This window comes from Serratia grimesii NBRC 13537, assembly GCF_001590905.1.
GTDB lineage: Bacteria > Pseudomonadota > Gammaproteobacteria > Enterobacterales > Enterobacteriaceae > Serratia > Serratia grimesii.
Window position 1 is genome coordinate 1 of sequence record NZ_BCTT01000014.1, and the last position, 57,671, is coordinate 57,671.

Here is a 57,671-nt window from a genome sequence, read left to right on the forward strand (position 1 = left end):
GGCAGCGTTTTCGTCACTTTTCATACTGAATTTGCCCAAACTCCTGAGCAAAGCGGTCCACCATTTGCCAATCGGTATACTCAACTTCTTTACTGGTATCTGTTTCGCCGCCTGTCATACGCATAATAAGTTGAATCATGACGCGATCGAACCAGCGATAACGCGGATAACGCAGTGCGCCGGCAAACACGACACACTGTTTTGGCTGCCAAGGGGAGGACAACAGAAACTTGCGGGTATAAGCATTGGTCTGGGGTGAACGCTTCTCTGCTTTGCGGGCAGTCAGGTTAACGCTGAAAAATGCACTTGGCATCTGGTTCAACTGCTCGGCATGCTGCTTAACAAACTTAGCCAACGCCGGATGGAAATGTCCATAACGTATCGAGGCACCAATCAGCACCTGCTGATACTGGTTAAGGTCAACATCATCCGCTTGCTGCAGATCAATCACGTCGCAGCGCAATGTATCCTGTAATTTGTTTGCTATATAAGAAGCGATAGAACGTGTTTGCCCATCACGGCTGGAATAAAGAATCAGTGCCTTCACGGCGTTACTCCTTCTATCAGGATCATTCACGCCAGAACGTCGGCGTAAACAGAACCAGTAGTGTAAAGACTTCAAGGCGCCCGAACAGCATCGTCAGAACCAGAATCCACTTCGCCGGTGCAGGCATAGTCGTAAAGTTATCCGCCACGACACCCAAACCCGGCCCCAGATTGTTCAACGTCGCAGTTACCGCAGCAAAAGCAGAGAAATCATCAACACCGGTAGCAATAATTGCCAGCATGCTGACGATAAAGACCAATGCATAAGCAGAGAAGAACCCCCATACCGCTTCAAGAATACGTTCCGGCAGCGCCCGGTTACCCAACTTGATCGTGTAAACAGCATTGGGATGCACCAGCCTTTTGAGCTCACGTGAACCCTGTAAATACAGCAACAGAATACGGATCACTTTCAGCCCGCCCCCTGTTGAACCAGCACAGCCGCCAATAAATGCAGAACACAACAACAACATCGGCAGGAATAACGGCCACTTGGCAATGCTGTCAGTGGTAAAGCCCGCAGTTGTCGCCATCGATACAACCTGGAAGAACGCTTGATTGACCGTTTCCATACCGGTTTTGTAAACCCCGTGCCCCCACAACACGGCAGTACACACCACCACCAACGTCAGTTGCACAGCGATAAACATGCGAAACTCAGGATCGCGCCAATAGACTTTCAGGCTGCGACCACTCAGTAAGGCGAAGTGCAAACCGTAGTTACAACCCGAGATCAGCAGGAAGATAGCAATAATGGTGTTAATGGTTGGACTGGCGTAATACCCGATACTGGCATCATGGGTAGAAAAGCCGCCAATGGCGATAGTCGAAAAACTGTGGCCGATAGCATCGAATACCGACATGCCCGCGCCCCATAACGCCAATGCGCAGGCGATAGTCAGCAACACATAAATCAGCCACAGGGTTTTCGCGGTTTCGGCAATGCGTGGACGCATCTTGTTGTCTTTCAGCGGGCCGGGCATTTCTGCACGGTATAACTGCATGCCGCCGACGCCGAGGATTGGCAGTATCGCGACCGCCAATACGATGATCCCCATCCCGCCCATCCACTGCAGCATCTGACGGTAGAACAAAATGGCTTTCGGCAACGAGTCCAATCCCACCAATGTGGTGGCACCTGTCGTCGTTAAGCCGGAGAAAGATTCAAAGAAAGCATCGGTTAGCGACAGGTTAGGCCGCTCCGAGAATAAAAACGGTAATGCCCCGACACTGCCCAGCACGGTCCAGAACAGCACCACAATCAGAAAACCTTCGCGTGGCTTCAGCTCATGCTTTTGCTTGCGATTGGGCCACCACAATATCAATCCAATGGTCACAGCCACAAAGAAGGTCTGGCTGAATGCCCTCCCCGCCCCATCGCGGTATATCAATGCCACCAGACCAGGAATAAACATCGTCCCGGAGAACAGGATGACCAGCAGACCAACGATACGGGTTATAGCGCGAAAATGCATTTCAGCACGATCCTTAGCAATTCAGTTGGGGGAATTATTGCGAAATGGGGGTCAATTGCAAATTACCGCGACTGAGATCACGTAATTTATTCCCGAACGCTTCAACCCCAGTTACCGGTAAAGTCAGATGCAGCAGGACTGAAGCGCCATACTCCCCCTGTACAATCCGCCCTTCTAATTGCTGCAACAGATTCTCTACCAATGCCAACTGCGCATAGTCACATTGCAAAGTATATTCGGCCTGCGGGATCTTGTAGCTTACAGCCAACTGCTTTAATGCTTGCTGCACACCACTGCCGTAGGCTCTCACCAAACCGCCAGTGCCGAGTTTAATACCGCCATAGTAACGTACTACTACAGCGGTGATTTCCCCTATACCACTCCCCATCAACTGCGCAAGAATAGGTTTACCCGCAGTGCCGGAAGGTTCCCCGTCGTCGGAAAACCCCAACTGTTGTGAATCAGTCGGGGGCCCAGCGACAAATGCCCAACAATGATGACGGGCGGTCGGGTGTTCATCACGAACCTGCTGGATAAACGCCTTGGCCGCATCAACCCCGCCAGTCGGCGCAAGCAGGGTGATAAAACGGCTCTTCTTTATTTCTTCGCTGACGCTAACAGGGCCTGCCGGGATCGGATAAGGCTGCATCAGGCCAGGTTCAGATCACGCGTCATGTTCTCAATACGCTTTTCGTGAATCACGATATTGTCTTCAATACGGATACCACCATAAGGTTTCAGCGCATCGATACGATCCCAGGCAAAGTGCTGGCTGAATTCGCCGCTACGCCATGGCGCTAACAGTGATTCAATAAAATACATGCCCGGTTCAATGGTCAATACCATGCCTGGTTGCAATACACGGGTGCAGCGCAGGTACGGGTATTTGGACGGAGCAGCCAGATGGGTACCTTGTTCATCCTGCATGAAGCCCGCAGAATCATGCACCTGCAGACCCAGAGGATGCCCCAAACCATGTGGTAAGAACGGCGTCGTCAGCCCCTGCTCTACCATCGCTTCTTCACTGATGCCGCTCACCAGCTTGTGGCTCTTGAGCAGTTTTGCGATACGTTGATGCATCTGAACATGGTAATCGGTATAGCGTACGCCAGCTTTGATGGTCTCCATCAGTGCCAGTTGTTCGTGATTGAGATCTTTGACCAGCTGTGCGAAGTCACTACCGCTCTGACCGGCATAAGTTCGCGTCAAGTCAGCGGCATAGCCATTGTATTCCGCACCGGCGTCAATCAGGAAACTCAGTACTTCGGCCGGCGGCTGGTGATCCAGCGTGGTGTAATGCAGAACCGACGCATGTTCATTCAACGCAACAATGTTGTCATAAGGTACATCGGTGTCACGATGTCCGGTTGCCGTGAGGTAAGCCAGGTTGATATCAAACTCGCTCATGCCCGACAGGAAGGCTTCATGGGCAGCACGGTGCCCCATCACTGCAGTTTTTTGCGCTTCACGCATACAGGCCAGTTCATAACCTGTTTTGATTGAGCGATGGAAATCGAGGTAGTTCAATACGGCTTTCGGATTGACGTTTTCCGCTGAGATGCCGAGGTCACGGGCACGCTGCTGTGCATAACCAATATAACCCACACGTTCACGCTGAGCAGGCAGTTGCTGCGCGATATCGTCAGCATTGGCCAACGGCATCAACTCAACAGATTTGGTCCAGAAACTCTCAGGCAACGGCTCAACACTGTGCCAGTAATCGACCGGCGAATAGAACCACAGCTTCGGTTTGTTAACGCCGTCCACCCACAGCCAGCAGTTTGGCACTGAGGTGACCGGCACCCAAGCCTTAAAGTGCGCGTTCACTTTGAACGGATAACTGCGGTCGTCCTGGAAGATCCGTTGCAGTTCCCCTGAGTGGATCAGCAACGCATCCAGTTTATTGCGCGTTAACACTTCACGCGCGCGTTTTTGTAGTTCTGCCAGGTGGTCGTTATACAAAGAAGCCAGTGTTTCCATCACAATACCCTTTTACATACCATTAGAACGGAATGCCTCATCTTAGCACACCGTTCCGGCGCACCAACCTCATCACCTCGGGCATGCGGGGCGGTTCGCAAATCGTTGTAAACGCCGTTACATCCGTAGCTTAACAATTAACCAGGCAATAAAACCCAACAAGGCAATAGCGGCCGCCCACAACCCGTGATGCTCGAGCAAAACCGCACCGGCAGCCGCGATACCCGCCAGACATTGTTGCAGAAATCCACATAACGCCATCGCATAGGCGCCATGCGCTTTGGCATCACTGACGGCCATCGCCATACTGTTAGGGAACAACACTGCCTGGCCAAAAATAGTCAGACAATACAGCACAACGAATAACGCCATGCCGGAAAGCCCCACCAGCAAGCCACTCCACCACAGCAACATGATCGCAGCAGTCGTCATAGCGACAATACGCGCTCCCACCAGCATTAACCGCTTACCGCCGAAACGCGCCACGGTTCGATTCACTACCATGGCTCCAGAAAAGTAAGCCACGCCGATGACCAGCCCCAGCGCCCCAAATGCCGTCACATTTAGGCCAAAACCCTGCTGTATGATAAACGGGCTCACTTCCTGCAACGTCACCGTTGTTGCGAACCCCAATCCACCAACACATGCCGGCCAGAAGAAGCCTGGGCGGCGCAGAATATGCCAATAGGTTGCCGCCATCCCCGGACGTTGCCCCTCTGTACGACCTGCCTCCAGCGGCAATGTCGCCATGAGCAACAAAATTGCCATCCCGGTCAGCCCCATCAGTACAAAACCCATTTGCCAGTGCGAATACTGGCTGAGTAACCCACCAATAAACTGCCCACCGCCCAACGCGGCGATAAAGGCGATCGACAACACAGAGAGCCGTCTCGCCAATTCATCGCCGTGCCAGTTATCGCGAACAATAATACGCGCGATAATCGCGGCACCGCCGGCTGCAACCCCTTGCAGTGCACGCAGCACCAATAACTGCGTGCCATTACTGCAAAACGTCAACAATAGGCTGCAACTGATGAACAGCACCAGAGATAACGTCAGTGGCAAGCGGCGACCAAAACGATCGGCTGCAGCCCCCCAAAACAACACCGGCAAGGCAGCGCCAATCACGAAGATTGATATCGAAAGCTCAGTTGCGCGGCGCGTCATCGCCAATTCCTGCATCACCGTAGGTAGAGAAGGCAAGTACACCGTTGTCGCCATTTGCGCCATAAAGACCAGCAGACAGGCCAGCGTCATCGTTCTGGCAGGAATACTCCAGAAACTACTGTGCTTTATGCATACTTCTTTACTCATTCCGTACCTCTGCGTGTGTCGCACTCGTCCACAGCAAGTCTATGGGGGCTTTCATGTGCCAGCAAATCACCATAACGCATAAAATATAACTTCGTTTTAAATCATAAACATACCTTATAGTCATGTGATCCGCCCTGCAAAAATGCAATCTCTCATTTGCATATTGTTAACATAAAAACCACACTCCTCATCATCTGGTCATACCAGATCAAACGCTGATTCAGGAGATACACATGCTCTACCAAGGCGAAACATTACAACTGCACTGGCTCGACAACGGCATCGCCGAGCTGGTGTTTAATGCCCCAGGTTCTGTAAACAAGCTGGATACCCGCACTGTTGCCAGCCTGGGTGAAGCACTCACGGTGTTGGAAAAGCAGACCGAGTTGAAAGGCCTGCTGCTGCGTTCCACCAAGGCCGCATTTATTGTCGGTGCTGATATCACCGAGTTCCTTTCGCTGTTTGCTGCACCGGCTGAAAAGCTGCAGGAATGGCTGGTCTTTGCCAATAGCATCTTTAACCGCTTGGAAGATTTGCCGGTACCGACCATTTCGGCCATTAACGGCTATGCGCTCGGTGGTGGCTGTGAATGCATTCTGGCGACCGATTTCCGCGTTGCCTCTCCAGATGCGCGCATCGGCCTGCCGGAAACCAAACTGGGCATTATGCCGGGCTTCGGCGGCTCTGTTCGTTTGCCACGCCTGCTGGGTAACGACAGTGCATTGGAGATCATCGCCGCCGGTAAAGACATCAGTGCTAAAGATGCACTGAAGGTCGGTTTGGTAGACGCCGTCGTTGCACCAGAAAAGTTGGTGGAAGCCGCGCTGAAAATGCTGCAACAGGCGATTGAAGGCAAACTGGACTGGCGCGCCTATCGCCAGCCAAAACTCGAGCCATTAAAACTCAGCCCAATTGAAGCGGCCATGAGCTTCACCACCGCCAAAGGCATGGTGATGCAAACCGCCGGAAAACATTATCCGGCGCCAATGACCGCAGTCAAAACCATTGAGGCCGCAGCCAAGCTGGGCCGTGATGAAGCATTGAAACTGGAAACCGCCAGCTTTGTGCCATTGGCCCGCTCCAAAGAGGCTCGCGCGCTGGTCGGCATCTTCCTTAATGACCAGTTTGTGAAAGGTCAGGCGAAGAAACTCGCGAAGAACGTTGAAGCACCAAAGCAAGCAGCGGTGTTGGGTGCCGGTATCATGGGTGGCGGTATCGCCTACCAGTCTGCGCTGAAAGGCGTACCGGTTGTCATGAAAGACATTAACGACAAATCCCTGACGCTCGGCATGAATGAAGCCGCCAAGCTGCTTAACAAGCAGTTGGAGCGTGGCAAGCTAGACGGCATGAAGATGGCGCAAGTATTGTCGACCATTCAACCGACTCTGGATTATGCCGGTATCGAACGTGCGCAAGTAATCGTTGAAGCCGTTGTCGAGAATCCAAAGGTTAAGGCAGCAGTACTGTCCGAAGTGGAAGGCTTGATCGGCGAAGATACTGTACTGGCGTCAAATACGTCGACCATTCCGATTAATCACTTGGCAAAATCATTGAAGCGCCCGCAAAACTTCTGCGGCATGCACTTCTTTAACCCAGTACATCGCATGCCGCTGGTGGAAATCATCCGTGGTGAACAAACCAGCGATAGCACCATTGCCGCTGTGGTGGCTTACGCCAGCCGCATGGGCAAAACGCCGATTGTGGTCAATGACTGCCCAGGGTTCTTCGTCAACCGTGTGTTGTTCCCATATTTTGCCGGTTTCAGCATGCTGCTGCGCGACGGGGTGGACTTCCGTCAGATCGACAAAGTGATGGAGAAACAGTTTGGCTGGCCAATGGGCCCCGCTTACCTGCTCGACGTCGTCGGTATCGATACTGCACACCACGCTCAAGCAGTGATGGCGGCAGGTTTCCCAGAGCGCATGGGCAAAGATTATCGCGACGCCATCGATGTAATGTTTGATAACCAGCGTTTCGGTCAGAAAAACCAACTGGGCTTCTATCGTTACAGCCAGGACAGCAAAGGCAAACCACGTAAAGACAACGATGAGCAGACCGACACGTTACTGGCTGAAGTCAGCCAACCGCGCCAAACCATCAGCGACGAAGAAATCATTGCCCGTATGATGATCCCAATGATCAACGAAGTCGTACGTTGTCTGGAAGAAAACATTATTGCCAGCCCAGCTGAGGCCGATATGGCGCTGGTCTACGGCATCGGTTTCCCTCCATTCCACGGCGGGGCATTCCGTTACCTGGATACGCTTGGCACCGCCAATTATGTCGAACTGGCCCAGCGTTATGCGCATCTTGGCGCCCTGTATCAGGTGCCTGCCGGCCTGCGGGCCAAAGCTGAACATAATGAAAGCTACTACCCAGTGGCAGCGCCGCTGTCCGATGTCTCCACTGGCCAACCGGCATGAGGTCATAAAGATGGAAAACGTAGTTATTGTTGATGCCGTACGCACGCCGATGGGCCGCTCTAAGGGCGGCGCCTTCCGCCAGGTACGCGCTGAAGATCTTTCCGCCCACCTGATGCGCGCGGTACTGAGCCGTAATTCGTCACTGGATGCCGCCGAAATTGACGACATTTATTGGGGTTGTGTGCAGCAAACGCTGGAACAGGGCTTTAACATTGCCCGTAACGCCTCACTGCTGGCCGAAATCCCACATAGCGTACCTGCGGTTACCGTAAACCGGCTGTGCGGCTCCTCCATGCAGGCGCTGCACGATGCCGCACGCGCCATTATGGTCGGCGATGCACATGTCAGCCTGATTGGTGGCGTAGAGCATATGGGCCACGTACCAATGAATCACGGTGTGGATTTCCACCCGGGCCTGAGCCGCAGCGTGGCAAAAGCCGCCGGTATGATGGGCCTGACCGCTGAGATGCTGGCCAAGATACACAATATCAGTCGACAGATGCAGGATGAGTTCGCCGCACGCTCGCACCAACGCGCTCATGCCGCCACACTGGCCGGCTATTTCAAGAATGAAATCATCCCAACCACCGGCCACGACGCCGACGGTGTACTGACTCGTTATGATTTCGACGAAGTGATTCGTCCAGAAACGACCGTCGCCAGCCTTGCAGCACTGCGCCCGGCTTTCGATCCGGTCAACGGCACTGTGACCGCAGGTACCTCTTCAGCATTGTCCGACGGTGCGTCGGCTATGTTGCTGATGAGCGAATCACGCGCCAAATCGCTCGGTCTGAAAGCCCGCGCACGCATTCGCTCGATGGCAGTCGTCGGTTGCGACCCATCCATCATGGGTTACGGCCCGGTACCTGCCAGCAAGTTGGCGCTCAAACGTGCCGGTCTGAGCGTGCAGGATATCGATTTGTTCGAACTGAACGAAGCCTTTGCCGCACAGTCTCTGCCTTGCATCAAGGATCTGGGGCTGTTGGACAGTATCGACGACAAGATTAACCTGAATGGCGGCGCCATTGCATTGGGCCACCCGCTGGGCTGCTCAGGCTCACGCATCTCGACAACGCTGTTGAACAACATGGAACGCCGTGACGTGCAATTTGGTTTGGCGACCATGTGTATTGGATTGGGACAGGGGATCGCGACCGTCTTTGAACGCGTTTAGCTGTGTCTATTAGGGATGACTGCGTCAACACTTAAAATCGCAGCATCCCACCAAGTTTAGTTGCCGTACTTCCCGCCTGTCAGGGGCGGGTTTTTTTATGCCTGTTATTCGCCGGCGCCCAAATAAAAACGGGGCGACCACCGGCCACCCCGTCTTATGCCTATCCCGTGTATTAGATAAACGAGAAGGCATCACCGAACATGTGTGCTTCCAGCGCACCACGTTCGGCACAGAAACGCTCCCGAGCAATTTTTGCCATTTCAAAACGCCCGGCAATATAGATATCGTGCTCCGCCAGCGTACCGAAGTCCTGCAATACCGCGCTGAGAACCGTGCCACTACGGCCACGCCACTCGTCTTCCGGTTGTTCAACTACCGGGATCACTTTCAGGTTCGGGTGTTGCACCGACAGTGCTTCCAGCTCACTCAAATCGTACAGGTGCTTCAGCTCACGCCCGCCCCAGTAGATAGAGATATCGCGGTTCGGCTGCTGCTCCAACGCAGCCAACAGAATCGAGCGCGCATAGGAGAACCCTGTACCACCGGCGATCAACACCAGCGGACGACTGCCTTCCTCACGCAACCAAGCGTCACCGTGCGGGATATCAACGGTAATCGCCTGCTCTTTCAGAATACGATCCATCACCGCCATAGCGTACAGATTCAGTTCCGAAGCACCAATGTGCAGCTCAATGTAATCCTGCTCTGTCGGGATCGAGGCCAATGAGAACGGACGCTTGTCACGCTCATCCATCACCACCATCAAATACTGCCCTGCCTTGAAAGAAAACGGTGCCTCAGGCACCAAACGTACCCGGTAAACCGTATCGGTAATGGCCTCTACGGAGGTCACTTTACAGCTCAATATTGTCATGCGTTCCCTCTGTCGGGTCATCAATGCAAAACTGAGAACAGAGCCTGACTTACCCTTCATACTTGAAGCTGAATCTTTATTGGCTTTACTCGCTGACCTCGGCCACTTCAATATCTAAGTGCCAAGGGATTCGCTGCGTTGCCACTTCAATGCAACCCCAATTACTTGGATAGATTATATTGTCGGTTCTCTGTCACTTAAAATTGCGAGCTCATCCCAGATTTCGTCGACGCGCGCACGCACCTTTTCATCCATCTGAATCGGACGGCCCCATTCGCGCGGGGTTTCACCCGGCCATTTATTGGTGGCATCCAGCCCCATCTTCGATCCCAAACCGGAAACCGGTGAGGCGAAGTCCAGATAATCGATCGGCGTATTCTCCACCATAACAGTATCCCTTGCCGGATCCATTCGGGTGGTGATCGCCCAGATCACATCATTCCAGTCACGAGCATTGATGTCATCGTCACAAACAATCACGAACTTGGTGTACATAAACTGACGCAGGAATGACCAGACGCCCATCATTACGCGTTTGGCATGACCCGCATACTGTTTCTTAATGGTCACTACCGCCAGGCGATAGGAACAACCTTCAGGCGGTAAATAGAAATCAACAATTTCCGGGAACTGCTTTTGCAAGATTGGCACAAATACTTCGTTCAACGCCACACCCAACACCGCCGGCTCATCCGGCGGACGGCCAGTGTAGGTCGAGTGATAAATGGCGTCGCGACGTTGAGTAATGTGGGTGATAGTGAAGACTGGGAAGTGGTCTATCTCGTTGTAGTAACCGGTGTGATCGCCATACGGGCCTTCCGGCGCCATTTCACCCGGTTCAATGTAACCCTCTAACACGATTTCTGCGCTGGCGGGCACTTCCAGATCGCAAGAGATACACTTGACCACTTCAGTCTTATTGCCACGCAATAGGCCAGCAAAAGCATATTCAGACAGGGTATCCGGCACTGGCGTCACTGCACCAAGAATAGTGGCAGGATCTGCACCTAGCGCGACGGCAACCGGGAAACGCTCACCGGGATGTGCCTGGCACCATTCAAGATAATCCAGCGCGCCGCCGCGGTGCGACAACCAACGCATGATGACTTTATTCTTGCTCAGCACCTGTTGACGATAGATACCCAGGTTCTGTCGCTCTTTTTGCGGCCCACGAGTGACTGTCAGGCCCCAGGTGATCAACGGTGCCGCGTCTTCCGGCCAGCAGTGCATCACCGGGATACGGCTGAGATCGACGTCATCGCCCTGCCATACCTGTTCCTGGCAAGGCGCTGAACCCAAGACCTTGGTCGGCATGTTCAACACTTGCTTGAACTTCGGTAGTTTATCAAACAGGTCGCGGAAGCCCTTTGGTGGCTCTGGCTCTTTCAGGAACGCCAGCAATTTGCCGACTTCACGCAACGAGCTGACATCCTCCTGCCCCATGCCCATCGCAACGCGATTGGCGGTTCCGAACAGATTGCACAGCACAGGCATGTCGTACCCTTTCGGGTTTTCGAACAGCAGCGCCGGGCCGCCCGCACGTAAAGTACGATCGGCAATTTCTGTCATTTCCAGATAGGGATCAATCGGCTGGCTAATGCGTTTTAGTTCCCCTCTCTTTTCCAGCAACGAGAGGAAATCGCGTAAGTCACGGTATTTCATGCTGATCATTATAACGGCCAGTGAGGAGGGCATTATAAGCCCTCTTCACGGTTGTTGCTGCACTTTTGTTAAACACCGGTAAATACATCGCCGGTTCTCAGTGGCACGTGAACGGCACCAACGTATGTAACGCCTGTGTATCACGGTACTCCTGGGTCTCCACACCGTGGCGGAACACCTTGAAACCTTGCTCTCTGGCGCTGAAGTAACGCAAATCATTACCCTCAACGTGCAGCAGGCTACCTTCACGCAACGCCACCACAGACTCGCTTGGATTAACCGCGCAAAACTCCGCCAGACGTTCATCACGCGTTTCGCCCATGTGGCCACTGATATGAGCATCAATGTAGTGCGGGTTAATTTGAACCGGGAACAGGTTCAATGCTGGCAGTACGACGCTATTGCGCACTGGCATGTCATTGGTGGTACGAATGCTTGGTGTGGCAACGTTGCAACCCGCGCTCCAGCCCACATAGGGTACGCTACGTTCACGCACCGCTCGCTGGATAGGGACGATCAAACCGTTCTCATGCAGCATCTGGTTTAGCATCCAGGTATTGCCACCGCTGACCAAAATGCATTCCGCCTGTGCTATCGCCGCAGCCGGGGACTCGGCATGGTGAATGCTGGTTACGTTAATACCTAACGTTTGCGACAAGTCCTGCGCGCGTTGATCGTAATCACTGCGGATCATGGCATAAGGGATAAAAACGGCGGACGTGATGCCGCGGCGTGCGATCATCGCCAACAGGTGTTTCTTGGCATAGCCCAGCAGCTCATCCTCCCCGGACAGCTTGCCGTTACTCAACAGAAATAGTTCCATTTCTCCCCCTCAATCAAAAACGATGAATAGCGTCACATCTGGCAATCTCAGGCCAAGGCATACTGCGACGGTAGCAAATTTTTAGCCCTCTGTTATACCCAAGCCGTGCGAATAAGTGTGTGACCCTTCGCTAATTGCCAACGATTCATGCAGATAGCGACGGTTACATGCTGAAACTTGCACCACTATGTATCCGTAATGGCTTTTGATATGCTTACCGGCTGACAGAAAGGCATGTGAAATTATGGAATCTTGGTACCTACTGTATTGTAAACGCGGCCAACTTTTACGGGCGCAGGAACATCTGGAGCGGCAGGAAGTGAACTGCCTGAGCCCAATCATTACGTTGGAAAAGATCGTACGCGGCAAACGCATTGCGGTCAGCGAACCCCTGTTCCCCAACTACCTGTTTGTGGAATTCAATCCGGAACGCATCCATACCACGACCATCAGTGCAACACGTGGTGTCAGCCACTTCGTACGCTTTGGTTCAACGCCGACCACTATCCCGCAGAAAGTGATCGAAGAGTTGCAGACGCATACCGGCGAAACCTACTTCGATCCTGAAACCCCGCAACCGGGAGATAGCGTGTTGATCGTCGACGGCGTGTTTGAAGGGTTAAAAGCCATCTACACCGAGCCTGACGGCGAGGCGCGCTCAATGCTGCTACTGAACCTGATAAACAAGCAGGTGACTCAGAGTGTCGATAACCGGCAGTTTCAAAAGTTGTAATGCAAAAAGGCGCCTATGGCGCCTTTATCGTTGGTAATCGCGTCTTAGCGCTGCATCGCGTCGTCATGCATCCACTGAGCAACTCGCTTGGCAAAGTAGGTCAGCACACCGTCAGCACCGGCGCGTTTGAAGCACATCAGTGATTCCATTACCGCGGGCTGCTCCTGCAACCAACCATTCTGAATCGCTGCCATATGCATCGCATACTCACCTGACACCTGATAGGCAAAAGTCGGCACACCGAAGGTGTCTTTCACCCGGCGTACCACGTCCAGATAAGGCATACCCGGCTTAACCATTACCATATCTGCGCCTTCCTGCAGATCTTGTGCAATTTCCTGCAACGCTTCGTCGCTGTTGGCCGGGTCCATCTGGTAGGTTTTTTTGTTGCCGCCTTTCAGATTGCCGCTTGAACCCAGCGCATCGCGGAATGGGCCGTAGTAACAAGACGCATATTTTGCGGAGTAAGCCATGATCTGAGTATTAATCAGACCTTGATGCTCCAACTGATCGCGAATCGCGCCAATACGACCATCCATCATGTCACTTGGTGCCACGATTTCTGCCCCGGCTTCTGCATGAGACAGCGCCTGACGCACCAGAATTTCTTTGGTGATATCGTTGATGACATAGCCTTGCTCATCAATGATGCCGTCCTGACCGTGAGTGGTGTAAGGATCAAGCGCCACGTCAGTCAAAATGCCCAGCTCTGGCACCGCGTCTTTCAACGCACGTACCGTACGTTGTACCAAACCGTCCGGGTTATAAGCTTCTTCTGCGTGCAGTGACTTCAGGCCTGGCTCAATAACCGGGAACAGGGAGATCACGGGCACACCCAGCTTAGCGATGGCTTCCGCTTCTTTAATCAGTAGATCGATGCTCATGCGTGATACGCCGGGCATGGATGATACGGCTTCCTGACGGTTACTGCCTTCCATGACAAATACCGGGTAGATCAGGTCGTTAACCGTCAGTTGGTTCTCCGCCACCAAGCGACGACTGAAATCATGACGGCGCACGCGGCGCATACGACGACCTGGGAAGGTACCCGGAAATGCATAGCTCATAGTTTTCTCCTAACTCATTCCAGCCGGAAAAGCCGGCGGGCGTTCTCATCGGTTTTCTGCCCCAGCCATTCGGGGTCTTCGTGTCGCCAGGCGGCCACCTGCCGGACGATATGAGGCAAAAAACAGGGTTCGTTGCGGCGAGATGCAGGTTTCGGATGTAAATCCCGGGGCAACAGATAGGGTGCGTCGGTTTCCAACAACAAACGATCGGCCGGAATCTGCGGCAACAGTGCACGCAACTCCAGGCCACGCCGTTCATCACAGACCCAACCGGTAATACCGATCGACAAGCCTAGCGACAGACAGCCTTCTAATTCTTCAGCCGTGCCCGTAAAACAGTGCACCACTGCCGCGGGCAGTTTATCCAACCATGGCGCGAGCAGCGCGGCAAAACGTGCGTGCGCATCGCGGCAATGAAGAAATACCGGCAGCGACAGCTCTGCAGCTAACGCAAGCTGTGCGCTGAATGCCACCTCTTGTTGCTCTGGTGTGGAAAAATTACGGTTAAAATCCAGCCCACATTCCCCCACCGCCGCGACGTGCGGTTGAGCGGCCAATTCGTGGATATGTTCAGCGACCTGCTCGTCCCAACTACTGGCATGATGCGGATGCACGCCCGCAGTGGACCAACAGTAGCCGGTGTGCAACTGCGCCAGCTCACTAGCAGCCCGGCTCTCCGTCAGATCCGTACCGGTAATCAGCATCCCTTTCACGCCTGCGGCGCGCGCGCGTTCCAGCACGGCGGGACGGTCCTTGGCAAACTGTGAACTGGTGAGATTTACACCGATATCAAACATGGTTTTCCCAAAGTAAAAGCCGCCCAGCGGGCGGCTTTAGACAAACAAAGATTAAGGTGCCGGGGGTTCATCACCCTCGTCTTCTTCTTCCGGCTGCGAACGACGCTTACCCGTGTAGAAACGGGCAAAGAACACGCCCACTTCAAACAACAGGTACATCGGGATCGCCAGCAGAGTCTGCGAGAATACATCCGGCGGGGTCAACAGCATACCGACTACGAAAGCGCCGACCAGAACGTAAGGTCGTTTCTTTTTCAGGTCTTCCGGTGAAGTGACGCCACTCCAACACAGCAAAATAATGGCAACCGGAACCTCAAAGGCCACGCCAAACGCCATAAACAGTGCCATGACGAAATCGAGGTAGTTATTGATGTCAGTTGCAATCATCACGCCGGCGGGCGCGGTCTTGGCAAAAAAACCAAACGCCAACGGGAACACGATAAAGTAGGCGAACGCCATACCGAGATAGAACAACAGGCTGCTGGACACCAGCAACGGCATCATCAGTCGACGTTCGTGCTTGTACAGCGCCGGTGCGATAAATGACCAGACCTGATACAAAATCACCGGCGCGGAGACAAACACCGAAACGATCATGGTCAACTTGATCGGCGTAAAGAACGGTGAAGCCACGTCGGTGGCGATCATGCTCGCCCCGGCTGGCAGTTGCTTGATCAGCGGCGCAGACACCAGTTGATAGATGTCATTGGCGAAAAACACCAGCACCAGAAAGATCACCAGTATGCTGATAATTGAGTTTAACAACCGCTTACGCAGTTCTATCAGATGACTGATAAGGGGTTGGGTATCTTCAACAGCCATGTTTTAACGATCGCCACTAGGTTGGTGAGACGCTGGGGTTTTATCCGCAACAGGTTCTGGGGTTGCCTGAACAGCTGACGTAGCCGGTTGTTTAACCGGCGTGACTGCCGGCGGTTCAACTTGCGGCGTTGCCGTAACTGCCGGCTCCGGCACTGCAGCCGGAGATGATGCAACAGCCGCAGCCTCTGCCGGCGTCACGCCGTCATGAATGGCTTCCGGGTCAGTGACCAGAGGGTTATGAATGGTGTGTGCTGGCTCGGTCTTGTTGTCGCCCTGATAAGAACGTTTCAGCGATTCCGCCGCGTCTTTCAGCTCATCCATTGACGCCTTTAACTCTGGCGACAAATTCTGCATGCCTGCTTTCTCTACCTTTTTCAGGCTGTCCTGCAATTCCTGCAGTTTCAGCTCCTGAGAAAGTTCGTTCTGCACCGAAGCCGCAAGCGATCGCAGCGCGCGGATCCAGCCCGAAACTGTTCTTACCGCTACCGGCAGCCGTTCCGGCCCAAGTACCACCAGGCCAATAACCAGAACCAGCAACAGTTCACTAAACCCAATGTCAAACACGGTTTATACCTGCTCTTTGTTCTTCGACTCTTCCGCTTTCACTTCCGGCTGCTTATCGGTAATAGGCTTGGCCGTGAAGTCAGCGTCATCCAGGCTGTTTTTCTCAGCCGTGTTGGTCGGCGGCGTGTTTTCATCGCCGATCGCCTTTTTGAAACCCTTGATTGATGCACCGAGATCAGACCCCAACGTGCGGAGCTTTTTGGTACCAAACAGCAGCACCACGATCACTGCGATGATCAACAATTGCGTAATACTAATACCGCCCATTGCAATTACCTCTATTTTTACAGGGTTTTTTCAAAATCCGTCGCATTATACGGCAGATTTTACCAGAGTTTCTAACCAATTCAGGCAGTTCGCTTCCAACCAATCAGCCAGGAAACGATGCCGGCTGCTATTAGCCATGCGGGGAATACAGCAACCTCGCCCAACAGCAAAATCGTACCGCTTACTATCAGTGTAGCGCCAACGCCGAACAAATAACGCGATTGCCCCTGACGGACGCGCTGGGCCTGCATCTGATTAGTCAGCTTATCAACACTTTGTTGCAACAACTTATGCTGCTGCAGGCTATCGTAAAATAATTCAGGCAGCTCAGGCAGTTTCTCTGCCCAAAACGGCGCTTTTTCTTTCAGTGCGCGGATCACTGCCGGTATACCGACCTGATCACGCATCCAGCTTTCCAGGAACGGTTTGGCCGTCGTCCACAAATCCAACTGCGGATAAAGCTGTCGACCCAGACCTTCAACATACAGCAAGGTCTTCTGCAATAACACCAGTTGGGGTTGCACTTCCATATTGAAACGACGCGCGGTATTGAACAGGTTCAACAGCACATTACCGAACGAAATTTCTTCCAATGGCTTCTCGAAGATCGGCTCGCACACGGTGCGGATAGCGAATTCGAAATCCTCAACGTTGGTATCGCGCGGCACCCAGCCAGAATCAACATGCAGCTCCGCAACTTTACGGTAATCACGGTTGAAGAAGGCAATAAAGTTTTCCGCCAGATAGCGTTTATCGTCCTTGTTCAACGAGCCGACAATACCGCAATCAATGCCGATATAGCAGGGGTCTTCAGGATGCTCATAGCTGACAAAAATATTCCCGGGATGCATGTCCGCATGGAAGAAGCTGTCGCGGAATACCTGGGTAAAGAATACCTGAACCCCACGTTCGGCCAACAGTTTCATGTTGGTGCCCTGCTTTTCCAGCGTCTCAATATCCGAGACAGGGATGCCGTAAATGCGTTCCATGACCAGCACGCTTTCGCGGCAGTAGTCCGAATACACTTCCGGCACGTACAGCATAGGGCTACCGTCAAAATTGCGGCGCAGCTGGATGGCGTTAGCCGCTTCACGCAGCAGATTCAGCTCGTCTAGCAAGGTCTTTTCATACTCGCGCACCACTTCACGCGGGCGCAGGCGGCGACCATCTGGCATCAGTTTGGGCACCCAGGCCGCTAAACGATACATCAGGCGCACATCGGCCTTGATGATTGGCCCGATATCCGGCCGAATCACCTTCAACACCACTTCCTGACCGGTCGTTTTCAGCCGCGCGGTATGTACCTGAGCTATCGATGCCGAGGCTAGCGCCTGTTGGTCAAAATCATCAAACCAGGTTTCCAGCGGGCCGCCCATCGCCAATTCAATATGCTTGCGCGCCAGCGCACCGTCGAAAGGAGCAACCCGATCCTGCAGCAACGTCAGTTGATCGGCGATCTGTGGTGGGAACAGGTCGCGACGGGTAGACATCATCTGGCCAAACTTAATCCATACCGGCCCCAGTTCCTGCAGAGCCAAACGCAGACGCTCGCCCAATGGTTTATCTGCGTGGCGGTTTGGCATCCAGAACAGCAGGCGGCGGCCAAATCGCAGTGGCCACGTCAAACGCATCTTGGGGATCAGTTCATCCAGGCCATAACTGAGAAAAACGCGGACGATCAAATACAGGCGGCGTAGTTCGCCAGGGGTCATCGCTTACCCTCCAACTTGTCCATACGAGCAATCAGCGCTTCGACGTTGCGAACGGTGGCATCAACCTCTTCATTGAACCACACAACTTCCAATGGGCCCGGTGCCATACGCCACTCTTCCGTCAGTGTCTCAGCCACATAATGCTGCTGACGCTGTAAACCGGCTTTCAGCAGATTCGCACCCTTTCCTAGAACCTGAGTGACACCCTGCGCAGCAATATCGCCGATGTAAGGTGCCAGCCATTCCGCCGGATCCCACTCAGCCAGATCAAGCAGCCCGACCAGTTGTTGCACGACCTGAATATCACCTTCGACAATCAGTTCGCCGCTGCGCATCAATGGCGAAAGCTGTTGGCGATCCCGCAATTTCAGCAGCACCGAGATACGACTACGCACCGTGCAGTCGGCAGTGTCATCAGACTGGCCAAGCACATCGACACGCTGTTCACTGAAGATCAGCACCAGCGGAGAGGCAAGTTCCTGCAACTCAATACGCAAAACCTTGCCAACCAGCCGCTGACGGGCCGCCTTCATGCTGCGATCGCGAAACAGCAGGCTGTTGAGCGATGTTTCCAGTACGCCGGTCAACAACGGGGTTAACAGCATCGGCATGTCCATATCAGAACTTGAAGCCACGATGCAGGGCCACAATACCGCCGGTCAGGTTAAAATAGGTCACGTTGTCAAAACCGGCAGCCCCCATCATGCCCTTGAGTGTTTCCTGATCAGGATGCATGCGGATCGACTCAGCCAGATAACGGTAGCTTTCCGGATCCTTCACCACCAGCTCACCGATTTTCGGCAGCACGTGGAACGAATAGGCGTCATAGGCTTTGCTCAGCGGCGCCAGCAAAGGTTTGGAGAATTCCAACACCAGCAGACGACCACCCGGCTTCAGCACTCGGAACATGGAGCGCAGCGCTTTGTCTTTATCGGTGACGTTGCGCAGGCCAAAAGAAATGGTGATGCAGTCAAAATAGTTATCTGGGAACGGCAACGCTTCGGCATTGGCCTGAACGTAGCTGACGTTGCCGATAATACCGCGATCGCGCAGTTTTTCGCGCCCCATCTTCAGCATAGAATCGTTAATGTCCGCCAGTACCACCTGTCCTTGCTCACCGACCATGCGGGAGAACTTGGCGGCCAGGTCACCGGTGCCACCGGCCAGATCCAACACCCGCTGCCCACGGCGCACGCCGCTGCAATCAATGGTAAAACGCTTCCAGATACGGTGGATGCCAAACGACATCAGGTCGTTCATCACGTCATACTTTGCGGCTACCGAATGAAAAACGTCTGCCACCATGGCCTGCTTTTCGTCTCGAGCTACGGTGCGAAAACCGAAATCGGTGGTTTCCTGCGGTTGATCTGCCATTGTCCTGCCTGCTATTCAGTCAATTTAGTGTGGTGGAGTGTACCAGAACCCCACGGAATACCCCACCTCGCAGCGGTTGTCATGCCTGCGATGCGGAGCGTGGTTCCTCTACGGCGTCGTCGCCTTCCGTCTCCGGCAGCGTATCAACGTCATCGTCGCCCGCCGCCTCAAATTCTTCATCATGCTGAGCACAGGCTTGCTGAGCCAGCAGCGGGTTGATCGGTCTTTTCACCTCAACCCCAAGCGCACGGAACCCCTCGGTCTGTCCGATAAGATTACCACGGCCTTCGCTCAGTTTGTTCATCGCCAGACGATAACTCCCCTGGGCCTTGTCCAGGCTCTGCCCCAGCGACGACATATCGTCGACAAACAGCCGCATTTTGTCATACAGCCGCGCAGCCCGGTCAGCAATGCGTTGCGCATTCTGGCTCTGGTGTTCATAGCGCCAAAGGTTGGTGATAGTCCGCAATGCCACCAACAGTGTGGTTGGGCTGACCAGCATGATGTTGTGTTTTAACGCATCGCTAATCAGCTCCGGCTCACGGTCGATAGCCAATAGGAAGGCCGGCTCCACCGGAATAAACATCAGCACGTAGTCCAGTGAACGCAGGCCAGGCAATTGCTGGTAATCCTTACGTCCCAGCAGACGGATATGACCGCGCAACGAGGCAATATGCTCACTCAGTGCCGCCTCACGTTCAACTTCATCTTCACTGTTGAAGTAACGTTCGTAGGCCACCAACGACATTTTCGCATCGATCACCACGTCCTTACCCTGCGGCAAACGCACGATCACATCAGGTTGCATACGGCTCTGGTGATCTACCCGCACGTTGACCTGGGTTTCATACTCATGTCCTTCACGCAAACCGGAGGCTTCGAGCACCCGGCTCAGCACCACTTCCCCCCAGTTACCCTGCGTTTTATTATCCCCTTTCAGGGCTTTGGTAAGGTTGATGGCTTCACGCGCCATCTGCGCATTGAGCTGCTGCAGGTTGCGTATTTCGTGGGTCAAAGTATGGCGTTCACGTGCTTCCTGGCCAAAACTGTCCTGCACCTGACGGCGGAAACCATCCAGCTGTTCACGCAACGGCAGCAACAGGCGATCCAAACTTTGCTTATTTTGCTCGTCTACCTTGCGCCCACTGTGTTCAAAAATGCGGTTGGCCAAATTCTCGAACTGGGTAGTGAGGCGTTGTTCGCTGTTAATCAACAGACGTTGTTTTTCTTCTGCCGCCATGCGGGTTTCTTCCAGGCGGATGGTCACCTCACGCAACTCGGCTTCCTGGGCGCTATTAACCTCACGTTGCGCCCGCAGTTCCTGATTTAACTGCTCACATTCATTGCGCCAGTGATTAAGCTGCTGAAGCTTTTCATGCCCGGCCGCCAACTGGCTGTGCAAATTACGTAATTCCAGCTCAGTCTGACGCATGTGTTGTTCATTACGCTGCAGTATTTCCTGTCGGGACGCGGTTTCCTGCTGCGCCTGTTGCAGCGATTGTTCCAGCAGCCGCAGCTCAGTTTCATGCTGTGCCTGTGTCTGTTGTACACGCAAGCTGGCGATAAGCCATCCCAACAGCAGGCCGATAGCTACCCCACCTATACCGTAAATTAAACTGGTATCCACCACCCTGCCTCCTGTTACACCTGACTTTTCCGGCGTTCTATCCGCCTCTTGTCCGTCACGTTAAAGGGAGCCTGTATGGATGTCCAGCGTGTTTTCATGGAAGGAACGCGGCAGTCAAGCGATACCGCACTGATCAGGCAGGCTAAAACAGTTTGAAGCGGTATTCGGCGATAAACTCCGCCGCCAGAGAATGAGACGTCTGATAGCGCCCATCCGATATTACCGGTGTTTTATTTGCGTTCTTATAGGACCACCCCGGACCAAACATGGCAAAAATCGTCAGGTTTTTTAATGTTGGGTGCGAAGGCATCCAGCGCCCAAACGCGTTGATTTCACCAGTACGTACGGCAATACCCTGATAGCTGAACTGACCATAGTTCGTGGCGAGCCCAGCGGTGAATTCAGGTGTAATACGGTATTCAGCCATTGCCGCCAACATTGTTTCGCCATCACGCATATAGTCTTCGCCAGCATAGGCCATTGACGTGAAAGTACCACGGGAGTTTTTCGCCATATGCCGTGGGTAAACCCCCAGCATCCCCTCTCCTTTAGGCGCCCGCGTGTGACCAATGCCAAGCTTCAGGCTCCAAAGCGGCGCCTGCCATTTGGCATCAAAAGCATAGTGGTTAGCATGGCGATCGAAATTGCGTTTGTTTAGTGCCATCACCTTGTAATTGTCCAGCGCCTGAGTGGTATAAATCTGGCTACCAAGGCTGAGTTTTTCATTGGGCTTGAACACCATCCGCAAGATCTGCCGACGTAGATAGTCCTGAGATTCGCCATACGCCAATTGGCCGTTGAACACTTTATTCTCATAACCTAATTCGCCCGTGGCGAGGTGATTGATGTAATGACCATCATTGGTTTGCAAGCGCAGACTGTCGGGGGAGTTACGATCCATCGCGTGTTCGACATACGCGCCACGTACAGCGAACACTGCCCCCGCGACGCCCCCCGACCAGCCTAAATACGTGGTTGGTGAAAGGCGCGTGGACGTGGAAATCACACCGTAGTTACGCAATATTTGCCACCCCCACTGGGCATTAAGCGCCGTGCCACTCACCTCTCCTTTCAATTTGACGTAACGCTGTCCAACTTTACTGAATCCAGCGGCATTACTCTTACTGTTCCCTGGGCCGTTGTTGTACAACACCCCACGGGTGTTGAAATAGTCGCTGGCACCCAGTTTCACCGCACTGTAGTAATCGAGATTCACCCCAAGGGTATCGGCGAGATAACCGGATTGATAACTCAACGCCAGCCCTTGCCCCCAGGCATTGTGAACTTCCTTTGGGTTAGCCGCGTCCTCTTTGAGATATTTCCAGGAGTTTTTCAGCGTGATCTCAGCCTGACTGTCGCGAATAAAATGCGCATTGGTGAGGCTGTCACCCGCGGCATGCAGAGCGGGTGACAGGAGCGAAATAGCGATAACGCACCATGAAGCGTAAACTCTCATTATTATCATCCCCAGAATTAGGCATAGAAATACCTGGCCGGGCGGTATCAATTCCCGCCCAGCACTAAAAACATAAGAAGGGTGTGTTTATTTTATAATTTTAACGTTACTGGCCTTTATTAATAATCACTTTCCCTTTTGCGACATAACTCAGGTCACCAATGTCAGTTACATTATATTCGCCATCTTTATAAGTAATTTTTACCACTGCCGCATTGGCCAATGGCTTATTCTTTTCTGGGTTGTCGGTCATGTCTGAAATCATCATTTGCATTGATACCCCTGAAGAGACTGCCAATATGTTTTTATCTCCCCCCTTTAAAGCATCCTGTACCATCGAATTCAGCGCGTGCTGCATGCGCGTTTTTACCTGCTGGGCATTTTCCGCTTCTTTCTTTTCATCGCTCTGACTGATGGTATCCACCAACGCGAACAGCCCTATACGGCCTTCATCCATTTGCTGGAACATGGCAGCGCCAGAGGAAATACCCAGTTTTTGAGCCGCCGCATTGCCCATGTCCGCATTAGCCAGACCTTCAAACCCGCCAAAGAACATTTCACGTAAATCTGTCAGCTCTGTCACGCTCGCTTTTGGTTTGCCCATTTCCTGTAGGATCACCCGCATCGTTTCACGTTGGCGCCCGGCATCACTGGTGTAAAAGCGCGTAAAAGGAACTTCTTTCAATCCGGCCCCCAGATAACGGGCCGTTTCAATCCCTGATGACGTCAAGGGTGAATCTGCCCAACCTTGCACCCGATCGTAAGTATTGAGTATCGTTTTACCGTGACGCGCAAAATAAATATTGATGCTATCTGTCTCTGCCGCAAAAACAGCAGACGTAGATAAAGAAGAGAGAGAAAGTACAAAAGCTAATACCCCTGTTTTTATTTTCATTGATAGCCCTTAGTGAAGAAAATGACACTACACGTTAGTTTTATAATCATCCATGGATCGTTGAGTATATTAATGGCAAAAAAAAACCCAAACCCATGACATTTCTGTCAACGAGTTTGGGTTTTGCCTGTTTAATCACAGTAACAATCCACTTACTAACGAAATTAACACCCATAAGAAAAGAAAGAAAATGAAAAGCCGCAAATAAGGATAAATTCGTGATCGAATTCTCACTCTTCCTTTTATAATTAACAGACGACATAGCCCCCTTCGCAAGAAAGAGGGGCTATCTTAACTAAACCACTGGCTTAGCCATTTAATACCAAAAGCGCCCGGCGCAAGAATGCCAAATGCCCAGATCATCGCCGAAGTGATATTCGCTACTTGGAAATAACGCTGGGGCATACCACAAATACCACCGACCAGCGGTACCACAGCACGCAATGGGCCGAAGAAGCGACCGATGAAAATACCCAAAACCCCCCAACGTTCAAAAAACGCATGACCTCGCGTCAACAGCTGTGGATTGCGCGATAGCGGCCACATATGCGCCACACGATCCTGGTAGTGGTAACCAATCCAGTAAGAAAGCCAATCACCGAAGAATGCACCGATAGCTGCAGCAGCCCAAATCGGCCAAAATGCGATGCCGCTTTCGCCAATCAGCGCACCCAAGGCGAGCAAAATCACCGTTGCCGGTAACAGCAGCGACAAGAACGCCAGCGATTCGCCAAATGCCAGGAAGAAGATAATCGGGATAGCCCAGTTTTCATGCTGACGCACGGTTTCGCTGACCCAGTGGATAATGTCATTGAGGCTCAATACAGGCTCCTGATACGGGATTTATCCCCCAAGGATACGCAATGCCAGCCGGGGCAGGTTAAACCCCGGTTAAACATCAGCACGGTTTACTCGAGGTAAAATGCCTGCAGCGCTTCACGCTGTTTCTGGCCCAGCCCATATTCCGCCTCCAGCCAACGATCGGTAGTGCCATGTTGCTCACGAATACAACCCAGAGCCGTCATCAGGAACTCTTCACGAGCGCTAAGCACGTAGGCAAACTGTTGCAACGCAGAGTCACTCAGGCGAATCGACAGTTGATCCAGCATCTGTTCGCGGAAAGTTGCCAGCGTGGTTTCGGTCAGCAGGTAATCTTCCACAACCGTCGCCTCATCAGCCCCCAGTGCGAATAACACCAGTGCCGATCCAATCCCAGTGCGGTCCTTGCCCACCGCACAGTGCTGGACGATCGCGCCGTGATCCGCCTTGCTCAGCAGTTGAGCCAACTGTTTGTACGCCGTATTGCCGAACGGCAATCGGCGGTACAGTTCCAGCATAAACATCTGTGCATCAAAACCCGCGAGCGTTTCACTGTTTAGCTTTTCCAGGTTAGCGTTAACCTCATTGCTCAGCGGGTTGGCGGGAAAATGATGGTAATCGGCACCACGCCACAGAATATCAGGCTTAGCCTGCACTTCATCAGCATCACGGTAATCGAGTACCGAACGTACCGGCACGCCGGCCAGAAAAGTGCAGTCATTTTCCGTCAGGCGTTCTAACGAACCGGAACGAAACAGCAAACCACGTTTGATACGGCGACCATCGGCGACGCTATTGCCGCCAAGATCGCGAAAATTAATGCCACCATCAAGCGGTGCTAGTGAAGGATGAAGCAGGATCTGGGCGGTCATAGACGTCCTCGCGATTATTGTCTGAAAAAACGCAACCTGAAAGCATCGGTAAAACCGGGCTCAACGGGTCATAGAGGTGGCCAGAAAGATGGCACATAGAGCGAAATAACCCTATGACTTTCAAATTGCAGATAGGCGGCCAGATCGGGAGTCCCCAGGCGCTTACTCAGATAAGTCACTGAGGTGAACGAGCGCAGCCAACAGCGCTGCAGTTTGAAAGACGACGGGGTATAACCGTAACAGATTACGACTGAATGGCAAAACGGGCCGCGTCAGCGACCCGTTGAACTGCGAGATAATTACAACAGGCGGCGCGCCGCATCAACCACGATCTGCACCGCTTTGCTTTCGGTGTTTTTCATGGTTTCTGCGTTAGGAATTTCCTGCTGGGTGCGGTTAACGATGACACCGGCAACCATACCAGCACGCAGGCCTTGGCTAGCACACATGGTCAGCAGCGTTGCAGATTCCATTTCATAGTTCATCACGCCCATTGACTGCCATTCTTCCATCGAGCCTTTGAAGCGGCTGACGACGCGGCCAGAGAAAGTATCGTAACGTTCCTGACCAGGGTAGAAGGTATCAGAAGACGCCGTCACGCCAATGTGGGTAGTCGCGCCAGCAGCTTTCGCCGCTTCGACCAGTGCCGTGGTACAGGTGAAATCGGCCACGGCCGGGAATTCCATCGGCGCGAAGTGCAAGCTCGCACCATCAAGGCGAACTGCCGCAGTGGTGACCAAGACGTCACCGACATTGATGTTTGACTGGATCGCACCGGTGGTGCCGATACGCAGGAAGGTACGGATGCCCAATTGCGCCAGTTCTTCAACGGCGATAGAGGTAGACGGGCCACCAATGCCGGTAGAGCAGACGATCACTGCCTTGCCGTCCAGCTCTGCGCGCCAGGAGGTAAATTCACGATGGGAAGCCAGATGCACCGGATTTTCCATCAGCTTGGCAATTTTCTCTACGCGCTGTGGATCGCCAGGAACGATGGCAAGCTGGGCCCCTTGTAAATCGTTTTTAGTGAGGCCGAGATGAAAAACGTCAGATTGAGACATGCGAGACTCCTCATAGATCATGTTTATTGGGAGGAACAAAAAAGTACTCTACTGAAAATCGTCACTCAATTTAGTGACGACCATCACTTTGAATAAAGAAACAGAATGCAATCTACATAATTTTCGTGACAATAGTCACAAAAACAAGCTAAAAGGCCGATCTGAGCGCCTCAGTTGCCACAAGTCTAGCTGACAAACTGTACGGCCGTTTCCCACGACGCGTCTCTGATCGCAAAGGTCTTTTCCCTAACCCACTATTTACGTGACCTCAGAAAATAACCGCCGTTTATCGCCAGCTTAGCCATACAAAAGGCAGCTAACGCACCTTATGGTACTCATAGGGGTCAACATGCGTAATAGCATGATAAAAAGACAACAAAAACGCAGTAAAGCCAGATAATTAACCGTTTTTTACAGACTTGGCCGAAAATGCGCAACTCGACGCCAATAACGCGTAATCTTTCCTATAGTTAATCTCAGCGCTTTTCTCTATTGCACGGAGACCGCAATGAAAACCGATCATGTGATGACATTAAAACAGGCTCAGGGGGGATTCACCCCAGCCGTAACACCGTTGGCTGCCTCAACTATTCTCACCGATGAACAAGGCATTCATGCGGGGGAAACCACTATTCCTTCGCAGGGCGACAATCTGCCGGCCTATATCGCCAAACCAGCAGATCACAGTGGCCCCTTCCCGGTTGTCCTGGTGGTACAGGAAATTTTTGGCGTTCATGAACATATTCAGGACGTGTGCCGTCGCTTGGCAAAGCAAGGCTATCTGGCGATCGCACCTGAGCTGTATTTCCGTCAGGGAGATGCCAAGGATTACACCGACATCAGTGAACTGTTTCAGAAGTTGGTGAGTAAAGTGCCAGATCGCCAGGTACTGGCGGATCTGGACCATGCCGCTCATTGGGCCACACGCCACGGCGGCGATGCCGGCAAGCTGGCCATTACCGGTTTTTGCTGGGGCGGTCGTATTACCTGGTTGTATGCGGCACATAACCCGCAGCTAAAGGCCGCTGTCGCTTGGTATGGCAAACTGGTGGGAGAGAAAACGCTTAACTCTCCAAAGCACCCGGTCGATGTCGCCACGCAACTCTCTGCGCCGGTACTGGGATTATATGGCGGTCAGGACAGCAGTATCCCACTGGATACGGTTGAAAGCATGCGTCAGGCGATCCGTGCGGCTAACGCCAGTGCCGAAATCGTGGTCTACCCCGAAGCTGGCCACGCCTTCAATGCCGACTACCGACCAAGCTACAATGCCGAAGCGGCGGAAGATGGCTGGCAGCGCATGCTGACATGGTTCGCTCAACATGGCGTACCTGGCATTAAATAACGCCCCCTCACCTCAGGGTTGCCAGAGCGGGCAGTTGCTGAGGGCATAAAAAAGGGCGCCGAGGCGCCCTGAATAATCACATCAAACCATCACGGTCGTTTTTCGGCAATCAAGCCTGCAGTTCGCGCAAGCGCTGTGCGGCCAGTACCATGTTAGTCAGCGACTGGCGGGTTTCCGGCCAACCACGGGTTTTCAGGCCGCAGTCTGGGTTAACCCACAGACGTTCTGCCGGGATGTTCTGCGCTGCTTTACGCAACAGCGCTTCGATCCATTCCACGCTTGGTACGTTTGGCGAGTGGATGTCATACACGCCCGGACCAATTTCGTTTGGATACTCGAACTCTTTGAAGGCTTCCAACAGATCCATATCGGAACGCGAGGTTTCGATGGTGATCACGTCAGCATCCAACGCGGCAATCGAATCCATGATGTCGTTAAACTCGCAGTAACACATGTGGGTGTGGATCTGCGTGTCATCTTGCGCCACAGCGGCATTCAGTTTAAACGCATCTACCGCCCAGTTCAGGTAAGCAGCCCAGTCAGATTGACGCAGCGGCAGACCTTCACGCAGTGCAGGCTCATCAATCTGGATGATACCGATACCGGCTTTTTCCAGATCTTCCACTTCATCACGCAGTGCCAGAGCAATCTGTTTGGCAATCACTTCGCGGCTGACGTCTTCACGCGGGAATGACCAGCAAAGAATGGTCACCGGACCGGTCAACATGCCTTTTACCGGCTTGTCAGTCAGCGACTGAGCATACTTCGCCCACTCAACGGTGATGGCTTCCGGTCGACTGACATCACCGATGATGACTGGCGGTTTAACGCAACGGGAACCGTAGCTTTGCACCCAACCATTTTGCGTGAAGACGAAGCCATCAAGGTTCTCACCGAAATATTCCACCATGTCATTACGTTCGGCTTCACCGTGTACCAACACATCCAGACCCAAACGTTCTTGTTCAACGATCGCCTGTTTGATGTGCTCACTGATGCTGGTGCGGTAGTTGTTACTGTCCAGGCGACCCTGTTTGAAGTCCAGGCGCAGACCACGGATTTCGGTCGTTTGCGGGAATGAGCCAATAGTGGTGGTCGGCCAAGCCGGCAGGTTGAAGCGTTCACGCTGTGCCTGAGCGCGTTCGGCATAAGGACGCTGGCGTTCACTGTCCTGTGCGGTAATCGCAGCCAGACGTTGACCTACCTGCGCATTATGCACACGGCTGGACTGACGACGGGCACGGATTGGTGCGCTGTAGGCATCAAGTTCTGCCTGTTTTTCTGCACCCGGTGCGTTCAACGCCGCACTCAGTAACGCCAGTTCGGCACATTTTTGCAGGGCGAAGGCAAACCAGCTTTTCACTTCTTCATCCAGGCGGGTTTCGACGCTCAGATCGATTGGGCTGTGCAGCAGTGAACAAGAGGTGCCAATCCACAATGGACGGCTACCAACCAAAGGTTGCAGACGTTCGAACCAACTGCTCAGATCGGCGCGCCAAACGTTGCGCCCATTGATGACCCCCAGAGACAACAGCCACTCTTTTGGCAATACCTGGTTTAAGGTGGCGATATCATCGTTGCCGGCAACCAGGTCAACATGCAGCCCCTGTACCGGTAGCTCACGAAGGGTAGCCAGGTTGTGGCCAATGCTGTCGAAGTAGGTCGTCAGCAACAGTTTTACCTGGCCCTGCAGCGCGTCATAAGCGGGCTTAAAGGCGTTCAGCCATTCTTGTGGTAATTCAAGCACCAGAGCAGGTTCGTCGATCTGTACCCACTCAACGCCGCGTTTCGCCAACTCAGCCAGCACTTGCTGGTAAACCGGCAGAATATCTTTCAGCAGTGACAGACGATCAAACTGCTCGCCCTTCACTTTACCCAGCCACAGATACGTTACCGGGCCCAGCAACACTGGCTTGATTTTGTGGCCCAAGGCCAATGCTTCGTCAACCTCGTCCAGTAATTGGGTCCAGCCCAGTTTGAACTGCTGGCCTTTCTGGAATTCAGGCACCATGTAGTGGTAATTGGTGTTAAACCATTTGGTCATTTCCGCCGCTGCCGCCGGTTCCCCGGTCGGTGCACGGCCACGGCCAAGACGGAACAGCGTGTCGAGATCGATTGAACCGTCTTTATTCTGATGACGCGCCGGTACGTTACCCAGCAGCAGACTGGTGGTTAATACATGATCGTACCAAGCGAAATCGCCGACCGGCACCAAATCCACCCCGGCTTGCTGTTGCTGTTGCCAATGACGAGCGCGCAGCTCACGGCCAACCGCCAGCAGTTCTTCCTGCGTTGAATTACCTGCCCAGTAGCTTTCCTGAGCTTTTTTTAGCTCACGTCGTAGCCCAACGCGCGGAAAACCCAGTGTGTGATTTAAAATTGCCATCGTCATATTCCCCATTTAGCCGTCCAGATGTTTACACATCCATAATCCGCAGGTACTGTATTAACCACAAGCGCAATTTATTCACTGTCACTGTGAAGGACTCTCATGATCGAACTGAAACACTTACGGACGCTACAGGCTCTGCGCAATACCGGCTCGCTAGCGGCCGCGGCGGCCCAACTCCATCAGACGCAGTCTGCATTGTCACATCAGTTCAGCGATCTGGAACAGCGTCTGGGCTTCAAGCTGTTCGTTCGCAAGAGCCAACCGCTGCGCTTTACTGCGCAGGGAGAGATCCTGCTACAGCTGGCAGAACAGGTGCTGCCGCAAATTCAGCAGGCGCTACAGGCATGTCACGAACCTCATCAGGCAACGCTGCGTATCGCTATTGAGTGCCACAGTTGTATTCAATGGCTGACGCCGGCGTTGGATAATTTCCGTCAGAGTTGGCCGCAGGTCGTGATGGACTTCAAGTCTGGCGTCACCTTTGACCCTCAACCCGCCTTGCAACAGGGCGAGCTGGATCTGGTGCTGACCTCCGATATTCTGCCGCGCAGCGGCCTGCACTATTCACCAATGTTTGATTTCGAAGTGCGGCTGGTGCTGGCACCGGATCATCCGTTGGCCAGTAAGTTGCACATTACGCCTGAGGATTTGAGCGACGAAACGCTGATGATTTATCCGGTACAGCGCCAACGGTTGGATATCTGGCGCCATTTCCTGCAACCAGCAGGCATCAACCCAGCATTGAAAAACGTGGATAACACTCTACTGCTCATCCAGATGGTGTCCGCACGGATGGGGATTGCGGCATTGCCGCATTGGGTCGTGGAAAGCTTTGAGCGCCAGGGATTGGTGGTGACCAAAACCTTGGGTGATGGTCTGTGGAGCCGCTTGTATGCCGCGGTACGCGATGGAGAGCAGCGCCAGGCAGTGACGGAAGCCTTTATTCGTTCGGCACGCCAACACGCCTGCAACCATCTGCCGTTCGTCCGTGACGCCGCCCGCCCAAGCGCCGGTGTCGCCAGCGTCAAACCACTGGCTTCACAGCCCTGACGCTCAGGGCTGTCTGCGCTTGGGCAGCCCGGTTTATTTACTGATTATTTTGGGCGCCACCCAACGGCGGTGCACCCATAATGAAGCAACAATGACCGCCCCACCGATAATAAAACTCGGCCAGTGTGGCTGTTGCTGCCAGATCGCCAGATTTACCAGCAGCCCAGCAGGCACATGCATGTTATTCATGATGCCCAGCGTACCGGCATCCACCTGCGTTGCACCGTAGTTCCACATGAAATAACCCAGTCCGGAAGCCACCACACCCAGCCACACCAGAATGCCCCATTGCAGGTTAGTCGTCGGTAACTGATTTGGATTGCCCCACAGACACCAGGCCACCACCGCCACCACTAACGCCCCCAGGTAGAACCAGGAAAACGCAGTATGCTGTGGCAGTGGATGCACTTCCATCAAGCGTTTGTAGCCAACCATGCCGATGGCAAAGCTGATATTCGCCGCCTGCACCAGCAGTAACCCCCACCAGAAATGCTCACTAAGCTGATGGTAACGGATGATCGCCGCCCCCAATACCGCCAACAATGCACTGAGCACGTAGCTCCAGCGCAGGCGTTGTCCACTGATCAGATCATAAATCAGCGTGACATAGAGCGGCGTCAGGACGGTAAACAGCAAGAATTCCGGCACCGTTAAGTACATGTACGCACGGAAGCTAAACAGGTACATGATGCCAAGCTGACAGGCTCCCACCAGCATGTACATCATGATCACTTTCGGTTTGATATTGCGCCAACGCAGGAAAGGCAGGAACACCAACGCTGCAAGACCAATACGCATCAACACTGAGAACCAGCTGTCGACATGGCCCGCCAGATATTCACCAATCAGGCTGAAAGAGAATGCCCACAGGATGGTAGTAATCACCAGAAGCAGCACGATGGGTTCACCCTAAAAAGTCAGAAAGGGCGATTGTAACGGAAGGAGAGATAGATCGTGACGAAAAGGCGGTTTACATCTGAGTGAAATACAAACTATCAGCAAATTCTCACCGATGAGTTAGTCTTAACATATACCCCATGGCTTTCACCGTGCAGCTTGAAAGACGGCGGGTATAAAAGCGAGGTAAAAACCATGAAAAGTTATCACATGCTGTACAGCCTATTATTGCTGTCCGGATTGGCCGCTGCGGCCAACGGTGTCACCGATCTCAGCTCGCAACAGCAGTTTCTCAATCACCGTAATCAACAAGTACAACAGCAGCGTATGCTGAATAACCAACAGTTGGATCAACGCCGTTTGCAACAACAGCGGCAATTTGACAACAACCAACAGCAGTTGCAGCGAAATTCACCGAACAACGGCCAACTGCTGCCAAATGGTAACCAACCGCGCAACCCGTTTGATCGCACTACCCCTTCGGTACCCCAGGCGCCGATGCCGACGCCTGTCAACGGAGGTTAGCCGTTTGGAAAATCGGGCCCGATTAAATCTATCCGGTCAGTGCAAATGCAATCAACACCCCAGTTCAACAGCAGGCGCGCGCGTGCCGGCTGGTTAACGGTATAAACCAGAATGCGCAAGCCTGCGGCTTTCAGCGCCGCGACTCGCTCGGCAGTCAGTTCTTTATGGTTGATGTGTAATGACACACAGCCCAACCGCTCTGTCAGCACTTGCCAGTTGTCATCCCACTCATCCAGTAGCAAACCACGCGGCAGTTCCGGTACGGTACGTTGTGCCGCCTCAAGCGCTTCTATCGAGAACGAAGAAAGCAATGGATCAGTCTGTCCCTGCCACAGCAAGCGCGCCGCCAGCGCGACCACCCGACCTGTTTCATCGTCACTGCCGGTAGTGGGTTTGATTTCAATGTTCGCCATCATGCCATGTTGTAAGCAGCGTTCAGCGACTTCAGACAGCAACGGCAAACGTTCCCCCTTGTAGGCAGAGTTATACCAGTTGCCGGCATCCAGCTGTACCAGCTTGTCCCAGGGCAACTCACCCGCCACGCCCCAACCGTTACTGGTACGATCCAGGGTATCGTCGTGCAGTAGAAAAATTTGCCCGTCCTGCGCCAGCTTGGCGTCGAACTCAATCATTTTGTGACCGTGACGTGCGCCAACGTCAATTGCCGCCAAGGTATTTTCCGGCGCCAGAGAACCGCCGCCGCGGTGGGCGACAATATGTGGATAAGGCCAGGCTGTGGTCATTGTTCCATCCGTAATCCGCTATCGGTATCAAAAAAGTGCAGCGCCTGTGCAGGCAGGTGCAAATATAGCGTGCTGCCCGCTGCCGGCATAGTTTCATGCGAAAGTCGGGCGATCACACCGTGTCCACCCCACTGCCCATGAGCCAGATTGTCCGCTCCCAACAGCTCTAGCGTTTGCATAATCAACGGCACACCACCCTGCTCATCGGTGGTCAGTTGAATATGCTCCGGGCGGATGCCGAGCGTCAACTGGCGTCCACCCCATTGTGCTTTCGCCTGCGGCAAAGTCAGCATCATGCCATCCGCCAACCGCAGTTGGCTGCCGTCAGCACTCAGCGTGCCGGGCAACAGATTCATCGCCGGTGACCCAATAAAACTGGCTACAAACAGCGATGCGGGGCGCTGATAAACCTCGCTCGGGGTACCAATCTGCTCCGCCACGCCCTTGTTCATCACGATCACCCGCTGCGCCAGCGTCATCGCCTCCACCTGATCGTGCGTCACGTATAAGCTGGTGGTTTTCAGTCGGCGGTGCAGCTGCTGCAATTCCAGACGCATCTGTACGCGCAGTTTGGCATCCAGGTTAGACAATGGCTCATCAAACAGAAACACCGCAGGTTCACGCACGATAGCGCGCCCCATCGCCACCCGCTGACGCTGGCCGCCAGAAAGCTCACGCGGCTTGCGCTGCAACAGCGGCTCCAGTTCTAAAATGCGTGCCGCGTCTTCGACACGCTGTTGGATATGCTGTTTGCCAAACCCGCGAATTTTCAAGCCATAGGCCATGTTGTCATACACGCTCATATGCGGATACAGCGCGTAGTTCTGAAACACCATCGCAATGCCGCGATCTTTCGGCTCCATATCGGTCACACGCTGGCTGTCGATATAGATATCGCCGCTGGTGGTACGTTCCAACCCAGCGACCATACGCAACAGCGTCGACTTACCGCAGCCGGACGGGCCGACCATCACGATAAACTCACCGTCCGCCACGTCGAGATCGATCTGCTTAATCACCGGCGTTTTACCGTCGTAGGATTTGGTGACTGCCTGTAGTTTTAAACCTGCCATGTGAAAATTTCTCTCGTTACTTTTCGCTATCAACCAGGCCGCGTACAAACCAGCGCTGCATCAGAAGAACCACCGCCAGCGGTGGGATTAAAGTCAGAATCATCGCCGCCATGACCTGATTCCACTGGGTCGGCGCACCGGAGGTAGAGATCATGCTTTTGATGCCCGCCACCGCGGTGCCCATTGAGGCGTCGCTGGTGATCAGGATCGGCCACAGGTACTGGTTCCAGCCGTAGATAAAGGTGATGACAAACAGCGCCGCCAGGTTGGTCTTCGACAGCGGCAGCACAATGTCCCAGAAGAAGCGCATCGGGCCGGCACCATCAATACGCGCAGCTTCCAGCAATTCGTCCGGCAAGGTCATAAAGAACTGGCGTAGCAGGAAGGTAGCGGTTGCCGAGGCCATCAGCGGCAGCGTCAGGCCGGTGTAGCTGTCCAGCAGGTTGAGGTTGGAGATCACCTCTACCGTTGGGAAAATACGCACTTCCACCGGTAGCATCAGTGTGAGGAATATCAGCCAGAAAAACAGACTGCGTAGCGGGAAACGGAAATACACGATGGCGTAGGCCGACAGCACCGACACTACAATTTTGCCGAAGGTGATGGCCAGCGCCATGATCACGCTATTCAGCAACAGCATCGAAAACGGCACTTTGAGGTTGCCCACACCGCCCTGCCAGATGTTGCTGATGTTTTCCCACAGATGTCCACCCGGGATCAGGGTCATCGGCACCTGGAACACCTCTTTATCGTCCAATGTAGCGGCCACAAAGGCCACGTACAGCGGGAACAACACCACCAGTACGCCGATAATCAGCATTACGTGGCTGAAGATATCCAGCCCGCGTCGGTTCTCAATCATTGGTAGCGCACCTTACGTTCGACAAAACGGAACTGGATCACCGTCAGACCAATTACCAACAGCATCAGGATCACCGACTGCGCCGCTGAGCTGGATAGATCCAGACCCGCAAAGCCTTCGCGGTAGATCTTGTAGATCAACGTGGTCGTGGATTGTACCGGCCCGCCGCCAGTCGCAGCATCGATCACTGGGAAGGTATCGAAGAAGGCATACACCAGATTTACCACCAGCAGGAAGAAGCTCACCGGCGTGATCAACGGCAACACCAGGTTGAAGAAGCGCCGCACCGGGCCAGCACCGTCGATGGCTGCCGCCTCAACCAGGGAACGAGGAATGGACTGTAACGCCGCCAAGAAAAACAAAAAGTTATAGCTGATTTGCTGCCATACCGAAGCCAACACCACCAGGAACATCGCCTGTCCGCTATTTTGCGCGTGGTTCCAGTTGTAACCCAATCCATTGAGGAAGTGAGTAATCAGCCCCAGACCCGGGTTAAACAGGAAAATCCACAATACAGCCGCCACCGCAGGGGCCACGGCATAAGGCAAAATCATCAGCGTCCGGTAAATTCGGCTGCCGCGCAGGACATAATCCACCAACGCGGCGAAGAACAACGACACGACCAGCCCGATACCTGCCACCAGGAAACTGAAAATCAGCGTGGTGTAAAACGAATCGAGGTAGTACGGGTCCTGGAACAACTGGGTGAAGTTATCCAGCCCGACAAACTGGCTGGACAGACCAAACGGATCGAGGCTTTGCACTGAATACCACAGCGCCTCACCGGCAGGCCACAGGAAGAAGATTGCGGTGATCAACAGTTGCGGCAGCACCAATACATAGGGCAGCCAGCTACAGCCGAAACCGGGACGGGAAGATGACATAGGGGTTAACCGTTAATGTGGGTGAAGGGCTGACTGAGCCCTTCACCCCGGCCCTCTCCCAAGGGAGAGGGGGTGGATCGGTGTCGTTCGCCGAAAAGGAATTCCGGTTGACGTTACTTGGTCTGGGACTCGAAACGGCGCAGCAAGACATCACCACGCTGCACGGCTGCATCCAACGCCTGCTGTGGCGTTTTCTTCCCGGTCCACACGCCTTCCAGCTCTTCATCTACGACGGTACGAATCTGCGGCATATTGCCCAGACGCAGACCCTTGGTGAACGGCAATGGTGGTTTGTTCAGCATCTGACGTGTTGCCACATCGGCACCCGGGTTCTTATCATAGAAACCCTGTTGCTTGGTCAGATCGTACGCAGCGGTCGTGATCGGCAGATAACCGGTTTTCTGATGCCATTCGGCAGCGATTTCCGGTTGGGCCAGATACTGCAGGAATTCAGCTACGCCCTTATAGGTGGCGGCATCTTTGCCGTTCATCACCCACAAGCTGGCGCCACCAATGATGGCGTTCTGCGGTGCATTTTTGGCATCCGCGTCATAAGGCATCATGCCAACACCATAGTTAAATTTGGCGTAGTGCTTAATATCTGCCAGCGAACCGGAGGATGCAGTGGTAATGGCGCAATCACCGCTGTAGAACTTCTCGGTGGATTCGTCTTTGCGGCCGAAGTAGGTGAAATCCCCCTTCTTGTTCATGTCTTCCAGCAGTTGGATGTGCTTGACCTGAAGCGGCTTGTTGAACTCCAGTTTGGCGCTGGTGCCACCGAACCCGTTATTTTCCGTGGCGAACGGTACACCGTGCCAGGCGCTGAAGTTCTCGAGTTGGATCCAGCCCTGCCAGCCACTCGCGTAACCACACTTCATACCAGCTTCACGCAGTTTGGCCGTATCCGCCGCCAGCTCTTGCCACGTTTTTGGTGGCTGATCTGGGTTCAGGCCAGCCTTCTTGAAGGCATCTTTGTTGTAATACAGAACTGGGGTAGAGCTGTTGAACGGCTGAGACAGCAGGTGCCCGCTCTTGTTGTCGGTGTAGTAACCTGCCACCGTCGGCACGAACACCGACTCGTCAAAGTTGATGCCAGCGTCTTTAAACACCTCATACACCGGCTTGATCGCCTTGCTGGCCATCATGGTTGCCGTGCCCACCTCATACACCTGCAAAATCGCCGGTGCTTTACCTGAGCGATAGGCCGCGATGCCCGCCGCCAGATTCTGTTCGTAGTTACCTTTATAAACCGGAACAATTTTGACGTCGGGGTGCGATTGGTTAAAGCGATCCGCCAGGGAATCCACTTCTTTACCCAGTTCGCCTTCCATCGAATGCCAGAACGGGATCTCGGTTGCCGCCAGTGCATGAGTGCTGACCGCCAGGGTCAACGCGACGCACAGCGTAGTTTTGCGAATAGCGTAGGTGAGCATGCCTAACTCCTGAAAAAAGCTGGTGTAATAAGCGCGTGAGCGAAAAGAATCAGTTTTTTGTTCGGAAGCTAACATGCCATGCTCGGATGACAGAAACATAACCACCAGATGACAGCTATATGACGGAAGAGTGAAGTGCAGGTTGCGGTTTGATGTCGGCGGCAGGAAAAACTCCCCCTGCCGCCGTGGGGATTACAGTGAACGACGCAGGCGGGCAACGGCTTCCTGCATTTGTTGCTCCGTGGCGGTAGCGAATGACAGACGGAAGGTCGAACGATCCGGGTTGTCAGAGAAGAAGTATTCTCCCGGCACAAATACCACGCCCTGCTGTAGGGTGGTTTTCAGCCATTCGGTCGCGTTAAACGGCTGACGGAAGCGCGCCCACAGGAACATACCGCCCTTCGGCATATCAAAGCTGATATGGTCACCCAACTCTTGTTCCACCAGCCCGGCCAGGATCTCGCCCTTTTGTTTGTACGCTGCGCGGATCTTTTCGATCTGCGCCGGCAGACGATCCAACCCCAGGTAACATTCGACGATGCTCTGCGACAGCGCGCTGGCGTGCAGATCCGCTGCCTGCTTGATGATCGCCACTTTGTGCAGCAGGAACGGCGGCAAAATTGCCCAGCCCAGACGCAGGCCCGGCGCCAGGATCTTGGAAAAGGTCGAGGTATAGATAATATTATCGGTATGGCCCAGTACCTGTTGCGAAATCTGGTGCAGCGTGGCGTTGCGCTCTTCGGTAAAACGCAGCTCGCCGTACGGGTCATCTTCGATGATCAAGAAATTGTGCTCGGCTGCCAGTTTCACTAACAGCTCGCGGCGCGCGGCACTCAGTGTGATGCCACTTGGGTTGCCGAAGTTCGGCACCACATACACACCCTTGATGCGCTGAGTTTTCAGCAACTCGGCCAGTTCTTCGACCACCATGCCATCGCTGTCGGACGACACCGACATGATGTTGGCTTCCGCCAGCTCCAGCGTCTGTAATGCCGCCAGATAGGTCGGACGCTCCACCACAAACACGTCGCCTGGGTTGACGATGGCACGCATCACCAGATCCAGCGCCTGCTGGGAACCCGCAGTCACCATCACCTCGTCAGCGGTAGCAGAAACACCACGCTGGGCGCACAGCTCGCAGATGCGCTCACGCAGTACCGGGCTGCCTTCGGTCAAACCATACTGGAAAGCGCTTTTCGGCTGCTCGGTGATCGCCTGATGGGTAGCGATGCTCAACCCTTCGAAATCAAACAGGGCATCAGAGGGGATGCCGCCCGCCAGCGAAATGACGTTTTCCATCTTACTGTGCTTGAGCAATTCACGAATTGCCGAGCTTTTTACTTTTACGATGCGCTGCGCGAGTAACCCTTCTGTGTTCATTTCTTCTTCTTCTCGTAATCGTTAAAAATGCAGGTGCAGCCTGAGTTACCTTTATCGGTAAATTCCCTCTAATACCCTATGGATTTCCAGTTACAGCTAGGCGACCAGCTCGCTTATCCTCCAGGAGCTTACTTTAGTAAGTGACTGGGGTAAGCGAGTGCAGTTAACAACGCTGTAGCTTGAAAGACGACGGGTATTTCAGCCGCCCAGATACGCCGATCTAACTGCTTCGTTTGCTAACAATGCGGCTCCCGTATCTTCCAACACCACGCGGCCGTTTTCCAGTACATAACCACGATCGGCCAATTTCAGCGCCTGATTGGCGTTTTGCTCCACCAGGAAGATGGTCATTCCTTCTTCGCGCAGTTGCTCAATGATGTCAAAAATCTGCTGAATGATGATCGGCGCCAGCCCCAGAGACGGTTCATCGAGCAACAGTAACTTCGGCTGGCTCATCAGTGCACGCCCAATCGCCAACATCTGCTGTTCACCGCCAGACATGGTGCCTGAACGCTGAGTACGGCGCTCCAACAGGCGCGGGAACAGGCTGAATACCCGTTCAATACGCTGCTGATACTGATGACGATCGGCAAAGAAACCGCCCATCGCCAGATTCTCTTCCACGGTCATGCGCGAGAACACCCGCCGCCCTTCAGGGACAATCGCCACCGCCTCACGCATGATGCGCGAAGTCTGCCACTGTGTAATGTCCTGATCGAGAAAGGTGATACTGCCTTCTGTCGCACGCGGTTCGCCGCACAGCGTACCGAGCAGCGTGGTTTTACCCGCGCCGTTAGCGCCAATCAGGGTGACAATCTCCCCCTGTTTGATGTTCAGGCTAACCTGATGCAGCGCCTGAATTTTGCCGTAATGGGCGGACACCTGATTAAATGACAACATTAAGCTTCCCCCAAATACGCCCGGATCACGTCCGGGTTGTTACGAATTTCTGCCGGAGAGCCCTGCGCCAGCGGTGTGCCTTGGTTCACCACGTAGATGCGATCAGAAATGCCCATCACTAACTTCATATCGTGCTCAATCAACAATACCGAAACCTTATGCTGATTGCGCAGTTCGACAATCAGGTGATCCAGCTCATCGGTTTCCTTCGGGTTCAAGCCCGCAGCCGGCTCATCCAGCATCAACAACTCTGGCCGGGTAACCATGCAGCGTGCAATCTCCAGCCTGCGCTGTTGGCCGTATGCCAGATTCCCTGCAGAACGGTTAGCCATCTCTAACAGGCCAACCCGTTGCAGCCATACCGAGGCACGTTCCAGCGCATCAGCTTCGGCACGACGAAACGCCGGGGTTTTCAACAGTCCGGCAAAGACGCCGCTTTTCAGATGTTGATGTTGCGCAACCAACAGATTTTCGATCACCGTCATTTCACGGAATAACCGCACATGCTGGAAAGTCCGCACCACGCCCATACGGGCAATAGTCTGCCCAGGTAACCCTTCCAGATGGCGTTCACGCAGTTTGATGGTGCCACCGGTTGGGCGGTAGAAACCGGTCAAACAGTTAAACACCGTAGTTTTACCCGCACCGTTCGGGCCGATCAGCGAGACGATTTCGCCTTCATTGAGCTCCAGCGCCACGTTATTGACCGCCAGCAGGCCGCCGAAACGCATCGATAACCCTTCGACCTTCAGCAAAGGTTGCATACTCATGCCTGTTCCCCCTTACCCGCGTGGATATCCGCCGTTTTCAGTTTCAGCTGTGGCCGCTTCATCGGCAGCAACCCCTGTGGTCGCCAAATCATCATCAAGACCATCAGGGCACCCAGCAGCAACATGCTGTATTCATTCAGATCGCGCATCATTTCACGCGATACCACCAGCAGTATAGCCGCCAGGATCACGGCAAACTGCGAGCCCATGCCACCCAATACCACGATCGCTAACACAAAGGCCGACTCGACAAAGGTAAAGGATTCCGGGCTGACAAAACCCTGACGTGCGGCAAACAGCGTACCGGCAAAACCGGCAAAGGCGGCGCTGATGGTAAAGGCGGTCAGCTTGATTTTGGTCGGGTTAAGGCCCAGTGAACGGCAGGCGATTTCATCTTCGCGCAACGCTTCCCAGGCACGGCCCAGCGGCATGCGCAGCAGGCGATTGATCACAAACAGCGTCAGTACCACCAGCAGCAGCGCCACCAAATACAAAAACACAATGCGATCGCTCGGATCGTATTTCAGGCCAAAGAAGTTATGGAAGGTGTCCCAGCCGCCGTCACGCACACTTCGGTTGAACTCCAGCCCAAAGAAGGTCGGTTTCGGGATCTGGCTGATGCCGTTCGGCCCGCCGGTGATCTCGGTATTGTTCAGCAGCAGGATACGCACGATCTCGCCGAAACCCAGCGTCACAATCGCCAGGTAGTCGCCGCGTAAGCGCAGTACCGGGAAACCAAGCAGGAAACCAAAGATGGCAGTGACGATGCCTGCCAATGGCAAACTTTCCCAAAAGCCAAGGCCGTAGTAGTGATTAAGCAGTGCATAAGTGTAGGCACCAATAGCGTAAAAACCGCCGTAACCCAGCACCAGCAGGCCGGACAACCCGACCACCACGTTCAGGCCCAGACCCAGCATCACGTAGATCAACGTCAGGGTAGCGATATCCACCGTGCCGCGCGAGACCAGGAACGGCCAAGCGACTGCGGCAACAATGATCGCCGCAGCCAGCAGCTTCTGGCGCGCAGTGGTGCCATCAAAACTCGGCAAGACGAATGACGGGCCGGAGATTTTTTTCAGCCCTTGCTGCATCAGCGGACGCAACAATTGGAAGAAAAACACGATGACACAGCCAATGCCGATCCACATCCAGCGAACTTCCGCCGCACCATGCACCACCAGTTTGGTTCCGTCGAGACTCAGTTGCATCCCCATCAGGAATGAAGCCATCACAAACAGCACCAGAGAGGCGATCAACGCATTAAGCAGATTGAGTTTCATACCTTCTCAACCTCCGGACGCCCAAGGATGCCAGTTGGCATGATCAGCAACACCACAATCAGCAGCGCGAACGACACCACGTCTTTATATTCAGTGCTCAGGTAAGCCGAAGTCAGGGCTTCCGCCACGCCCAGGACCAGACCACCAATCATCGCGCCGGGAATGCTGCCGATACCGCCCAATACCGCTGCGGTGAAGGCTTTCATACCGGCCATAAAGCCGATGTAGGGGTTAATCACGCCGTAGAACTGGCCCAGCAGTACGCCGGCCACCGCTGCCATGATCGCACCGATCACGAACGTCAGTGAGATCACCCGATCAGTATTAATGCCCAGCAGGCTGGCCATTTTCAAATCTTCCGCGCAGGCACGGCAGGCACGGCCCATGCGTGAATAACGAATAAATATCGTCAGCGCCAACATCGCCAGGAAGGTCACGACCCAGATAATCACCTGCATGGTAGTGATGGTGGCGGCAAAGCCGTTGCTTTCTCCCAATACCCATTGGCCGGTGACCAGGCTAGGCAACGCCAGATCGCGCGATCCCTGTGTCAGGCTGACGTAGTTTTGCAGGAATATCGACATCCCGATGGCGGAAATCAGCGCGATCAAACGCTTGGAGTTGCGCACCGGCTTGTAGGCCACCCGCTCAATGCTCCAGCCGTAGGCACTGGCAATGACGATCGACACCAGGAACCCGGCACCAATCAGCAACCAGCTAACGTCGATGCCCACCATCATCAGGGCGGCAATAACAATAAAGGAGACATAGCTGCCGATCATATACACCTCACCGTGGGCGAAGTTGATCATGCCGATGATGCCGTAGACCATGGTGTAACCGATGGCGATCAATGCATAGGTGCTGCCCAACGTGACGCCGTTGAACATCTGCTGCAGAAAATAAAGAACCTGCTCTGACATACTCTAACCCTTGGCTGCGAAACCTGAACGCGAAGAGCATTCAGGTAAAGGGATACGGAGCCGGCAAGCCGGCCCGCGGGCGCAGTTGAACTGCGCCCTACCCTGATGATTATGGCTTATTTAATGGGTGTTGATGTGCCGTCGGCATGCCATTCAAACACACCGAATTCAAAGCCTTTCAGATCGCCTTTTTCATCCCAGCTCAACGGCCCCATCACGGTTTCCACCGGCTTGCCGGTTTTCAGATCCTTGACGATATCCGCCGGTTCCTGGCTGCCACTGCGCTCCATCCCGGTGGTCAGCGATTGCAGCGCAGCGTAGGTGGTCCAGACGAACGGACCGGTCGGATCCAGCTTCTTGGCTTTCAGTGCATCAACAACAGGTTTGTTGGCTGGCACCTGATCGTAGCGTTTAGGTAAGGTCACCAGCATGCCTTCGGAGGCCGCACCGGCGATGTTGGACAGTGAAGAGTTACCCACACCTTCTGGTCCCATAAAGCGGGTCGTCAGGCCAGCCTGTTTTGCCTGGCGCAGGATTTGGCCCATTTCCGGGTAGTAGCCACCGAAGTAAACGAAATCGACGTTTTCTTTCTTCAGACGCGCCACCAAAGTGGAGAAGTCTTTATCGCCAGCGGTGATCCCTTCAAACATCACCACGTCGGTACCCTGTTTTTTCAGGCTATCACGCACCGAGCGTGCCAGGCCTTCACCATATTGCTGCTTGTCGTGAACCACGGCAATGCGCTTAGGTTTGATCTCACTGAGGATGTATTTCGCCGCCGTCGGACCCTGATCGGAATCCAGACCGGTAGTACGCATGATCATCTTGTAACCACGGGTGGTCAGATCGGCGTTGGTGGCCGCCGGGGTAATCATGATCACGCCTTCATCTTCATAAATATCGGAAGCTGGCTGCGTCGATGACGAGCACAGGTGGCCAATGACATAGCGAATGCCGTCGTTGATTACCTTGTTAGCGACCGCGACCGCCTGTTTAGGGTCACAGGCATCATCGTATTCCACACCCACCAGCTTATCGCCCTTGATGCCGCCCTTGGCATTGATATCGGCAATGGCCTGACGAGCACCGGTGAACTCCATGTCACCGTATTGTGCGACTGGGCCGGACATCGCCCCGACGATCGCCACTTTAATGTCTTTCGCCATGGCTGAATGACCGATAGCCATCGCAATACAACCCGCCAACAGCGCCTTACCTTTTGTTAATTTCATCCGCAAATCCCCATCTGTCGTTGTGAACGTACCTGTTGTGTTTACCCGCACCCGATCTTTATTTACTGCTTTTATTCATAAGTAATAATGATTTAGGTGTTTTACAGGCAATATTTTCTAATAAGACTTTATTTTTCATATCATTAAACAGGAATTTTCTTCTGCAAATCAACTTCATTGCTCAGAAACAAGCGGTGTAAACAGGATAAAATTCGGATTAAATCCGCGCTATTTAGCCCGAGGCGTAGCGCATTGTGCTGGTTAACAATCCATTTACTAACTATTTACTCGGAAAATGGTCCATGCAAAAAACATTTTGCGCAGTAATCGTACAGAAAAACTTACACAACGCTCTGCACAAGATCTATTACACTGTCGGCATCATTTAACTGCGCGGAAATTCTGCATGAAACTGACCATTGAGCGCCTTACTACGCTGTCCCCGCAAGATCTCATCGACCTCGGCAAAATCTGGCCACATCAGCAGCCGGAGCAATGGCAGAACGGGTTGAACGACGGTAAAGCGCTGTTCGCCGCCCGTTTTAACGACCGACTGCTGGGCGCAGTGAAAATCGCGATGCAGGGTGAAAAGGCAGAGTTGCTTGATCTGATGGTACGTGAAGTGACACGCCGCCGCGGTGTTGGTCTCTATCTGGTACAGGATGCACAGCGCCAGTTGCCACAGATAACACACTGGCAGCTTTCAACCGCTGGCCTGACACCGCGTGAACGTGGTGAGGTAGATAACTTTATGCGTGCCTGCGGTTTCACTCAGCAAGGCGAACTCTGGCAGCAATGAAACGTGGGCTAATAACGCTATTCGTGCTGGCAATGGCGTTAACCTCATGGTTTGCTGGTCGTCATCAGGCGTTGCGGTTATCACAAACCTGGGATAATCAGGTTTATGTCTGGCAACGGGTCTGGACCCCACAACATACCGCAGCCTTGGCGCAAAGCCGTGATCTGTTCCCCGTGTTGCGGGTTCTGGGATTGCAGGCCCACCCGCGTGAAGGCTGGCGGGAAATCCCCGTTAATCTTCCGCTACTGAAACAAGATGGTCGTCCGCTGTGGTTAGTCATGCGTCTGGATGGGCAGTTGGCACAGCTTGATGAGTCGGTCATTCGCCAGCGTCTACTAGAAACAGTGCAGCAATGGCAACGCGCCGGGCTGCATGTCACCGGCATTGAAATAGACCATGACGCCGCCACTGCTCGACTGCCTGACTACCAGCATTTCTTGCAGCAGCTACGTCAGCAGTTGCCGTATACCTTAGAGTTAGGCATCACTGCATTACCGACCTGGATCGGCTCAGCAGCGTTGCCCGATATATTGCAACACGTCGACAGTTCGGTACTGCAAGTGCATGCGGTGCTGTCACCGCAGCAAGGGCTATTCGTCAGCCCACTGGCACTCCATTGGGTAAATCAATACGCGAAAATTACGCCAAAACCTTTCAGGGTGGCATTACCTGCCTACGGTATGGGCCTGGTGGAGTTCGATGCTCAGGGTGCCCAGGTTGAAAGCGAAGCGTCATTGCGTGTGGCGGGCACGTCGCGTGAACTAACCGTCGCACCGCAACAGGTGGCTGATTTCCTGCATCAACTGAATTCGCAGACCACGCCGCACTTGCGTGGGATTATCTGGTTCCGACTGCCATTGGCTGACGACCGCCGCGCTTGGTCGCTCGCGACACTGCGAGCAGTGATAGAAAACCAACCGCTCAGCGTCGACTGGCAGGTAAAATTTAGCCCTCAGCCACAGCAAAATGGGCTCAATGATCTGATAATTCATAATAACGGCCCCGTTGACGCCCCATTACCACATGAAATCATCATCACCGCGGGTGAGTGCCTGGCAGCGGACGCTGCGGGCAACTACCGGCTGGAAAGTGAACCTCAACGGCAACGCTTTGTGCTTACCCACAGCGACCAGCTACGCGCTGGGCAATCCCGGCCGCTGGGCTGGCTACGCTGCCAACAACTGACGCCAGGAGGCACCCTTGTCATACCTTAATGCGCACGCTAGACGGAGTCTCTGCGGTCGTTGTCTCTCTCTGGCGACCCTGATCGGTTCAGCATTGGCGATGCCGATTAACAGCTACGCTTGCGGACCAGACTTTCCTAATCGCCTGCTGGTCGATCGCAACGGTACACTGCTGTACATGCCGGAAGGTAATTTCGCTTTTGAAGCAGGCCGCCTGGTTACTGTAGATAAGCAGTTACCGCTGTGGAAAGCACCACCGCCAGCCATGCCTCCGAAACCAATGCCGCTGTCACCGGAAACCCTCATCATCAATAAAATGCGGGCAGCCAAAACCGTTGAAGAGGCCGATTCCGTCAATACTCAAGGACTATCTGACGCCGCGCGCCTTTACCAACTAGGCGCAGTGGCTTTTGCCGGTGAAGACCCGCGCGCGGGTGAATATTTTCAACAGGTACTGGCGATGCCCGCAGCAGACCAGGGCGACTGGGGACTGCGGGCGCAATATTCACTTGGCCGAGTGTTAATGGGTGATCACGGCACGCCAGAGAACGAAACTGGCGCATCGACCGTTGCGGTCAAACACCCGTCCAAGCCACAGCTTGAACAAGCGTTAGCAGCATTCCAACAGGTGATTGAGCGGGTGAAAGGCGGCGTGGCTGACCCTGATCAACTGGCGTTAAGCAGCCTGGGCCAGCAAGCACGTCTTCACCTGTGGCTGGGAGAGATCGCTCCAGCGGCCCGCCTGTATGCGCAGCAGGCGGCACAGGGCGATCAAGACGGTGGGTTGTCGTTACAATACGTCTCTAGCTATCTGATCAATCCTGACCACTTCGATGTGCTAAAGCAGACCATTGCCGATCCGTTGATCCAACAACTGGTGACCATTGAACTGTTTGCACGCAGCAGTAATCTGCAAATGGCGGACACTGACGGAACCGGCAGCCGTTCGACACAAGTCATCAGCCAGATTCTGACGCTGTTGGATGCCTCGGTGAAAAGCGGCTTCACCGGCAGCGATCGACTGGCAGCGCTGGCTTACCGTGCAGGGCAATATCCGATGGCGGCCAGCCTGCTGAAGCACGCCGGAGACAGCGGCCTGGCCTGGTGGCTACGAGCCAAAATGGCGCTACGCGATGGGGATGTTAAAACCGCTACCGCTGACTACGCCAAAGCGGCGTCCGCTTTCCCATCCAGTGAAAGCTGGGGCGAACAACGCAATGCGGACTTTACGCCAGAAACCATCGTGCCTGAATGCCGGGTTGCGGGGGAACAGGCCATTCTGGCACTGGACCGCGGCGATTATTTGCAAGCAATGGACTTCCTGTATCGCGGTAAAGATATTTATTGGGCCGACGTCGCCGACGTGGCAGAGCGAGTTCTTACCGTCGACGAACTGAAGGGCTTTGTCGATAAGCATGTGCCAGCACCGGCTACACCGCTGAAACCGGTTAACCCGGATGAGTACAATGGTCAAGCACTCACGCCAGATGTGCAACTACGCGAGCTGCTGGCGCGGCGGCTGATGCGCGCCGGGCGTCCTCAAGAGGCAATGACCTATTTTGATATTCCGAACTATCGTCAGGTTGCCCAACAGTACGCCGATACGCTGAAAACGGCACAAGACAAATCTGCAGACAAATTGGCGCGCGCAAACGCCTACTATCAAGCCGCAACGCTGCTGCGTACACAAGGGCTGATGTTCACCGGTTATGAAATGACACCGGATTATGCGATTTATGATGCGGGTTATTCCTATCTGGGGGATGCCTTTGATACCCGAGCCCTGAAGCACAAAAGTTGGATCAGCAGCGCAGAAGCCGCGCGTGCTAAAGCGGCACTGCCGTCGCAAGACAATCGCTTCCTGCACTATCGCTGGCAAGCGGTCGATCTGGCTCAACAGGCGGCCGACTTACTGCCACCGACAAGTCAGGCCTATGCCGCAGTGCTGTGTAATGCTGCCGGGTGGGTGATCAAACGTGATGCCAAAACGGGTCGGGCGTTGTATCAGCGCTACATCAATACTGGAGCTCGGTACAGCTGGGCCAATAAGTTCGGTTATGACTGCCCTGCACCAAACTTCTCTGCGATAACACCATAGCGCCAAATTTTAGGCACAAAAAAGCCCGGCTAGCCGGGCTTTTTAACGCTTATGCGGAATTAGGCTTCGATCGCCATTTTCAGTTTCTTCATGGCGTTCTTTTCTAGCTGACGTACACGTTCAGCGGAAACACCGTACTGATCGGCCAGCTCTTGCAGCGTAGACTTGTTGTCGTCATCCAACCAACGGGCGCGGATGATATGCTGGCTACGCTCGTCCAGACCTTCCAGCGCATAGGCCAGTTTGTCTGCTGCGTTGCTTTCCCAGTTATCTTCCTCGATACCTTCAGCGAAGTCCGAGCTTTTATCCTGCAGGTACAGCACGGGTGCCATCGATTGACCATCACGGGCTTCATCATCCGGTGTTGGGTCGAAAGTCATATCCTGCGCCGCCATGCGGGATTCCATCTCACGCACGTCTTTACTGGTCACACCCAACTCACGGGCCACCAGTTCCACTTCATCCTGATTGAACCAGCCCAAACGCTGCTTGGTTTTACGCAGGTTAAAGAACAGCTTACGCTGAGCCTTAGTCGTGGCAACTTTGACGATACGCCAGTTACGCAGTACGTACTCGTGAATTTCTGCCTTGATCCAGTGCACAGCAAAGGAAACCAAACGCACCCCAACCTCTGGGTTGAAGCGGCGAACAGCTTTCATCAGGCCGATATTACCTTCCTGGATCAAGTCCGCCTGCGGCAAGCCATAACCAGAATAATTCCGGGCAATATGAGCGACAAAGCGCAGGTGAGACAGGATGAGCTGCTTAGCGGCTTCCAGATCGCCCTGATAATGCAGCCGTTCAGCCAGCTCCCGCTCTTCCTCTGCCGTCAGCATCGGATAGGTGTTGGCGGCCCGGATATAGGCTTCCAAACTGCCCTGGGGCACTAAAGCTAAAGTTTGCATTTCTTTGGTCATTCAAACCCTCTCTTGAAAAAACAGGTCATGCAGGTGATTATCACGGCGGGGAAATGATTGATTCTACGGCAGTTGCTATTGCAAAAGCGGTCCACACGCCGGGCACCATAACATTTTGCTGCAGATTTTGACCGCGTTCCGCCCTATTAGTTCACAGTTTTTCGATCACGCTGTGCATGACAATACGTGACGAAGACTCAAGCCGATAGGGAATTTGTGCGCAAAGAAGAGACTGGATGATGCTTAAGTTATTGTCGGTAACTCTTCTCCCGCAACACGCTCAGAGCAGCAGGAGAAGAGTATACCAAAAAAACTTTATTGTGGTGTAAATCGACGTAAATGTTGCACGGTGGCTAACCAGGCGGCGATCCAACCAATCATCGCTGAGACAATCAGCAGCAGCAAGGCTTCATCCCAACCTAAACCGTGCAGGGTAAAGGTGGTGCCAAAGACCTTGGCCACGCCGGTCACTACCGACTCCAATCGCCACACCATCGCACCGGACAAAACCAGCGACAGTAATGCGCCGAAGAAACCCAGCATCGCACCGCCATTTAGGAATGGCCGCAGGATAAAGCCGTCGGTCGCGCCGATCAGTTTCATCACGTTGATGGTGTCGCGGCGGCTGAAGATGCTCAACCGTACGCTGTTGCCGATCACCAGGAAGACCGCCACAATCATCAGCACCCCGATCATTGCAGCCACTTGCCCCACCAGCCCGGTCAAGGCGGCCAAGCGGGCAAACCAGCTGTCATCCATGCGTACTTCATCCACACCCTGTACTGCCGCCACGCGATCACGCAGGGTATTGAGCGTATCGGAACTTTGGAAGCTCATTTTCGGCGTGATGATGGCGACCGCAGGCAATGGGTTCTCTTCCAGCATATCCAGTGCGCCGCCAAAGCCGGACCAGTTGCGGAATTCGCCCCGGGCCTCTTCACGCGACAAGTAATTCACTTTCTCTACGCCGGCTTCCGCCTTGATGGCGTCGAGCACTTTCACCGCCGCATCATCATCGAGGGATTTATCCAGATATACCGTCAACTGTGGCGTTGGGTACCACTGAGTCGCCGCAGTGCTGACGTTTTTCCATACGATGTAGCACACACTCGGCAACGTCAGGGAAATAGCGATAACCATCACCGTCAGTAACGTCGCCAACGGCTGACGCAGCATATCCTTGATGGCGTTCATCCAGGCGTAGCGCCATTGTTCACGCCAGCCACCACGAAGCGCTTTGCTCTTGGCGGTTTTTGCATTATTCGCCATGTTGCGCTCCTCCAGCCATGCGGCCCTGACTCAAACGCAGAATACGGTAATTGCGACGGGCGATCAGCCCAGTATCGTGAGTAGCCATCAGTACGGTAACACCGACGCGGTTAAACTCTTCAAACAGACGCAGAATGCCTTCAGACAGCGCATCGTCCAGGTTACCGGTTGGCTCATCCGCCAGCAGCACCGCAGGCTTGTTTACCACCGCACGTGCAATGCCCACACGTTGCTGTTCACCACCCGAAAGCTGAATAGGGAAGTTTTTCGCCTTATCCAACAACCCGACCTTATCCAACGCAGCAGAAACACGGCGGCGAATATCTTCGGTACTGGCACCCGCGATAATCAGTGGCATTGCCACGTTGTCATACACTGTACGATCCAGCAGCAGATGGTGATCCTGGAAAATCATGCCGATCTGACGGCGCAGGAACGGCACCTCACGGTTTTTTAACCGACTGATGTCGTGCCCACCAAACCAGATATGGCCGGCGCTCGGCCGTTCGATACCACAAATCAGTTTCAGCAGGGTACTTTTACCCGCGCCGGAATGGCCGGTCAGAAACGCCATCTCTGCCGGGCGCAGATGGAAATCTACCCCCTGCAGTGCCTGCCGTCCGCCCAGATAAGCTTTACTGACCTGTTCAAAGCGAATCATCCGTATTAATCCTCTCGGGCAAAAAGTGCCTCAATAAAATCGTCAGCCTTAAATGGCCGCAAATCTTCGATGCCTTCCCCAACACCGATGTAACGAATCGGGATAGAGAACTGATCGGCAATGGCGAAGATCACCCCGCCCTTGGCAGTACCGTCCAGTTTAGTCAGTGTGATACCGGTTAAGCCTACGGCTTCATTAAATAATTTCGCCTGACTGACCGCATTCTGTCCGGTGCTGGCATCAAGTGTCAGCATAACCTCATGGGGGGCCTGGTCGTCCAGTTTTTTCATGACGCGGACGATCTTCTTCAGTTCTTCCATCAAGTGTGCTTTGTTTTGTAGACGCCCTGCCGTATCGGCAAGCAGTACGTCGATGCCACGCGCTTTGGCGGCCTGCACGGCATCGTAAATCACCGAAGCAGAGTCAGCACCTGTATGCTGCGCCACAACCGGAATGCGGTTACGTTCGCCCCACACTTGCAGTTGTTCCACGGCTGCCGCACGGAAGGTATCCCCTGCAGCCAGCATGACCGATTTGCCTTCAGCCTGGAATTGGCGAGCCAGCTTACCGATAGTGGTGGTTTTACCTACGCCGTTCACCCCAACCATCAGAATGACATACGGGTTTTTACCGCCAACATCCAGTGGCTGATCAACTTTAGCCAGAATTTCAGACATTTCCTCCTTCAACTTACCGTACAACGCTTCGGCATCTTTCAGCTGCTTGCGGCTGGCATGTTGGGTCAGAGAAGTAATGATTTTACGTGTGGTTTCCACGCCGACGTCGGCAATCAGCAGCTGCTCTTCCAGCTCTTCAAACAGATCATCGTCAATTTTCTTGCCGCGGAACAGGCCGATAAAGCCTGAACCCAAATTTTGCTTGGTTTTTACCAGACTGCGTTTAAGACGGGCAAAGAAACCTTCTTTGGTCGGACGCTCTTGCTCTTGAGTCACTACAGGTGCCTGCAGCTCGGACTCTTTTTCTTCTTCAACGTCTTCTGCAACGACCGGAGCGGCGATAATCGGCTCCAAAGCCACTTTAGCCAGTAAAGGCTCTGGCTCTGATGCAGCCACTTCCGGCTTAACCTCAGCAACCGGCTCAGGCTCAACCTCGATAACTGGCTCAGGCTCGACGACTTCAGGTTCAAACGCGACGACAGGTTCAGGCTCGACAACTTCAGCTTCAAGCGCAACGACAGGTTCAGGCTCAACCACTTCAGGTTCAGACACAATGACCGGCTCAGGTGCAACCACTGCAACCGGTTTTGGCTCAACGTCGGTAATCTGCTCAGCGGTCTCTTCTACTACCGCCAGCTTCTGTTCTAAGGCCACCTGTTCAGTAACAGTAACAATTTCTTCCGCCAGAGTGTCTGCCGGCGCAGGGTGCTCGGCAACGACCGGCACGCTTTCTGCGATATGTTCACCGGTCAGGCTACCGTCCCATTCTCCGGGGGTATCTACAGAGGCGGCAGGTTCAGATTCCTGGGCGGGGAGCTGGTCATCCAGCTTGGGAGCAACCGGTTCAGCCGGCGTCTCCACGGCCTGATTATCCGCCGGTTCTACCGACGTCTCAGGTTGCTGTTGCTCTTCTTCCTTCTGGCCAAAGCCCAGCCAGGAGAAAAATCCGCGTTTCTTATCTTTTGCCATGTTATGACTCTACTCCGTACCGAAGGCTTGCTTATACTGACAATTATTCCGCCGAGTCTATCACTTTCCCTCGCGCAGCAACACGCATCCGGTATGCTTTCCGCTGTGAAATCAGGCAACAAAGTTTTACCTTTTCCCCTGACGCCTCTCACCGGTAGAATAGCGGCAACTACACCCTTCATCTTTCAAGTTGCAACTGTGTTGGCTTTCCTCGCTTGCCCCGGCCACGTACTGCTTGTGCGTTCCCATGGGGCTTACTGCGTTGGCACCCTCCTGCATCTTGAAATCTATTGGGTATATTTGTTAACTCGTGCGGCCTCACCGCCATAGAAAGAAATAAAGCAAACCTATGACAAGAATATCGCCACGGGCATCGGCAAAAAAACCGTCCCAAGCTGCGACCGGGCAGATCCGTATTATCGGTGGCCAATGGCGCGGACGAAAACTGCCCGTACCGAACAGCCCAGGGCTGCGTCCGACGACCGATCGTGTTCGTGAAACCCTGTTCAACTGGCTGGCACCGGTGATCCAGGGTGCTCGCTGCCTGGACTGTTTTGCCGGTAGCGGTGCACTCGGGCTGGAAGCATTATCGCGCTATGCCGGCAGTGTAACCTTGTTGGAGTTCGAACGTCCGGTGGCACAGCAACTGGAAAAAAATCTGGCGCTGCTGCAAGGGAAAGGCGATGTGGTCAACACTAACGCCCTGACCTGGTTGGCGCGCAGTGCCCAACCGTTTGACGTCGTGTTCCTCGATCCGCCGTTTCGCAAAGGGCTGTTGGCTGAAACCATCACGCTGCTGGAACAGCAAGGCTGGCTGGCCGATGAAGCCTGGATTTATGTAGAAGCCGAAGCCGAAAGCGCCGCAACTGACGTCCCGGCAAATTGGCAGTTACACCGTGAAAAAGTCGCCGGTCAGGTGGCTTACCGTCTTTATATCCGTTCGCAAGAGAAAACCGACAATGCTGATTAATCTGGGTCGCCTGCTGATGCTGTGCGTATGGGGCTTTTTGCTCTCCAATCTGTTCCACCCTTTTCCCAAGCCGCTGAAGTACTTCATCGACGTGGCGCTGTTCTTTATGGTGGTGATGCACGGGCTGCAATTAGTGTTGTTGAAGTCCACTCAACCGAAAGATCAGCCGATAAGCTACTGGCAGGAAGCCAAGATCTTCATCTTTGGTGTTTTCGAACTCCTGGCCTGGCAGAAAAAACAGCCGCCAATCAAAAGAAAATAGTTATTGCGATGCAGGCTGGGCGGTAAAGGAGAGATAACGCGTTCCTTGCATGCTCAGCGTGCCCTGCGCTCCCTTTTCGATCGGATTGTATTGCCACTGCTTCAGCCGTAGCCGAATTGCCTCTCCGCCACCCAACGGGCTGAACACCACCTCATAGTACATTGGCTCGTTGACCATCGTCTCACGTTGCGGCGATCGGGTCTTGGCGACGGGAAATTCACGCTTATCGCTCACGATGACCTGCAGATTACGTACCGACGCACGATCATTTTCTGCCGCCACACGGCGCTGGTTGAAATAGCGCTGCGTGGCCAGTACGGCGATCAACGCAATCACGGCGATAAAAAACAGTGGCGGTTTGCTCATCTTAATTTCCATTTCCTTTTGGCTGTATCAGCATAACCATAACAACAACTTTCACGTTGAAGCGCCACCCGTTTTAGTCGTTTCCTCACCAGACACATTAAGCACGCGTGAGTTTCCAGGGTTTAAAGGTTAGCCACAGCAGTAAGCCTGGTAATTGCAAGGCGATCAGTAAGGCTAGCGACCACTGGTAAGCCACCACTGGGTAGCTACCGCCCACTGTAGTCCAGTTGCCGATCACCGCCCCCACCAACCACTGCACGACAAATGCCAATACAAAGACAACCAGATTAAATGACGCGCTTACCCGACCAGCTAACGCAGGTTCGACGGACTGAGCCACAATGGCATAATTCATGGTAGCTGCTGTACCAAAGAAGCTGAACCCCATGGTGATCACATAAGGTGATACGGAAAGACCGCTTAACATCAGCACCTGAAACAGCACAAAGATCACGACACCGCAGCCACAGATCATAATCGGCTGTACTGCATATTTACGCAGGTAATCCGTCAACCAGCCAAAACTGAGCGATCCGGCAACCATGGCTACCGTACCTAACATCAAAGCATTAGCCATTTGTGCATTGCTCAGACCAGCAACATCATGTAGCCAGGGCCCCATCCAAAGCGCCAGGATCGCCATGTAAGTCGCGTGGGCAAAGACCGAATAGAGTCCTAATCGCCAGAAGGTCCATGAGCGATATAAGCGCCCCACCTCGCGACACATGTCGCTGAAATGCGTATTTTTCGATATAAAGGCGCCACGCACTGAAAAGTGAATCACCGCACTCACCAATACTGTTAACACGGCCAGCAGCAAGAATGCTTCTCGCCAGGTGATCCAAGTTAATGCCGCATGCAGCGGTGCCGTCGAAGCCATAGCTCCCAAACCGCCAACTGAAAGTAGACAAGCGGTACTGAGTGGCAGTCTGTCTACCGGTAACCAGATTGAGCATGCCTTGATGGCACTCATCAGGGAACCAGCAACCCCCAAACCGATCAAGCCACGCCCAATCAACAACCCCGCCTCGCTATGCGACATTGCAAAAATCACTGAGCCGGCAGCGGCTATCAACAGCATCGGGCTTTGCACCGACCGGGGACCATAGCGATCCAGCATCACACCGAGGGGCAATTGGGCAGCGGCGAACGTGAGGAAATAGACCCCGGTTAAAACCCCCAAGCTTTCTGCTGGAAGGTGCAGCTCATTGGCAAGATCGTTATAAATCACGGCGTTCACGGTACGGTACAGGTAGGAGATAAAATGCCCCATACCGAAGGGGATAAAAATCGTCAGGAACAACATGGCGAAGCTTTTTTTCGCTTCCTGTACCGCTACGCTAGAAACCTGTTCATTCTGCATTCTCAGACGCCTCCTGCTTAATGGGGGAGAATGTGGTACGTATCTCGCAACAGACGCGGCCACGAGTATCATTGAGCCAAAGCTCATCAGGTGTCGGCAGCATTTCTGATACGTGAATCACCCGCGCTTTCTTCAACGCCGTCGCCAGCGTGTCTAAAGAAAGCGGATTATCGAAATCGATAAATAAAGGCTTAGGCTCACTGTCACACTTGATAAATACCCAACGCGGCAGTGCCTGTCGCTGCTGCCATTCCTGCCACTGGATAAACGCCATGAACTCATCGGAAACCGCTTCTGGCCATCCACCGGTGTTAAACGCCCAGGTACGTCGCTTGTACAGGGTACGGTTCACACGAATGCGGCGTGGCTCATGGCGTGGCAACATATCTCCCGCCAGTTGAAACAGTAATTGATGCAGAGCAGTGCTGTTGACACAAAGCAAATCCTCGTGAAAAGCACCGTCCATATCCTCTACAGTCAGACGACCTGCCTTGCAATGTAGGCGGGCACGCCCTACAGGATAGTGTTTTTCAGCGGCTACGCTGCCTCCGCAGCCTGGCAATAGCAACTGTGCATAATGGGGTACCAAGGGCCAATCGATATGCGAACGCCAACAGACTTATGGCTTGCCCATCCTTGCGAGGTGGAATTAGCTGATAAATATCCAACCAGGCCTGATGCAAAAAAACACCCGTGGCGCGCGTGAGCCACTGATACAACGACGTCAGTAAGGTAAAGGCTGGCAGGTGGAAGAATGGCGAAACCTGCATCAGGTGATCAGCCGGGAACCCCGCAGAACGCAACCAGAAATAATCAGCACACTTCATGCGTTAACTCCCTCAACACCAATGCATTGGCTGACACCAAACGAGCCAAAAACGGTGCATCGCTTTCATCCAGGGGCGCTCCGAGCACGTGCGGCTGGTAAAATAATGCGGTACAACGGGGGTAAAAACAGGTACTTATGGCGGCTGTTCAAGTCCGGCAACGTTACCAGCAGGTGTTCCTCACCGGATGGCGGTATAACCTGCCCCAACATTTTTTATCGCGCAACCACTGCGAAAGTCTAAACTGACTACAGTACAGGCGAGCCATACCAGTGTGAGCATAGCCCGCAAGGCCCGAAGCAGCAGACACCCTGAGGATGCCGTTTGGCCATCTTGCGCGTTAACGCCCCTGTTGAGCTTCCCAGTTCATAAACGACGGAGTTTTTATTGATAAAGAAATCGCTGAGTGAAAGAATAATATCGTGCCCATCATGATATTTTGGCACTGGCTTCGACACATGAGAGTCAAAGTTTTTTGGGGTATTACCGCCAAAACTCCACGCTGCATTTAAAGAATCAATTCCATCCCCAACGCTGTCCAAAGACGACTCGGTCACACTGTCCATACTCGCCATGACGCCCCATAAAGAATGTTAATGAAGTATTAAAAATGTAAATACCATTTATCAATTTAATAAATCTTAAGCAACAATCACGTTTGATTTATTTTTTTATTTTAGTTCCAAACACCTCCGAACCGCTCCACGAGCACCGTCATCATTGATATATTCCATTTTCTTATGATTAAACGGCATCATCTGAGCCATCGTTATAAAGCAGGGCGTTTCAAGAGGACAAATGCGCACAATAAGCCCCATTTTCGTGATGTCGGTTCGTTATAGATCATTCTTGATCACGCCAGATGGGTTACAGTTCATACGCAAGAAAGCATTGTCGATTACAGCCGTGCTGCCTACACTGCAATCAGGAAGTGACACTGGTGACAATTTGGAGCCGGATGCTGTGGCTCCCATAATGAATAAGGAAGACATAATGAGTTGGCCGTTCCTTGCCGTATTCTTTTCCGGTTGGCTGTTCGTCGATGCCTCCTATCGCGGGCCGCGCTGGCAACGCTGGGTGTTTAAACCGGTTACCCTGCTATTACTGCTGCTGTTGGCCTGGCAAGCGCCAGTACTGGGTGCAGCAGGTTATCTCATTGTCCTGGGTCTGTTGGCGACATTGATCGGCGACGCCTTGTTATTGTTGCCGCGCGAGCGTGTGTTATACGCTATCGGGGCTTTTTTCCTGTCTAACTTACTGTATACCCTCAGTTTCGCTAGTCA

Annotated in this window: 55 protein-coding genes (1 of these 55 running past the window's edge); 12 read left to right on the plus strand and 43 right to left on the minus strand. The window is 53.6% G+C overall.

From position 1 onward, the window contains the following. Nucleotides 1–13: 13 nt before the first annotated feature. The 5 genes from hemG to SGR01S_RS17380 form a co-directional block, all read right to left on the minus strand. The gene (gene hemG / locus SGR01S_RS17360; protein WP_061808120.1) at nt 14–547 is read right to left on the minus strand and encodes a menaquinone-dependent protoporphyrinogen IX dehydrogenase; all 534 of its coding nucleotides are present in this window, start codon (nt 545–547) and stop codon (nt 14–16) included. A gap of 22 nt (nt 548–569) precedes the next feature. Beyond that, the gene (trkH, locus tag SGR01S_RS17365; protein WP_037423568.1) at nt 570–2,021 is read right to left on the minus strand and encodes a Trk system potassium transporter TrkH; all 1,452 of its coding nucleotides are present in this window, start codon (nt 2,019–2,021) and stop codon (nt 570–572) included. 34 nt (nt 2,022–2,055) lie between these two features. Continuing rightward, nucleotides 2,056–2,670 (minus strand): IMPACT family protein, encoded by a 615-nt coding sequence (locus SGR01S_RS17370; RefSeq protein ID WP_061808121.1) that lies wholly within the window; start codon nt 2,668–2,670, stop codon nt 2,056–2,058. Then, on the minus strand, nt 2,670–4,001 hold the full coding sequence (pepQ, locus tag SGR01S_RS17375) for a Xaa-Pro dipeptidase (RefSeq protein WP_037423562.1): 1,332 nt from the start codon (nt 3,999–4,001) through the stop codon (nt 2,670–2,672). The genes SGR01S_RS17370 and pepQ overlap by 1 nt, the downstream gene beginning before the upstream one ends. A 117-nt stretch (nt 4,002–4,118) precedes the next feature. Further along, on the minus strand, nt 4,119–5,315 hold the full coding sequence (locus SGR01S_RS17380; RefSeq protein WP_061808122.1) for an MFS transporter: 1,197 nt from the start codon (nt 5,313–5,315) through the stop codon (nt 4,119–4,121). Nucleotides 5,316–5,548: 233 nt separating this feature from the next. Here SGR01S_RS17380 and fadB point away from each other — a divergent pair, with 233 nt between their 5' ends. After that, nucleotides 5,549–7,738 (plus strand): fatty acid oxidation complex subunit alpha FadB, encoded by a 2,190-nt coding sequence (gene fadB, locus SGR01S_RS17385; protein ID WP_061808123.1) that lies wholly within the window; start codon nt 5,549–5,551, stop codon nt 7,736–7,738. Between the two features lie 10 nt (nt 7,739–7,748). Beyond that, nucleotides 7,749–8,912 (plus strand): acetyl-CoA C-acyltransferase FadA, encoded by a 1,164-nt coding sequence (gene fadA / locus SGR01S_RS17390; RefSeq protein ID WP_037423559.1) that lies wholly within the window; start codon nt 7,749–7,751, stop codon nt 8,910–8,912. A 172-nt stretch (nt 8,913–9,084) separates the two neighbouring features. On the opposite strand, the gene fre is transcribed toward fadA, so the two are convergent. From fre to pepE, 3 genes are all read right to left on the minus strand, one after another. Next, on the minus strand, nt 9,085–9,786 hold the full coding sequence (gene fre, locus SGR01S_RS17395) for an NAD(P)H-flavin reductase (protein WP_037423555.1): 702 nt from the start codon (nt 9,784–9,786) through the stop codon (nt 9,085–9,087). Nucleotides 9,787–9,960: 174 nt separating this feature from the next. Then, a complete protein-coding gene (gene ubiD, locus SGR01S_RS17400) occupies nt 9,961–11,457 on the minus strand; it encodes a 4-hydroxy-3-polyprenylbenzoate decarboxylase (protein ID WP_115185196.1) in 1,497 nt (498 codons plus the stop codon). Between the two features lie 88 nt (nt 11,458–11,545). Next, nucleotides 11,546–12,271 (minus strand): dipeptidase PepE, encoded by a 726-nt coding sequence (pepE, locus tag SGR01S_RS17405; protein WP_037423549.1) that lies wholly within the window; start codon nt 12,269–12,271, stop codon nt 11,546–11,548. Nucleotides 12,272–12,515: 244 nt separating this feature from the next. On the opposite strand from pepE, the gene rfaH reads away from it, so the two are divergent. Then, nucleotides 12,516–13,004, plus strand: coding sequence for a transcription/translation regulatory transformer protein RfaH (rfaH, locus tag SGR01S_RS17410; protein ID WP_037423546.1), 489 nt, complete (start codon nt 12,516–12,518; stop codon nt 13,002–13,004). Nucleotides 13,005–13,048: 44 nt separating this feature from the next. Here rfaH and hemB read toward each other — a convergent pair whose 3' ends face one another. The 14 genes from hemB to udp all read right to left on the minus strand — a co-directional run bounded on the left by hemB (nt 13,049) and on the right by udp (nt 26,337). Then, nucleotides 13,049–14,071: a porphobilinogen synthase gene (gene hemB / locus SGR01S_RS17415; RefSeq protein ID WP_061808124.1), complete on the minus strand. Its 1,023-nt coding sequence runs from the start codon at nt 14,069–14,071 to the stop codon at nt 13,049–13,051. Between the two features lie 14 nt (nt 14,072–14,085). After that, nucleotides 14,086–14,868 (minus strand): 3'-5' ssDNA/RNA exonuclease TatD, encoded by a 783-nt coding sequence (gene tatD, locus SGR01S_RS17420; RefSeq protein WP_037423543.1) that lies wholly within the window; start codon nt 14,866–14,868, stop codon nt 14,086–14,088. A gap of 51 nt (nt 14,869–14,919) precedes the next feature. Further along, nucleotides 14,920–15,690 (minus strand): Sec-independent protein translocase subunit TatC, encoded by a 771-nt coding sequence (gene tatC / locus SGR01S_RS17425; protein WP_037423540.1) that lies wholly within the window; start codon nt 15,688–15,690, stop codon nt 14,920–14,922. Nucleotides 15,691–15,693: 3 nt separating this feature from the next. Beyond that, entirely contained in the window at nt 15,694–16,254 is a 561-nt protein-coding gene (gene tatB, locus SGR01S_RS17430; RefSeq protein ID WP_037423537.1) for a Sec-independent protein translocase protein TatB, read from the minus strand. Between the two features lie 3 nt (nt 16,255–16,257). Then, nucleotides 16,258–16,521, minus strand: a complete 264-nt coding sequence (tatA, locus tag SGR01S_RS17435; RefSeq protein WP_037423534.1) for a Sec-independent protein translocase subunit TatA — start codon at nt 16,519–16,521, stop codon at nt 16,258–16,260. Nucleotides 16,522–16,601: 80 nt separating this feature from the next. Further along, nucleotides 16,602–18,233, minus strand: a complete 1,632-nt coding sequence (ubiB, locus tag SGR01S_RS17440) for a ubiquinone biosynthesis regulatory protein kinase UbiB (protein WP_037423531.1) — start codon at nt 18,231–18,233, stop codon at nt 16,602–16,604. Then, a complete protein-coding gene (gene ubiJ, locus SGR01S_RS17445) occupies nt 18,230–18,838 on the minus strand; it encodes a ubiquinone biosynthesis protein UbiJ (protein ID WP_037423603.1) in 609 nt (202 codons plus the stop codon). Before ubiJ ends, ubiB begins: the two co-directional genes overlap by 4 nt. A 13-nt stretch (nt 18,839–18,851) precedes the next feature. Next, nucleotides 18,852–19,607, minus strand: a complete 756-nt coding sequence (gene ubiE / locus SGR01S_RS17450; RefSeq protein ID WP_037423528.1) for a bifunctional demethylmenaquinone methyltransferase/2-methoxy-6-polyprenyl-1,4-benzoquinol methylase UbiE — start codon at nt 19,605–19,607, stop codon at nt 18,852–18,854. A 79-nt stretch (nt 19,608–19,686) separates the two neighbouring features. Then, the gene (rmuC, locus tag SGR01S_RS17455) at nt 19,687–21,234 is read right to left on the minus strand and encodes a DNA recombination protein RmuC (RefSeq protein ID WP_061808253.1); all 1,548 of its coding nucleotides are present in this window, start codon (nt 21,232–21,234) and stop codon (nt 19,687–19,689) included. Nucleotides 21,235–21,376: 142 nt separating this feature from the next. After that, nucleotides 21,377–22,690 carry an OprD family outer membrane porin gene (locus SGR01S_RS17460; RefSeq protein ID WP_061808125.1) on the minus strand — a complete coding sequence of 438 codons (1,314 nt, stop codon included), beginning with the start codon at nt 22,688–22,690 and terminating at the stop codon, nt 21,377–21,379. 106 nt (nt 22,691–22,796) lie between these two features. Then, on the minus strand, nt 22,797–23,585 hold the full coding sequence (locus tag SGR01S_RS17465) for a histidine phosphatase family protein (protein ID WP_061808126.1): 789 nt from the start codon (nt 23,583–23,585) through the stop codon (nt 22,797–22,799). 291 nt (nt 23,586–23,876) lie between these two features. Then, nucleotides 23,877–24,407 (minus strand): DedA family protein, encoded by a 531-nt coding sequence (locus tag SGR01S_RS17475; RefSeq protein WP_037423523.1) that lies wholly within the window; start codon nt 24,405–24,407, stop codon nt 23,877–23,879. An 86-nt stretch (nt 24,408–24,493) separates the two neighbouring features. Beyond that, entirely contained in the window at nt 24,494–25,276 is a 783-nt protein-coding gene (locus SGR01S_RS17480) for a tyrosine-protein phosphatase (RefSeq protein ID WP_037423521.1), read from the minus strand. Between the two features lie 299 nt (nt 25,277–25,575). After that, on the minus strand, nt 25,576–26,337 hold the full coding sequence (gene udp / locus SGR01S_RS17485) for a uridine phosphorylase (RefSeq protein ID WP_037423519.1): 762 nt from the start codon (nt 26,335–26,337) through the stop codon (nt 25,576–25,578). A gap of 508 nt (nt 26,338–26,845) precedes the next feature. Here udp and SGR01S_RS17490 point away from each other — a divergent pair. Further along, nucleotides 26,846–27,682 (plus strand): dienelactone hydrolase family protein, encoded by an 837-nt coding sequence (locus tag SGR01S_RS17490; RefSeq protein ID WP_061808128.1) that lies wholly within the window; start codon nt 26,846–26,848, stop codon nt 27,680–27,682. 109 nt (nt 27,683–27,791) lie between these two features. Here the strand turns inward: SGR01S_RS17490 and metE are convergent, their stop codons facing one another. Continuing rightward, nucleotides 27,792–30,083, minus strand: coding sequence for a 5-methyltetrahydropteroyltriglutamate--homocysteine S-methyltransferase (gene metE / locus SGR01S_RS17495; protein ID WP_073963475.1), 2,292 nt, complete (start codon nt 30,081–30,083; stop codon nt 27,792–27,794). Nucleotides 30,084–30,173: 90 nt separating this feature from the next. On the opposite strand from metE, the gene metR reads away from it, so the two are divergent. Further along, on the plus strand, nt 30,174–31,124 hold the full coding sequence (metR, locus tag SGR01S_RS17500; RefSeq protein WP_061808130.1) for an HTH-type transcriptional regulator MetR: 951 nt from the start codon (nt 30,174–30,176) through the stop codon (nt 31,122–31,124). A gap of 33 nt (nt 31,125–31,157) precedes the next feature. Here metR and SGR01S_RS17505 read toward each other — a convergent pair whose 3' ends face one another. Further along, entirely contained in the window at nt 31,158–32,021 is an 864-nt protein-coding gene (locus SGR01S_RS17505; RefSeq protein WP_037423511.1) for a carboxylate/amino acid/amine transporter, read from the minus strand. 195 nt (nt 32,022–32,216) lie between these two features. Here SGR01S_RS17505 and SGR01S_RS17510 point away from each other — a divergent pair, with 195 nt between their 5' ends. Beyond that, on the plus strand, nt 32,217–32,546 hold the full coding sequence (locus SGR01S_RS17510; RefSeq protein WP_061808131.1) for a hypothetical protein: 330 nt from the start codon (nt 32,217–32,219) through the stop codon (nt 32,544–32,546). Here the strand turns inward: SGR01S_RS17510 and ugpQ are convergent. From ugpQ to SGR01S_RS17565, 11 genes are all read right to left on the minus strand, one after another. Next, on the minus strand, nt 32,543–33,289 hold the full coding sequence (gene ugpQ, locus SGR01S_RS17515; RefSeq protein WP_061808132.1) for a glycerophosphodiester phosphodiesterase: 747 nt from the start codon (nt 33,287–33,289) through the stop codon (nt 32,543–32,545). The genes SGR01S_RS17510 and ugpQ overlap by 4 nt on opposite strands. Continuing rightward, nucleotides 33,286–34,362, minus strand: coding sequence for a sn-glycerol-3-phosphate import ATP-binding protein UgpC (locus SGR01S_RS17520; RefSeq protein ID WP_061808133.1), 1,077 nt, complete (start codon nt 34,360–34,362; stop codon nt 33,286–33,288). Before SGR01S_RS17520 ends, ugpQ begins: the two co-directional genes overlap by 4 nt. 16 nt (nt 34,363–34,378) lie before the next feature. Further along, nucleotides 34,379–35,224, minus strand: coding sequence for a sn-glycerol-3-phosphate ABC transporter permease UgpE (gene ugpE, locus SGR01S_RS17525; RefSeq protein WP_061808134.1), 846 nt, complete (start codon nt 35,222–35,224; stop codon nt 34,379–34,381). Beyond that, the gene (ugpA, locus tag SGR01S_RS17530; protein ID WP_061808135.1) at nt 35,221–36,108 is read right to left on the minus strand and encodes a sn-glycerol-3-phosphate ABC transporter permease UgpA; all 888 of its coding nucleotides are present in this window, start codon (nt 36,106–36,108) and stop codon (nt 35,221–35,223) included. The genes ugpE and ugpA overlap by 4 nt, the downstream gene beginning before the upstream one ends. A 113-nt stretch (nt 36,109–36,221) precedes the next feature. Further along, entirely contained in the window at nt 36,222–37,541 is a 1,320-nt protein-coding gene (gene ugpB / locus SGR01S_RS17535) for a sn-glycerol-3-phosphate ABC transporter substrate-binding protein UgpB (RefSeq protein ID WP_061808254.1), read from the minus strand. 192 nt (nt 37,542–37,733) lie between these two features. After that, nucleotides 37,734–38,921 (minus strand): aminotransferase-like domain-containing protein, encoded by a 1,188-nt coding sequence (locus tag SGR01S_RS17540; RefSeq protein WP_061808136.1) that lies wholly within the window; start codon nt 38,919–38,921, stop codon nt 37,734–37,736. A 198-nt stretch (nt 38,922–39,119) separates the two neighbouring features. Beyond that, the gene (livF, locus tag SGR01S_RS17545) at nt 39,120–39,821 is read right to left on the minus strand and encodes a high-affinity branched-chain amino acid ABC transporter ATP-binding protein LivF (protein ID WP_037423486.1); all 702 of its coding nucleotides are present in this window, start codon (nt 39,819–39,821) and stop codon (nt 39,120–39,122) included. After that, a complete protein-coding gene (gene livG / locus SGR01S_RS17550) occupies nt 39,821–40,591 on the minus strand; it encodes a high-affinity branched-chain amino acid ABC transporter ATP-binding protein LivG (protein ID WP_037423484.1) in 771 nt (256 codons plus the stop codon). Before livG ends, livF begins: the two co-directional genes overlap by 1 nt. Then, nucleotides 40,588–41,871 (minus strand): high-affinity branched-chain amino acid ABC transporter permease LivM, encoded by a 1,284-nt coding sequence (locus tag SGR01S_RS17555; RefSeq protein WP_037423482.1) that lies wholly within the window; start codon nt 41,869–41,871, stop codon nt 40,588–40,590. The genes livG and SGR01S_RS17555 overlap by 4 nt, the downstream gene beginning before the upstream one ends. Continuing rightward, nucleotides 41,868–42,794, minus strand: a complete 927-nt coding sequence (gene livH, locus SGR01S_RS17560) for a high-affinity branched-chain amino acid ABC transporter permease LivH (protein WP_037423479.1) — start codon at nt 42,792–42,794, stop codon at nt 41,868–41,870. The genes SGR01S_RS17555 and livH overlap by 4 nt, the downstream gene beginning before the upstream one ends. A gap of 116 nt (nt 42,795–42,910) precedes the next feature. Then, a complete protein-coding gene (locus SGR01S_RS17565) occupies nt 42,911–44,026 on the minus strand; it encodes a branched-chain amino acid ABC transporter substrate-binding protein (protein WP_037423476.1) in 1,116 nt (371 codons plus the stop codon). A gap of 406 nt (nt 44,027–44,432) precedes the next feature. Between SGR01S_RS17565 and panM the strand changes: the two genes are divergently transcribed. From panM to SGR01S_RS17580, 3 genes are read left to right on the plus strand one after another with little or no spacing between them, the layout of a single operon-like run. Further along, nucleotides 44,433–44,825, plus strand: a complete 393-nt coding sequence (gene panM, locus SGR01S_RS17570; protein ID WP_037423473.1) for an aspartate 1-decarboxylase autocleavage activator PanM — start codon at nt 44,433–44,435, stop codon at nt 44,823–44,825. Further along, nucleotides 44,822–46,039 carry a DUF3142 domain-containing protein gene (locus tag SGR01S_RS17575; RefSeq protein WP_061808137.1) on the plus strand — a complete coding sequence of 406 codons (1,218 nt, stop codon included), beginning with the start codon at nt 44,822–44,824 and terminating at the stop codon, nt 46,037–46,039. The genes panM and SGR01S_RS17575 overlap by 4 nt, the downstream gene beginning before the upstream one ends. Continuing rightward, nucleotides 46,026–48,107 carry a hypothetical protein gene (locus SGR01S_RS17580; RefSeq protein ID WP_061808138.1) on the plus strand — a complete coding sequence of 694 codons (2,082 nt, stop codon included), beginning with the start codon at nt 46,026–46,028 and terminating at the stop codon, nt 48,105–48,107. Before SGR01S_RS17575 ends, SGR01S_RS17580 begins: the two co-directional genes overlap by 14 nt. Before the next feature lie 59 nt (nt 48,108–48,166). Here SGR01S_RS17580 and rpoH read toward each other — a convergent pair whose 3' ends face one another. The 4 genes from rpoH to ftsY all read right to left on the minus strand — a co-directional run bounded on the left by rpoH (nt 48,167) and on the right by ftsY (nt 52,600). After that, nucleotides 48,167–49,024 carry an RNA polymerase sigma factor RpoH gene (gene rpoH, locus SGR01S_RS17585; protein WP_020824815.1) on the minus strand — a complete coding sequence of 286 codons (858 nt, stop codon included), beginning with the start codon at nt 49,022–49,024 and terminating at the stop codon, nt 48,167–48,169. A 315-nt stretch (nt 49,025–49,339) separates the two neighbouring features. After that, complete coding sequence (ftsX, locus tag SGR01S_RS17590; RefSeq protein ID WP_037423462.1) at nt 49,340–50,293, minus strand: permease-like cell division protein FtsX; 954 nt, start codon at nt 50,291–50,293, stop codon at nt 49,340–49,342. Continuing rightward, entirely contained in the window at nt 50,283–50,954 is a 672-nt protein-coding gene (gene ftsE / locus SGR01S_RS17595; protein WP_037423459.1) for a cell division ATP-binding protein FtsE, read from the minus strand. Before ftsE ends, ftsX begins: the two co-directional genes overlap by 11 nt. Before the next feature lie 5 nt (nt 50,955–50,959). Then, nucleotides 50,960–52,600: a signal recognition particle-docking protein FtsY gene (gene ftsY / locus SGR01S_RS17600; protein WP_061808139.1), complete on the minus strand. Its 1,641-nt coding sequence runs from the start codon at nt 52,598–52,600 to the stop codon at nt 50,960–50,962. A 349-nt stretch (nt 52,601–52,949) separates the two neighbouring features. Between ftsY and rsmD the strand changes: the two genes are divergently transcribed. Both rsmD and SGR01S_RS17610 read left to right on the plus strand, forming a co-directional pair. Next, nucleotides 52,950–53,570, plus strand: coding sequence for a 16S rRNA (guanine(966)-N(2))-methyltransferase (rsmD, locus tag SGR01S_RS17605; protein ID WP_037423453.1), 621 nt, complete (start codon nt 52,950–52,952; stop codon nt 53,568–53,570). Further along, entirely contained in the window at nt 53,560–53,832 is a 273-nt protein-coding gene (locus tag SGR01S_RS17610) for a DUF1145 family protein (RefSeq protein WP_006317223.1), read from the plus strand. Before rsmD ends, SGR01S_RS17610 begins: the two co-directional genes overlap by 11 nt. On the opposite strand, the gene SGR01S_RS17615 is transcribed toward SGR01S_RS17610, so the two are convergent. The 4 genes from SGR01S_RS17615 to SGR01S_RS17630 form a co-directional block, all read right to left on the minus strand. Continuing rightward, nucleotides 53,833–54,198 carry a DUF2500 domain-containing protein gene (locus SGR01S_RS17615; RefSeq protein WP_037423595.1) on the minus strand — a complete coding sequence of 122 codons (366 nt, stop codon included), beginning with the start codon at nt 54,196–54,198 and terminating at the stop codon, nt 53,833–53,835. Between the two features lie 97 nt (nt 54,199–54,295). After that, nucleotides 54,296–55,561: an MFS transporter gene (locus SGR01S_RS17620; protein WP_061808140.1), complete on the minus strand. Its 1,266-nt coding sequence runs from the start codon at nt 55,559–55,561 to the stop codon at nt 54,296–54,298. Continuing rightward, nucleotides 55,551–56,027, minus strand: coding sequence for a lantibiotic dehydratase (locus SGR01S_RS17625; protein ID WP_061808141.1), 477 nt, complete (start codon nt 56,025–56,027; stop codon nt 55,551–55,553). The genes SGR01S_RS17620 and SGR01S_RS17625 overlap by 11 nt, the downstream gene beginning before the upstream one ends. A gap of 64 nt (nt 56,028–56,091) precedes the next feature. Further along, complete coding sequence (locus SGR01S_RS17630; protein ID WP_061808142.1) at nt 56,092–56,388, minus strand: hypothetical protein; 297 nt, start codon at nt 56,386–56,388, stop codon at nt 56,092–56,094. Nucleotides 56,389–57,381: 993 nt separating this feature from the next. Here SGR01S_RS17630 and SGR01S_RS17635 point away from each other — a divergent pair. Further along, nucleotides 57,382–57,671, plus strand: the 5' end (the start) of a protein-coding gene (locus SGR01S_RS17635; protein WP_061808143.1) for a lysoplasmalogenase. Its footprint extends 337 nt past the window's final position; 290 of the gene's 627 nt are visible here — the first part of the coding sequence; its start codon is at nt 57,382–57,384; its stop codon lies beyond the right edge, outside the window.

What these genes read in the sequence shown, in the direction of transcription:
- SGR01S_RS17620 (WP_061808140.1), bottom strand. Translation starts at nt 55,561, where the DNA reads ATGCAGAATGAACAGGTTTCTAGCGTAGCGGTACAGGAAGCGAAAAAA.
- SGR01S_RS17630 (WP_061808142.1), bottom strand. Translation starts at nt 56,388, where the DNA reads ATGAAGTGTGCTGATTATTTCTGGTTGCGTTCTGCGGGGTTCCCGGCT.
- ugpE (WP_061808134.1), bottom strand. Translation starts at nt 35,224, where the DNA reads ATGATTGAGAACCGACGCGGGCTGGATATCTTCAGCCACGTAATGCTG.
- ftsX (WP_037423462.1), bottom strand. Translation starts at nt 50,293, where the DNA reads ATGGCGAATAATGCAAAAACCGCCAAGAGCAAAGCGCTTCGTGGTGGC.
- tatD (WP_037423543.1), bottom strand. Translation starts at nt 14,868, where the DNA reads ATGTTTGATATCGGTGTAAATCTCACCAGTTCACAGTTTGCCAAGGAC.
- SGR01S_RS17565 (WP_037423476.1), bottom strand. Translation starts at nt 44,026, where the DNA reads ATGAAATTAACAAAAGGTAAGGCGCTGTTGGCGGGTTGTATTGCGATG.
- SGR01S_RS17480 (WP_037423521.1), bottom strand. Translation starts at nt 25,276, where the DNA reads ATGACCGCCCAGATCCTGCTTCATCCTTCACTAGCACCGCTTGATGGT.
- udp (WP_037423519.1), bottom strand. Translation starts at nt 26,337, where the DNA reads ATGTCTCAATCTGACGTTTTTCATCTCGGCCTCACTAAAAACGATTTA.
- SGR01S_RS17490 (WP_061808128.1), top strand. Translation starts at nt 26,846, where the DNA reads ATGAAAACCGATCATGTGATGACATTAAAACAGGCTCAGGGGGGATTC.
- SGR01S_RS17555 (WP_037423482.1), bottom strand. Translation starts at nt 41,871, where the DNA reads ATGAAACTCAATCTGCTTAATGCGTTGATCGCCTCTCTGGTGCTGTTT.
- tatC (WP_037423540.1), bottom strand. Translation starts at nt 15,690, where the DNA reads ATGGCTGTTGAAGATACCCAACCCCTTATCAGTCATCTGATAGAACTG.
- ubiJ (WP_037423603.1), bottom strand. Translation starts at nt 18,838, where the DNA reads ATGCTGTTAACCCCGTTGTTGACCGGCGTACTGGAAACATCGCTCAAC.
- SGR01S_RS17465 (WP_061808126.1), bottom strand. Translation starts at nt 23,585, where the DNA reads ATGAAAATAAAAACAGGGGTATTAGCTTTTGTACTTTCTCTCTCTTCT.
- ubiE (WP_037423528.1), bottom strand. Translation starts at nt 19,607, where the DNA reads ATGGCAGATCAACCGCAGGAAACCACCGATTTCGGTTTTCGCACCGTA.
- ubiD (WP_115185196.1), bottom strand. Translation starts at nt 11,457, where the DNA reads ATGATCAGCATGAAATACCGTGACTTACGCGATTTCCTCTCGTTGCTG.
- pepE (WP_037423549.1), bottom strand. Translation starts at nt 12,271, where the DNA reads ATGGAACTATTTCTGTTGAGTAACGGCAAGCTGTCCGGGGAGGATGAG.
- SGR01S_RS17460 (WP_061808125.1), bottom strand. Translation starts at nt 22,690, where the DNA reads ATGAGAGTTTACGCTTCATGGTGCGTTATCGCTATTTCGCTCCTGTCA.
- SGR01S_RS17610 (WP_006317223.1), top strand. Translation starts at nt 53,560, where the DNA reads ATGCTGATTAATCTGGGTCGCCTGCTGATGCTGTGCGTATGGGGCTTT.
- panM (WP_037423473.1), top strand. Translation starts at nt 44,433, where the DNA reads ATGAAACTGACCATTGAGCGCCTTACTACGCTGTCCCCGCAAGATCTC.
- trkH (WP_037423568.1), bottom strand. Translation starts at nt 2,021, where the DNA reads ATGCATTTTCGCGCTATAACCCGTATCGTTGGTCTGCTGGTCATCCTG.
- SGR01S_RS17510 (WP_061808131.1), top strand. Translation starts at nt 32,217, where the DNA reads ATGAAAAGTTATCACATGCTGTACAGCCTATTATTGCTGTCCGGATTG.
- ugpA (WP_061808135.1), bottom strand. Translation starts at nt 36,108, where the DNA reads ATGTCATCTTCCCGTCCCGGTTTCGGCTGTAGCTGGCTGCCCTATGTA.
- rfaH (WP_037423546.1), top strand. Translation starts at nt 12,516, where the DNA reads ATGGAATCTTGGTACCTACTGTATTGTAAACGCGGCCAACTTTTACGG.
- SGR01S_RS17575 (WP_061808137.1), top strand. Translation starts at nt 44,822, where the DNA reads ATGAAACGTGGGCTAATAACGCTATTCGTGCTGGCAATGGCGTTAACC.
- tatA (WP_037423534.1), bottom strand. Translation starts at nt 16,521, where the DNA reads ATGGGCGGTATTAGTATTACGCAATTGTTGATCATCGCAGTGATCGTG.
- fre (WP_037423555.1), bottom strand. Translation starts at nt 9,786, where the DNA reads ATGACAATATTGAGCTGTAAAGTGACCTCCGTAGAGGCCATTACCGAT.
- SGR01S_RS17370 (WP_061808121.1), bottom strand. Translation starts at nt 2,670, where the DNA reads ATGCAGCCTTATCCGATCCCGGCAGGCCCTGTTAGCGTCAGCGAAGAA.
- ugpQ (WP_061808132.1), bottom strand. Translation starts at nt 33,289, where the DNA reads ATGACCACAGCCTGGCCTTATCCACATATTGTCGCCCACCGCGGCGGC.
- SGR01S_RS17520 (WP_061808133.1), bottom strand. Translation starts at nt 34,362, where the DNA reads ATGGCAGGTTTAAAACTACAGGCAGTCACCAAATCCTACGACGGTAAA.
- rsmD (WP_037423453.1), top strand. Translation starts at nt 52,950, where the DNA reads ATGACAAGAATATCGCCACGGGCATCGGCAAAAAAACCGTCCCAAGCT.
- ftsE (WP_037423459.1), bottom strand. Translation starts at nt 50,954, where the DNA reads ATGATTCGCTTTGAACAGGTCAGTAAAGCTTATCTGGGCGGACGGCAG.
- ugpB (WP_061808254.1), bottom strand. Translation starts at nt 37,541, where the DNA reads ATGCTCACCTACGCTATTCGCAAAACTACGCTGTGCGTCGCGTTGACC.
- pepQ (WP_037423562.1), bottom strand. Translation starts at nt 4,001, where the DNA reads ATGGAAACACTGGCTTCTTTGTATAACGACCACCTGGCAGAACTACAA.
- hemB (WP_061808124.1), bottom strand. Translation starts at nt 14,071, where the DNA reads ATGAGCTATGCATTTCCGGGTACCTTCCCAGGTCGTCGTATGCGCCGC.
- rpoH (WP_020824815.1), bottom strand. Translation starts at nt 49,024, where the DNA reads ATGACCAAAGAAATGCAAACTTTAGCTTTAGTGCCCCAGGGCAGTTTG.
- SGR01S_RS17380 (WP_061808122.1), bottom strand. Translation starts at nt 5,315, where the DNA reads ATGAGTAAAGAAGTATGCATAAAGCACAGTAGTTTCTGGAGTATTCCT.
- SGR01S_RS17615 (WP_037423595.1), bottom strand. Translation starts at nt 54,198, where the DNA reads ATGAGCAAACCGCCACTGTTTTTTATCGCCGTGATTGCGTTGATCGCC.
- livH (WP_037423479.1), bottom strand. Translation starts at nt 42,794, where the DNA reads ATGTCAGAGCAGGTTCTTTATTTTCTGCAGCAGATGTTCAACGGCGTC.
- metE (WP_073963475.1), bottom strand. Translation starts at nt 30,083, where the DNA reads ATGGGGAATATGACGATGGCAATTTTAAATCACACACTGGGTTTTCCG.
- SGR01S_RS17625 (WP_061808141.1), bottom strand. Translation starts at nt 56,027, where the DNA reads ATGGACGGTGCTTTTCACGAGGATTTGCTTTGTGTCAACAGCACTGCT.
- livG (WP_037423484.1), bottom strand. Translation starts at nt 40,591, where the DNA reads ATGAGTATGCAACCTTTGCTGAAGGTCGAAGGGTTATCGATGCGTTTC.
- metR (WP_061808130.1), top strand. Translation starts at nt 30,174, where the DNA reads ATGATCGAACTGAAACACTTACGGACGCTACAGGCTCTGCGCAATACC.
- ubiB (WP_037423531.1), bottom strand. Translation starts at nt 18,233, where the DNA reads ATGACCCCTGGCGAACTACGCCGCCTGTATTTGATCGTCCGCGTTTTT.
- SGR01S_RS17540 (WP_061808136.1), bottom strand. Translation starts at nt 38,921, where the DNA reads ATGAACACAGAAGGGTTACTCGCGCAGCGCATCGTAAAAGTAAAAAGC.
- fadA (WP_037423559.1), top strand. Translation starts at nt 7,749, where the DNA reads ATGGAAAACGTAGTTATTGTTGATGCCGTACGCACGCCGATGGGCCGC.
- fadB (WP_061808123.1), top strand. Translation starts at nt 5,549, where the DNA reads ATGCTCTACCAAGGCGAAACATTACAACTGCACTGGCTCGACAACGGC.
- livF (WP_037423486.1), bottom strand. Translation starts at nt 39,821, where the DNA reads ATGTTGTCATTTAATCAGGTGTCCGCCCATTACGGCAAAATTCAGGCG.
- ftsY (WP_061808139.1), bottom strand. Translation starts at nt 52,600, where the DNA reads ATGGCAAAAGATAAGAAACGCGGATTTTTCTCCTGGCTGGGCTTTGGC.